At 58.8% G+C, this 57671-nt stretch carries 47 protein-coding genes and 5 pseudogenes (1 of these 52 cut by a window edge); 20 read left to right on the top strand and 32 right to left on the bottom strand.

Going from position 1 to position 57671, the window contains the following annotated elements:
• Both CKW23_RS08300 and CKW23_RS26175 read right to left on the bottom strand, forming a co-directional pair.
• A protein-coding gene (locus CKW23_RS08300) for a type VI secretion system tip protein VgrG (RefSeq protein WP_095067380.1) crosses the window boundary here: on the bottom strand, window positions 1-2639 show its 5' portion. 346 nt of this gene lie to the left of the window's left edge; only the first 2639 of its 2985 coding nucleotides appear in the window; the start codon lies at window positions 2637-2639; its stop codon lies beyond the left edge, outside the window.
• A gap of 81 nt (window positions 2640-2720) precedes the next feature.
• On the bottom strand, window positions 2721-2936 hold the full coding sequence (locus CKW23_RS26175; protein WP_143008711.1) for a hypothetical protein: 216 nt from the start codon (window positions 2934-2936) through the stop codon (window positions 2721-2723).
• A gap of 410 nt (window positions 2937-3346) precedes the next feature.
• Between CKW23_RS26175 and gltP the strand changes: the two genes are divergently transcribed.
• Both gltP and CKW23_RS08290 read left to right on the top strand, forming a co-directional pair.
• Window positions 3347-4678, top strand: a complete 1332-nt coding sequence (gene gltP / locus CKW23_RS08295; protein WP_025257864.1) for a glutamate/aspartate:proton symporter GltP — start codon at window positions 3347-3349, stop codon at window positions 4676-4678.
• A 101-nt stretch (window positions 4679-4779) separates the two neighbouring features.
• A complete protein-coding gene (locus CKW23_RS08290; RefSeq protein ID WP_025257865.1) occupies window positions 4780-6021 on the top strand; it encodes a nucleoside recognition domain-containing protein in 1242 nt (413 codons plus the stop codon).
• A gap of 4 nt (window positions 6022-6025) precedes the next feature.
• Here the strand turns inward: CKW23_RS08290 and CKW23_RS08285 are convergent, their stop codons facing one another.
• The 10 genes from CKW23_RS08285 to exbB all read right to left on the bottom strand — a co-directional run bounded on the left by CKW23_RS08285 (window position 6026) and on the right by exbB (window position 18984).
• Complete coding sequence (locus tag CKW23_RS08285; RefSeq protein WP_095067379.1) at window positions 6026-7207, bottom strand: DUF5924 family protein; 1182 nt, start codon at window positions 7205-7207, stop codon at window positions 6026-6028.
• An 81-nt stretch (window positions 7208-7288) separates the two neighbouring features.
• A complete protein-coding gene (locus tag CKW23_RS08280; protein WP_095067378.1) occupies window positions 7289-8668 on the bottom strand; it encodes a pitrilysin family protein in 1380 nt (459 codons plus the stop codon).
• Window positions 8669-8725: 57 nt separating this feature from the next.
• A complete protein-coding gene (locus CKW23_RS08275; protein WP_025257868.1) occupies window positions 8726-10378 on the bottom strand; it encodes a Na/Pi cotransporter family protein in 1653 nt (550 codons plus the stop codon).
• Window positions 10379-10645: 267 nt separating this feature from the next.
• Window positions 10646-11953 carry a CitMHS family transporter gene (locus CKW23_RS08270; RefSeq protein WP_025257869.1) on the bottom strand — a complete coding sequence of 436 codons (1308 nt, stop codon included), beginning with the start codon at window positions 11951-11953 and terminating at the stop codon, window positions 10646-10648.
• 314 nt (window positions 11954-12267) lie between these two features.
• Window positions 12268-13665 carry an aminoacyl-tRNA deacylase and HDOD domain-containing protein gene (locus CKW23_RS08265; RefSeq protein WP_095067377.1) on the bottom strand — a complete coding sequence of 466 codons (1398 nt, stop codon included), beginning with the start codon at window positions 13663-13665 and terminating at the stop codon, window positions 12268-12270.
• An 86-nt stretch (window positions 13666-13751) separates the two neighbouring features.
• Complete coding sequence (recG, locus tag CKW23_RS08260; protein ID WP_095067376.1) at window positions 13752-15827, bottom strand: ATP-dependent DNA helicase RecG; 2076 nt, start codon at window positions 15825-15827, stop codon at window positions 13752-13754.
• A 9-nt stretch (window positions 15828-15836) separates the two neighbouring features.
• The gene (locus CKW23_RS08255) at window positions 15837-16760 is read right to left on the bottom strand and encodes a hydrogen peroxide-inducible genes activator (protein WP_025257872.1); all 924 of its coding nucleotides are present in this window, start codon (window positions 16758-16760) and stop codon (window positions 15837-15839) included.
• Window positions 16761-16852: 92 nt separating this feature from the next.
• Complete coding sequence (locus CKW23_RS08250; RefSeq protein WP_025257873.1) at window positions 16853-17602, bottom strand: energy transducer TonB; 750 nt, start codon at window positions 17600-17602, stop codon at window positions 16853-16855.
• Window positions 17599-18024, bottom strand: coding sequence for a TonB system transport protein ExbD (exbD, locus tag CKW23_RS08245; RefSeq protein WP_003377967.1), 426 nt, complete (start codon window positions 18022-18024; stop codon window positions 17599-17601). The genes CKW23_RS08250 and exbD overlap by 4 nt, the downstream gene beginning before the upstream one ends.
• A gap of 3 nt (window positions 18025-18027) precedes the next feature.
• Window positions 18028-18984 carry a tonB-system energizer ExbB gene (exbB, locus tag CKW23_RS08240; protein WP_025257874.1) on the bottom strand — a complete coding sequence of 319 codons (957 nt, stop codon included), beginning with the start codon at window positions 18982-18984 and terminating at the stop codon, window positions 18028-18030.
• A gap of 207 nt (window positions 18985-19191) precedes the next feature.
• Between exbB and CKW23_RS08235 the strand changes: the two genes are divergently transcribed.
• The gene (locus CKW23_RS08235; RefSeq protein WP_025257875.1) at window positions 19192-20040 is read left to right on the top strand and encodes an SDR family oxidoreductase; all 849 of its coding nucleotides are present in this window, start codon (window positions 19192-19194) and stop codon (window positions 20038-20040) included.
• A 51-nt stretch (window positions 20041-20091) separates the two neighbouring features.
• On the opposite strand, the gene CKW23_RS08230 is transcribed toward CKW23_RS08235, so the two are convergent.
• The 6 genes from CKW23_RS08230 to CKW23_RS08205 all read right to left on the bottom strand — a co-directional run bounded on the left by CKW23_RS08230 (window position 20092) and on the right by CKW23_RS08205 (window position 25378).
• Window positions 20092-20829 (bottom strand): hypothetical protein, encoded by a 738-nt coding sequence (locus CKW23_RS08230; protein ID WP_025257876.1) that lies wholly within the window; start codon window positions 20827-20829, stop codon window positions 20092-20094.
• A gap of 54 nt (window positions 20830-20883) precedes the next feature.
• Window positions 20884-21264 carry a RidA family protein gene (locus tag CKW23_RS08225; protein WP_025257877.1) on the bottom strand — a complete coding sequence of 127 codons (381 nt, stop codon included), beginning with the start codon at window positions 21262-21264 and terminating at the stop codon, window positions 20884-20886.
• A 24-nt stretch (window positions 21265-21288) separates the two neighbouring features.
• Window positions 21289-23394: a bifunctional GTP diphosphokinase/guanosine-3',5'-bis pyrophosphate 3'-pyrophosphohydrolase gene (spoT, locus tag CKW23_RS08220; protein ID WP_025257878.1), complete on the bottom strand. Its 2106-nt coding sequence runs from the start codon at window positions 23392-23394 to the stop codon at window positions 21289-21291.
• Between the two features lie 60 nt (window positions 23395-23454).
• The gene (rpoZ, locus tag CKW23_RS08215; RefSeq protein WP_025257879.1) at window positions 23455-23718 is read right to left on the bottom strand and encodes a DNA-directed RNA polymerase subunit omega; all 264 of its coding nucleotides are present in this window, start codon (window positions 23716-23718) and stop codon (window positions 23455-23457) included.
• Between the two features lie 147 nt (window positions 23719-23865).
• On the bottom strand, window positions 23866-24501 hold the full coding sequence (gene gmk / locus CKW23_RS08210) for a guanylate kinase (protein WP_025257880.1): 636 nt from the start codon (window positions 24499-24501) through the stop codon (window positions 23866-23868).
• Window positions 24502-24514: 13 nt separating this feature from the next.
• Entirely contained in the window at window positions 24515-25378 is an 864-nt protein-coding gene (locus tag CKW23_RS08205; protein WP_025257881.1) for a YicC/YloC family endoribonuclease, read from the bottom strand.
• A 293-nt stretch (window positions 25379-25671) separates the two neighbouring features.
• On the opposite strand from CKW23_RS08205, the gene rph reads away from it, so the two are divergent.
• Entirely contained in the window at window positions 25672-26394 is a 723-nt protein-coding gene (gene rph / locus CKW23_RS08200) for a ribonuclease PH (RefSeq protein ID WP_025257882.1), read from the top strand.
• A 25-nt stretch (window positions 26395-26419) separates the two neighbouring features.
• The gene (locus tag CKW23_RS08195; RefSeq protein WP_025257883.1) at window positions 26420-26782 is read left to right on the top strand and encodes a DUF4870 domain-containing protein; all 363 of its coding nucleotides are present in this window, start codon (window positions 26420-26422) and stop codon (window positions 26780-26782) included.
• 63 nt (window positions 26783-26845) lie between these two features.
• On the opposite strand, the gene CKW23_RS08190 is transcribed toward CKW23_RS08195, so the two are convergent.
• The gene (locus CKW23_RS08190) at window positions 26846-28726 is read right to left on the bottom strand and encodes a methyl-accepting chemotaxis protein (RefSeq protein ID WP_025257884.1); all 1881 of its coding nucleotides are present in this window, start codon (window positions 28724-28726) and stop codon (window positions 26846-26848) included.
• Between the two features lie 516 nt (window positions 28727-29242).
• Here CKW23_RS08190 and CKW23_RS27225 point away from each other — a divergent pair.
• From CKW23_RS27225 to CKW23_RS27210, 4 genes and pseudogenes are all read left to right on the top strand, one after another.
• Window positions 29243-30124 (top strand): annotated as a pseudogene (locus CKW23_RS27225) (methyl-accepting chemotaxis protein); the annotation flags it as partial.
• Between the two features lie 42 nt (window positions 30125-30166).
• Window positions 30167-31030, top strand: coding sequence for a methyl-accepting chemotaxis protein (locus CKW23_RS27220; RefSeq protein WP_371856559.1), 864 nt, complete (start codon window positions 30167-30169; stop codon window positions 31028-31030).
• 251 nt (window positions 31031-31281) lie between these two features.
• Window positions 31282-32301: pseudogene (locus tag CKW23_RS27215) on the top strand (methyl-accepting chemotaxis protein); the annotation flags it as partial.
• Window positions 32302-32340: 39 nt separating this feature from the next.
• Entirely contained in the window at window positions 32341-33204 is an 864-nt protein-coding gene (locus tag CKW23_RS27210; RefSeq protein ID WP_371856558.1) for a methyl-accepting chemotaxis protein, read from the top strand.
• Between the two features lie 36 nt (window positions 33205-33240).
• Here CKW23_RS27210 and CKW23_RS08175 read toward each other — a convergent pair whose 3' ends face one another.
• Complete coding sequence (locus CKW23_RS08175) at window positions 33241-33867, bottom strand: hypothetical protein (protein ID WP_025257887.1); 627 nt, start codon at window positions 33865-33867, stop codon at window positions 33241-33243.
• Window positions 33868-34098: 231 nt separating this feature from the next.
• Between CKW23_RS08175 and CKW23_RS08170 the strand changes: the two are divergent.
• Both CKW23_RS08170 and CKW23_RS26570 read left to right on the top strand, forming a co-directional pair.
• Window positions 34099-35024, top strand: a pseudogene (locus CKW23_RS08170) (glycosyltransferase family 2 protein).
• Window positions 34993-35136 carry a hypothetical protein gene (locus CKW23_RS26570; RefSeq protein ID WP_162883715.1) on the top strand — a complete coding sequence of 48 codons (144 nt, stop codon included), beginning with the start codon at window positions 34993-34995 and terminating at the stop codon, window positions 35134-35136. The pseudogene CKW23_RS08170 and the gene CKW23_RS26570 overlap by 32 nt, the downstream one beginning before the upstream one ends.
• Here CKW23_RS26570 and CKW23_RS08165 read toward each other — a convergent pair.
• From CKW23_RS08165 to CKW23_RS08145, 5 genes are all read right to left on the bottom strand, one after another.
• Window positions 35102-39475, bottom strand: a complete 4374-nt coding sequence (locus CKW23_RS08165) for a glycosyltransferase (protein ID WP_095067374.1) — start codon at window positions 39473-39475, stop codon at window positions 35102-35104. The genes CKW23_RS26570 and CKW23_RS08165 overlap by 35 nt on opposite strands.
• Window positions 39476-39486: 11 nt before the next feature.
• The gene (locus tag CKW23_RS08160; RefSeq protein ID WP_095067373.1) at window positions 39487-40821 is read right to left on the bottom strand and encodes an ABC transporter ATP-binding protein; all 1335 of its coding nucleotides are present in this window, start codon (window positions 40819-40821) and stop codon (window positions 39487-39489) included.
• Window positions 40811-41641, bottom strand: coding sequence for an ABC transporter permease (locus CKW23_RS08155; RefSeq protein ID WP_038399720.1), 831 nt, complete (start codon window positions 41639-41641; stop codon window positions 40811-40813). The genes CKW23_RS08160 and CKW23_RS08155 overlap by 11 nt, the downstream gene beginning before the upstream one ends.
• An 82-nt stretch (window positions 41642-41723) precedes the next feature.
• On the bottom strand, window positions 41724-42767 hold the full coding sequence (locus tag CKW23_RS08150; protein ID WP_236249428.1) for a glycosyltransferase: 1044 nt from the start codon (window positions 42765-42767) through the stop codon (window positions 41724-41726).
• A 262-nt stretch (window positions 42768-43029) separates the two neighbouring features.
• Window positions 43030-43731: a metallophosphoesterase gene (locus CKW23_RS08145; RefSeq protein WP_025257894.1), complete on the bottom strand. Its 702-nt coding sequence runs from the start codon at window positions 43729-43731 to the stop codon at window positions 43030-43032.
• Window positions 43732-43905: 174 nt separating this feature from the next.
• On the opposite strand from CKW23_RS08145, the gene CKW23_RS08140 reads away from it, so the two are divergent.
• The 5 genes from CKW23_RS08140 (at window position 43906) to CKW23_RS08120 (ending at window position 48603) form a co-directional block, all read left to right on the top strand.
• The gene (locus tag CKW23_RS08140) at window positions 43906-44733 is read left to right on the top strand and encodes an NAD(P)-dependent oxidoreductase (RefSeq protein WP_025257895.1); all 828 of its coding nucleotides are present in this window, start codon (window positions 43906-43908) and stop codon (window positions 44731-44733) included.
• A gap of 45 nt (window positions 44734-44778) precedes the next feature.
• Window positions 44779-45663: an SMP-30/gluconolactonase/LRE family protein gene (locus CKW23_RS08135; protein ID WP_095067372.1), complete on the top strand. Its 885-nt coding sequence runs from the start codon at window positions 44779-44781 to the stop codon at window positions 45661-45663.
• Between the two features lie 59 nt (window positions 45664-45722).
• Window positions 45723-46733 carry a TRAP transporter substrate-binding protein gene (locus tag CKW23_RS08130; protein ID WP_025257897.1) on the top strand — a complete coding sequence of 337 codons (1011 nt, stop codon included), beginning with the start codon at window positions 45723-45725 and terminating at the stop codon, window positions 46731-46733.
• 61 nt (window positions 46734-46794) lie between these two features.
• Window positions 46795-47322: a TRAP transporter small permease gene (locus tag CKW23_RS08125; RefSeq protein WP_095067371.1), complete on the top strand. Its 528-nt coding sequence runs from the start codon at window positions 46795-46797 to the stop codon at window positions 47320-47322.
• Window positions 47323-48603: a TRAP transporter large permease gene (locus CKW23_RS08120; RefSeq protein ID WP_095067370.1), complete on the top strand. Its 1281-nt coding sequence runs from the start codon at window positions 47323-47325 to the stop codon at window positions 48601-48603.
• A 56-nt stretch (window positions 48604-48659) separates the two neighbouring features.
• Here CKW23_RS08120 and CKW23_RS08115 read toward each other — a convergent pair whose 3' ends face one another.
• Complete coding sequence (locus CKW23_RS08115; protein ID WP_236249427.1) at window positions 48660-49223, bottom strand: hypothetical protein; 564 nt, start codon at window positions 49221-49223, stop codon at window positions 48660-48662.
• A 406-nt stretch (window positions 49224-49629) separates the two neighbouring features.
• Here CKW23_RS08115 and CKW23_RS08110 point away from each other — a divergent pair, with 406 nt between their 5' ends.
• A complete protein-coding gene (locus CKW23_RS08110; RefSeq protein ID WP_256590433.1) occupies window positions 49630-50142 on the top strand; it encodes a sigma-70 family RNA polymerase sigma factor in 513 nt (170 codons plus the stop codon).
• The gene (locus tag CKW23_RS08105) at window positions 50142-50792 is read left to right on the top strand and encodes a ChrR family anti-sigma-E factor (RefSeq protein WP_095067368.1); all 651 of its coding nucleotides are present in this window, start codon (window positions 50142-50144) and stop codon (window positions 50790-50792) included. Before CKW23_RS08110 ends, CKW23_RS08105 begins: the two co-directional genes overlap by 1 nt.
• 62 nt (window positions 50793-50854) lie before the next feature.
• On the opposite strand, the gene aroA is transcribed toward CKW23_RS08105, so the two are convergent.
• The 3 genes from aroA to CKW23_RS08090 form a co-directional block, all read right to left on the bottom strand.
• Complete coding sequence (gene aroA, locus CKW23_RS08100) at window positions 50855-52111, bottom strand: 3-phosphoshikimate 1-carboxyvinyltransferase (protein ID WP_095067367.1); 1257 nt, start codon at window positions 52109-52111, stop codon at window positions 50855-50857.
• A gap of 90 nt (window positions 52112-52201) precedes the next feature.
• Window positions 52202-52678 (bottom strand): PAS domain-containing protein, encoded by a 477-nt coding sequence (locus tag CKW23_RS08095; protein WP_025257904.1) that lies wholly within the window; start codon window positions 52676-52678, stop codon window positions 52202-52204.
• A 4-nt stretch (window positions 52679-52682) separates the two neighbouring features.
• Window positions 52683-53681 (bottom strand): response regulator, encoded by a 999-nt coding sequence (locus tag CKW23_RS08090; RefSeq protein WP_095067366.1) that lies wholly within the window; start codon window positions 53679-53681, stop codon window positions 52683-52685.
• A 459-nt stretch (window positions 53682-54140) separates the two neighbouring features.
• Here CKW23_RS08090 and CKW23_RS08085 point away from each other — a divergent pair, with 459 nt between their 5' ends.
• Both CKW23_RS08085 and CKW23_RS08080 read left to right on the top strand, forming a co-directional pair.
• Complete coding sequence (locus tag CKW23_RS08085) at window positions 54141-54590, top strand: antitoxin Xre/MbcA/ParS toxin-binding domain-containing protein (protein ID WP_095067365.1); 450 nt, start codon at window positions 54141-54143, stop codon at window positions 54588-54590.
• Window positions 54587-55048 carry an RES family NAD+ phosphorylase gene (locus CKW23_RS08080; RefSeq protein WP_095067364.1) on the top strand — a complete coding sequence of 154 codons (462 nt, stop codon included), beginning with the start codon at window positions 54587-54589 and terminating at the stop codon, window positions 55046-55048. The genes CKW23_RS08085 and CKW23_RS08080 overlap by 4 nt, the downstream gene beginning before the upstream one ends.
• Window positions 55049-55087: 39 nt before the next feature.
• Here CKW23_RS08080 and CKW23_RS08075 read toward each other — a convergent pair whose 3' ends face one another.
• From CKW23_RS08075 to CKW23_RS27200, 3 genes and pseudogenes are all read right to left on the bottom strand, one after another.
• Window positions 55088-56263: a murein transglycosylase A gene (locus tag CKW23_RS08075; RefSeq protein ID WP_095067363.1), complete on the bottom strand. Its 1176-nt coding sequence runs from the start codon at window positions 56261-56263 to the stop codon at window positions 55088-55090.
• A gap of 113 nt (window positions 56264-56376) precedes the next feature.
• Window positions 56377-56811, bottom strand: a pseudogene (locus CKW23_RS27205) (methyl-accepting chemotaxis protein); the annotation flags it as partial.
• Window positions 56812-56961: 150 nt separating this feature from the next.
• Window positions 56962-57600: pseudogene (locus tag CKW23_RS27200) on the bottom strand (PAS domain-containing protein); the annotation flags it as partial.
• Window positions 57601-57671 lie beyond the last annotated feature (71 nt).

Here is a 57671-nt window from a genome sequence, read left to right as displayed (position 1 = left end):
AGCTCGGCAGCCTTGCCTTCGCTCGGCAGTACACTGGCTACCATCGCCTCGATGGACGACGGCGCGCTGTCACTCTCCGGCTGTTCCGCTGGCCACTCAGGTTTGCCGATGTAGCTGCCGTCGCTCCAGGTATCCGCCGGGTCTGGCCCGAACTTCACCTGCGCGGGTCCTGGTGCTGCGCCCGAAACCGTGGCAAAGCCCTTGGCATCAAGGCTGCCCTTGAGGCTCTTGCCCAACGCATCGATAACCTCGAAGTCTCCCCCTTTGATGCCCTGTAATCCCGCGTACTGGTTGAACAGCTCCAGCGTGCCTTGGCCCGGTTTTGGCGGTTCGGGGAAGACGCCCGCCAGACTCTTGGCCCCGGTGTAGGCAAAGTTCGCTGCGTGTGCGGTGTAGGGGCCGGGTGTGGCGTGGGTAATGCCGCCCGCGTTGTAGGTGGTAGCGCTGCCGCCGCCCTGTATCACCAGTTCGGTCTTGGCGGTGATGGTGATGCGGTCGGCATTGGCGGTGATATTGAGCTTGGCCAGCAGGTTGATGCTGTCCTTGAGGGCTTTGACGTCGATGTCGCCGGAGACGGCCACCAGCCGCCAGCCCAGGTTCTGCACGAACAGCCGCATGCCCTGACTGGCGCTGGCCAGCAGGCGTTTGCCGATGGACAGGCTGGTGTGCCCGGTGCTGCTCAGGGCCAGGTGTTCGCCGGTGGCGATATGGCTGGAGCGCGGTGTGGACAAGGCGATGCCGGCCGGGCTCGCCAGCACCAGATGCGGTTCGGTGAATTCCGGAAACTCATTGGCGCTCATGTTTGCCGGACCGCTGCCCAGAATGCCCTGATGCTGGGCGTGCAGCGCTTTGGCCACATCGTCCTGATCGCCAGTTTCCTGAGCCTGCACTTCGCGAGCCTGGGCGCCCAGGCCGTCCTGTTGCTCGCTGGCGGTGGCCAGTCGTTCGGCCGTTTCGGGCAGGTCCTTGTGGTGTTTCGATTCGTTGGGGCGTGGTTCGGTTGTGATCAGCAACCCTGCCGCCGCCCGCACCGCGCCATGGCGGTCGGTGCGCAGCTCGAAGCCTTCACCGCGGGGTTTGCCGCCGGAAGGGCGTGGATGGGTCAGGTAGCCGAGGTTGATCGCACTGGCACCATGGTCGCTGCGCAGCGCGATGCTGATCTCGCTGGTGGTGTCGTCGATGCGCAGTTCGTTGGCGCGGCTGCCCTTGTATTCCTTGCTCTTGACCGTGGCCAGGGTCTTGAAGTCCGGCAGTTTGTAGGGCGGCAGGTTGACGCCGTGGTACAGGCAGCCGGTGAGCAGCGGCTGATCGGGGTCGCCTTCCAGAAAGCTGATCAGCACTTCCATGCCGATGCGAGGCAGGTTGATCGAGCCGAAGTTCTGGCTGGCCCAGTTTGACGCCACGCGCATCCAGCAACTGGTCTTGTCGTCGTGCTCGCCTTCGCGATCCCAGAAGAACTGCACCTTCACCCGACCGTACTGGTCGCAGAAAATCTCCTCGCCTTCGGGGCCGGTGACCACCGCCCGCTGAGTGCCCAGCACCTGTGGCTTGGGGTGATCCAGTGGCGGGCGGTATGGCACGTCCCATGGGGTGGCCGTGAAGCGGTTGCGGTAGCCCTGGTGAAAATCGTCCTTGAGGTCTGTGGTGTCGCTGGTCACCGACTCTTCCAGAACCTGCGGCTGCTTGCCCTCATGGAAAATCTCGGTGAGCAGCCACAGATCGTTCCAGGCCGCGTTGGTATGTTCGGTCAGCGACAGGAAGTGTCCACTCACCAGCAACGGCTGGTCACTGCGGCCTTCTGCCAGGCGGTAATCACTGCGATGGCGCTCCAGCGCCCGGTTGGCCAGGTGTTTGCCGCGCTGGCGATCGGTGAAACGGCCTGGGTAGTCGTAATCCTCCAGGTCTGGCTGGGCTTCGCTTTTGGCGTCGCTTTCCAGCTCGATACGCGGCTTGGTGAAGTCGTAGTCGCGCCGTGTCGTGCGGCTGGTGCGGGTCGTCAGGCGCAACTCGAAGCGCTTGATGACCGGCGTGTCGGCGACCAGGCCGTTGTCCTGCTGGTAAGCCACCGGGGCCAGCTTGGGGAACACTGTCTGGTCGTCGCCGAACACCAGCGTGTGGGCACTGCTGCTGTGCTGGAAGTGGTAGTGAATCCCCTCTTCTTCGCACAAGCGCTGGATGAATTGCAGGTCGGACTCGTCGTATTGCACGCAGTACATCCGCTCGGGGTATTCCGTACTCAGATGAAACTGGTGATCGCTGGCCAGAATGCCGTGCTCTTCCAGTACCTGGGTGATGATCTGTGGCACCGTCATTTGCTGGAAGATGCGCTGATTGATGCGGTGCGCCAGATAAGCCAGCTTCGGGCGCAGACTGATCCGGTAGCGGGTCAGGCGCTTGCCGGCCTCGCCCTGAGCGATGCTGTACACCAGGCCATGAATGCCGGTGCCCGAGGGCGACAGTTGCAGGAACGCGAGCTTGTGCAGCAGCCCTTCGAGGTCCAGCGAGGCTTTTTCGCTGACCAGTTCCAGTTCAAAGGCGAAGGGTGTGTTGAGCGCTTCACGGCCTTCAAAGGCCAGAACCTGAAAGTCTGCGCCTTCAAGGGTCAGCGTGAAATGGGGCTGGTTGGCCGATGAGAACATCCCTTGTTCCTCGTGCATGGCTGCACGGGCACGAATTGCTTTTCTGGCTATCCATGCCCGCAAAAGTAGCCGGTGTATCTCCTATTCCCGGTAGGGCAAAAAACCGGCCGGGATGAATGGCGCAAAAAGTTGCTCACGGCTGTGCAATTTCTTGCGCAGTCGTCTGTAAGAGTTGAAGTAAAAAGTCTGCATTAAAATATGCACAGGATTATCAATAATCAAGTGTGCAACTTCTTGCGCACTTTTCCCCGTTGCCAAATATGTTGCTGAATGTATGCCGCCAAGCGGTGGATTCATGGGGCAAATCAGCCTGTTCCACCGCGCCAGAATGACCGTCGATCCAATATTTCTTCGTAAGGGTACTGGCCGGTTGGCTCTCTGCCACGCAGCCGTTGCCAATTTCTCTTGCCAGGCTGGAGGCGACGTTCTAGCCACTTTGGGAGGCAATAGGGACAACTTTTTTGTGTCGCTATTAGATACGAAATTTCATTTTGTTATGCCGATTCGGCATGAGGTAGTCGTTTATGGCATTAGACGTGCCTGTGTGCCATGGGAATAGTTGCGCCTTTTTTCACCTGCAATAGAGCATGAACGCTCGTTTGCAGGGGCCTTTTCTGGGTGTTTCCGGTTTCGACACTGCCTCTGTAAAAGCAGTTTCAGCATGTCGGTTATGGATATGTCCAGCCACTAAAAACAAGGGTAAATGAATGAAGAAGGCAAAGCTGAGTCTGGCCTGGCAGATTCTGATTGGACTGGTACTGGGGATTGCCCTCGGTGCGTTGCTCAACCACTTCAGTGCCGAGAAGGCCTGGTGGATCAGTAATATCCTGCAACCAGCAGGCGATATCTTCATTCGTCTTATCAAAATGATCGTGATCCCGATCGTGATTGCCTCGCTGATCGTCGGTATTGCCGGTGTGGGCGACGCGAAGAAGCTGGGTCGCATCGGTCTCAAGACCATCATTTACTTTGAAGTCGTCACCACCATCGCGATCCTTGTCGGTCTGGTTCTGGCCAACGTGTTCCAGCCGGGCGCGGGCATCGACATGAGCACCCTGGGCACGGTCGATATCTCGAAGTATCAGCAGACCACTGCCGAGGTTCAGCACGATCACGCATTCATCGCGACGATCCTCAACCTGATCCCCTCCAATATCTTCGCTGCCATGGCGCGTGGCGAAATGTTGCCGATCATCTTCTTCTCGGTGCTGTTCGGTCTGGGCCTTTCCAGCCTGCAAGCCGAAGTGCGTGATCCGCTGGTGAAGATGTTCCAGGGCGTCTCGGAAACCATGTTCAAAGTCACCCACATGATCATGAACTACGCCCCGATCGGCGTATTCGCGCTGATCTCGGTGACAGTCGCCAACTTCGGTTTCGCTTCCCTGCTACCGCTGGCCAAGCTGGTGATCCTGGTCTACGTGGCCATCGCTTTCTTTGCCTTCGTGGTGCTGGGCCTGATCGCCCGCATGTTCGGCTTCTCGATCATGAAGCTGATCCGCATCTTCAAGGACGAGCTGATCCTGGCTTACTCCACCGCCAGCTCCGAAACGGTCCTGCCGCGTGTGATCCAGAAGATGGAAGCCTACGGCGCGCCGAAAGCCATTTGCAGCTTCGTGGTACCGACCGGCTACTCGTTCAACCTCGACGGTTCGACCCTGTACCAGAGCATCGCGGCCATCTTCATTGCCCAGTTGTACGGCATCGATCTGTCGGTCGGCGCGCAGATGATGCTGGTGCTGACCCTGATGGTCACCTCCAAAGGCATCGCGGGCGTTCCGGGCGTTTCCTTCGTGGTACTGCTGGCCACTCTGGGCAGCGCGGGTATCCCGCTGGAAGGCCTGGCATTCATTGCCGGTGTCGACCGCATCATGGACATGGCGCGTACCGCACTGAACGTGATCGGCAACGCCCTGGCGGTATTGGTTATCGCTCGTTGGGAAGGCATGTACGACGAGGCCAAGGGCCAGCGCTACTGGAATTCCCTGCCGCACTGGCGCAGCAAGGACCCGGTTCCTGCTGCCACTCCGCTCGCTGACTGATCGCTGATCGGTTGCACCGACAAACCCCGGACTTTCCGGGGTTTGTCGTATCTGCTGCTCCCGATTGTTATCATCGCCGCATCTTGTGAGGGACATATCCGATGCTCAATGGCTTGTGGCTTGGTTTTTTTGTCGTTGCGTGCGTATCTGCCATGGGGCAATGGCTGATTGGGGGCAACGCCGGTATTTTTGCCGCGATGGTCGAAAGCATCTTTGCGATGGCCAAGCTGTCGGTCGAAGTGATGGTGCTGCTGTTCGGCACGCTCACGCTCTGGCTGGGCTTTCTGCGCATTGCCGAAAAGGCCGGGATTGTCGACTGGCTGGCCAAAGTGCTCGGCCCGCTGTTTCTGCGCTTGATGCCCGAAGTGCCGCCGGGCCACCCCGCGCTTGGCCTGATTACCCTTAACTTCGCCGCCAATGCTCTGGGCCTGGATAACGCCGCTACGCCTATCGGGCTCAAGGCGATGCGTTCTCTACAGGAGTTGAACCCCAGCCAGACGGCTGCCAGCAACGCGCAGATCCTGTTTCTGGTGCTTAACGCCTCGTCCCTGACGCTGCTGCCGGTGACGATTTTCATGTACCGCGCCCAGCAAGGCGCGCCGGACCCGACGCTGGTATTCCTGCCGATCCTGCTGGCCACCAGCGTATCGACCATCGTGGGCCTGCTGTCGGTGGCGTTCATGCAGCGCCTGCGGTTGTGGGACCCGGTGGTGCTGGCCTATCTGATTCCGGGCGCGCTGCTGCTCGGTGGCTTCATGGCCTTTCTGGGAACGCTGTCGGCGGCGGCACTGGCCGGCCTCTCTTCCATTCTCGGCAACCTCACGCTGTTCGGCCTGATCATGCTGTTCATGATCATTGGTGCGCTGCGCAAGGTGCAGGTCTATGAGGCCTTTGTCGAAGGCGCCAAGGAAGGGTTCGATGTTGCCAAGAATCTGCTGCCCTATCTGGTGGCGATGCTGTGTGCGGTGGGTGTGCTGCGGGCTTCCGGTGCGCTGGACTTCGGTCTTGAAGGCATCCGCCATCTGGTGGAATGGCTGGGCTGGGACACGCGTTTCGTCGATGCCCTGCCGACCGCCATGGTCAAGCCGTTCTCCGGTAGCGCCGCACGGGCGCTATTGATCGAGACCATGCAGACCCAGGGCGTGGACAGCTTTGCCGCGCTGGCTGCCGCCACGATTCAGGGCAGTACTGAAACCACCTTCTACGTGCTGGCGGTGTATTTCGGTGCAGTGGGCATCCAGCGGGTTCGGCATGCGGTGGGCTGCGCCCTGCTGGCCGAGTTCTCGGGTGTCGTCGCTGCCATTCTGGTCTGCTACTGGTTCTTCGGCGCGACCGCGACCTGATTCGTCATTGCGCAGCCGGCGCTTCGGGCGCTGGCTGAGACGCAGGTTTTTCCTGCTCCTGTTCCGGTTCGCTCTTCTGCTCTGGAGCCGGTTGCGGCTCAGGCTTTTCATCATCGCCGCCCGGTTTGAGCTTGATCAGCCGACCTGTTGGCCGGGTGACGGCCGGTTGATCGGTATCGGTGACTTCAAAGCGCAGCACACCGATCATTTGCCCGTCTTCGGTAAGCACCCTGATCTGCCAGCGCCCGACCACGTCTTTCGGGAAGTTCTGCTTGTGGGTCCAGGCACGATAGCCTTCCTTGCGGCCGCCATGGATATCCAGCGCGATGCGCTCCACTTCCTGGCCGTCACGTCGCCAGACATGGTAGATGCGTTCTTCAAGACCACGCGGGGCATTGATGGCGGTGTAGGCGTACAAGCCGTCGCGGCGTAGCTGCGTGGCGCTTATCTGCTTGATGCTCTCGCCCGGTGTGCGGTTCTTGTTGTCGAAGTCGGTGCTGATGGCGACCTCGGTCAGCCACAAGGTTGCTGGCGGCACCCAGGAGCGCAGCAGCCAGCCCGCGCTGCCCACCGCCAGCGTCACGGCGATGACCGCTACGCCGCGTCGCCAGGTATTGATCGGAAAGCTGGAGGCCAGGCTGGGAAAGGACAGCAGCATGGCGATGCCCAGTGCCAGTTTGTAACTTTGCGAAGTGGTCAGGTTGAGAATGATGGGCAGCGCCGTGAGCAGTGCCGCGAACAGCGTCAGGGTATGCAGGGCCATGAACAGCCAGCGGCGTGGCGCCAGCCATTTGTAGTACAGCGGATCGATGATCGAGATCAGGCCTGCGGCCCCCAGCAAGGCCGTGAACACCAGTTGCCCGCTGTTCCAGGTCGTGGTGACGAAAAAGAACGGCAGCACGAAAAACAGGCTTTCCTGGTGGATCAGTTGCGTACCGTAACGCAGCAGGCCCTGAGGTATTTCCCGACCGAACGTCTTGCTGAACAGCCGTACCACGCTGTTTTCGATCATCAGCCACAGCCAGCTGATCAGCATGACAATCGCGATCCAGGTCGCCAGACCCGCCTGACGGTCCACCAGAATGAAACTGGCGATCCCGGAGATGAAACCCCCTGCCGCAATCACCCCCGGATAGCGTCGTATCAATCCCAGGGTGCGGGTTACGTAGGAGTTCCAGTCAGGCATCTTGGCAATTCACTTTCATCGGCTTTAAAACCCCGGCAGCATATCAATGCCTGTTTCTGTGTAAATACCGTGCTGCCTCGATCACTTGCGAAGACGCTTGCGCACTCGCCAGAACACCAGCAGCCCGATCAGGCCGACAACCAGTGCAGCCAGCCCATACAAGTCGTCGTAGCTCAGCAATGATTTTTCGACCCGCCAGTAACCGGGCTTGGCCAGCAACTGGCGCATGGCGTGATTGGCGGTGTCCAGGCTCACGGCCTTGATGCGTTTGACCGGGTCGACAAAGCGCCCGTTTTCATAGTCATTGAGCGCCCCCCAGTAATAATCGGCCAGCGCACTGTTGCCTTGCACGGCCCAGGCCTGTCTGGCAATGGCGGCCTGTTGCAGGCGGGCAAAGGTGGCCGGTTGCATGCCTTCCTTGCTCAGGCGCTTGAGCAGAGTGCGAATGCTTTGCTCGGCTTCATGGATGTCATCGCGCTCAAGGTCGGCATTCAGGCTCATGAAGCCGACTTCCCCGAAGACCTCACGATCAGCCGATGGCCCATAAGACAAACCGTGCTTGAGGCGCAGCTCTGTGTAGAGCGCCCAGTCCAGATAGGCCTCGACCAGTTCCCAGGTTTCGTCGTGCTGTTTTTCGAGCTGCGGCTCGGCGAAGGTCAGGTGCAAACGTGCGCCCTCGCCCAGCATGCCGCGTATCAGAGTGCTGGAAGCCTGGGCCGTGCCATTGCTTTCGGCCAGCGGCGGATGCTCGATAGGATCGGTCGGGTTGAGCTGCCCGTAAGTCCGCTCCAGATAGCTGGGCAGCAACCGGTCGAGGTCGCCGACCACGATCAGCGTCATGTTGTTGGGGGCGTACCAGCTCGCGAAAACATCCTCGACCTGCTTGAGGGTGATGTCATCCACCTGCGGCCGCTCGGCACATTTGAGGCCCAGTTCCATCGCCAGCTGATTGCTGGCACCGGTGCCGGACTCGCGACGATCGAGCAGGCGTTGCAGATGGGAAAAGTGGCCGCCGTCTTCGCGCTCGACGATGCGCTTGACCTCATCGAAGCGGCTTTGCAGCAGTTCCGTATTGGTCAGGATCTCCAGTAAGAGATCGAGAATCTTGCGCTGATTGCTGGCCGGTGCCTCGATCACGAATGTGGTGTCGGTGTTGCTGGTGAACGCATTCCACTCGCCACCCAAGGCTTGCATGCGCTCTTCAAGGCCGCCTTCGCCGCTGTCGTCGGTGCCGCTGAACAGCAAGTGCTCCAGCAGATGCGGCAGTTCCTTGTCCTGGCAGGCGAAGTCATCGAAGCCGATGCCGACCACCAGCCGAATCGCGACATGACCCTTTTCATAACCCGGTTTGAGCAGCACTTGCAGGCCGTTGGGCAACAGATAGCCCTCGACCTGAAGACGATCAAGGGCCAGCGAAGGGAGAGAACTCAGAAGCAGACAAGCGAACAGCAGGCAACGCATAAAGCAGCTTTCCTTGCGGGCCGGTATGTTTAACAGACTTCGCGCTGCCTGGGACGTTCACACCGATTGCTCTTGAATGCTCTCGCTCGACAAGGCTCCGGTATCGGCGGCTCCCAGCACGGCATAGGCGCTGCTGCAGAATAGCGAGTTCAAGCGTTTCATGTCAGCGATGAGCTCAAGATGCAGCGAGCTGGTTTCGATACTCTGCACGACCTTGCGTTGCAGGCGGCTGACGTGAGCATGGGCCAGACGCCGTTCCAGTGCCCTGAAGCGGCGCTTTTCCCTGAGCAACTGGCGGGCGCTCTCTTCATCCGAACTGAGAAAGACCGACAGGCCAAGACGCAGGTTGGACTGCAACTGGACATGCAGGTCGGCCAGTTCTTCCAGGCCGACTTCCGAGAACGAGCGGCGCTGGGAGGTCTTCTGCTGCTGGATCTTGCGCAGCATGCGCTCGATCAGGTCGCTGGCCAGTTCCAGGTTGATGGTCAGCTCGATGATTTCTGCCCAGCGACGGTTATCGTGTTCGCCCAGTTCCTCGCGAGGCATCTGGGCCAGATACAGCTTGATCGCGCTATAGAGTGCTTCCACATCATCGTTCAGGCGGCGAACTTCCTGGGTGACGGCCGTTTGCGTGCCGCGCAGTACCGCGAGCATCGAGCCCAGCATGCTTTCGATCAGGTCGCCCATGCGCAAGGTTTCACGCACGGCATTGGCCAATGCCAGGCTGGGTGTCGACAAGGCGGCGAGGTCCAGATGCCTGGCTTTGGCCGGGCCGTTGGCTTCGGCCTGATAGGGCAGCAATGCGGCGCACAGGCGCGCCATCGGGCCAACGGTGGGCAGCATCAGCAGGCAACGTGCGGTGTTGTAGATCAGGTGAAAACCGATCACCAGTTCCTGAGGGCTGAAGCCCAGGGAAGAAAGCCAGTGCACCAGCGGGTCGAGCACCGGAATGATCAGCAACAGGCCCAGCAGCTTGTAAAGCAGGCTGCCCAGCGCCACTTGCCGACCGGCGACGTTTTGCATGCTGGTGCTGAGAAAGGCCAGCAGCCCGCTGCCGATGTTGGCGCCGATCACCAGACCGATTGCGACAGGCAGGCCAATCACATCGGCTCCTGCCAGCGTGGCGGTCAGCAATACCGCCGCCAGACTGGAATAGGAAAGCAGCGCGAACAGGGCGCCGACCAGGGCATCGAGCATCAGGTCGCCGGTCAGTGAGGCGAACAGCACTTTTACCCCGGAGGCCTGGGTGATGGGCGTGGTCGCGCTGACGATCAGTTGCAATGCCAGTACGATCAGACCCAGCCCGATAGCGACCCGGCCCAATTGCCCTGCCCGTGTCTGTTTGCGCGACAGAAAGAAAATCACCCCGAGGAAAATCAGCAGCGGTGAAAGCCACGACAGGTCCAGGGTCAGCACGCGGGACATCAGCGCCGTTCCCACATCGGCCCCGAGCATGATCGCCAGCGCGGGAGTCAGGGTCATCAGGCCCTGGCCCACGAACGACGTCACCAGCATGGCGGTGGCGTTGCTGCTCTGCACCAATGCGGTGACCAGAATGCCCGCGATAAACGCGAGAGGTCGTTTGGACATGTTCTGGCTGAGGACGCGGCGCAACTGGGCGCCATACACGCGAAGGATTCCGGTGCGCACGATATGCGTGCCCCAGATCAGCAGGGCCACGGCGGATAACAAATCGAGCAGGGTCAGCATACTGAGAGCCCCCTGAGACGTGCCCCATTCAGGGCAAAGGATTGAAGGTGCAGCGTGTAGCGAGCGGAAATATTTTATGACGCTCTACTAAAGCTTTTAGTCGGCCTTTGGCCTTGGCGCCAGCATCGCACAGGCACTGGTCTATTGAAATAAAACTGTCATAAATCAGTGTATTGACGTCGCTATCAGGACAGCGACAAGGAATATGTCTTTTCTGACTGGTGCCCGCCGCCAACGGTCAGGTTGGCGGCGGGGAGAACGGCTTGATTAAACGCTGCTGACCAGCGGGAAGATACCCATCAGCAGTGCAGCGATCAGGATGCAGATACAGACCAGGATCGCCCATTTCAGGGTGAAGCGCTGGTGATCACCGAAGTCGATACCGGCCAGTGCTACCAGCAGATAGGTCGATGGAACCAGCGGGCTGAGCAGGTGAACCGGCTGGCCGACGATCGAGGCGCGAGCCATTTCCACCGGCGTGATGCCGTAATGGGCAGCCGCTTCCGCGAGTACCGGCAATACGCCGAAGTAGAACGCATCGTTGGACATGAAGAAGGTGAACGGCATGCTCGCCAGTGCAGTGATGACCGCCAGGTAAGGCCCCATCGCTTCCGGGATCACAGCCAGCAGGCTTTTCGACATGGCGTCGACCATGCCGGTGCCGGTCAGGATGCCGGTGAAGATACCGGCGGCGAAGATCAGGCCGACTACCGACAGAACGCTACCGGCGTGTGCCGCAACACGGTCTTTCTGGTCCTGAAGTTTCGGGTAGTTGATGATCATCGCGATACTGAACGCGATCATGAACAGCACGGGCAGAGGCAGCAGGCTCATCATCAGGGCGACCATCAGCGCCAGCGTCAGGGCACCGTTGAACCAGATCATCTTCGGACGACGGGCATCCGGGAACTGCGAAACACTGATTTCGCTGTGGTCGATTTCATCGCCTTGCAGATGCAGTTCACCCAGACGGGCACGTTCACGTTTGCCGTAGAAGTAGGCAATGACCAGGATCGCGACCACACCGGCCAGCATGGCAGGGATCATCGGTACGAAAATATCCGAGGCATCCACATGCAGGGCGCTGGCTGCGCGAGCGGTCGGGCCGCCCCATGGTGTCATGTTCATCACGCCGCCAGCCAGAATGATCAGGCCAGCCATGATGCGCGGGCTCATGCCGACACGGCTGTAGAGCGGCAGCATGGCTGCGACGCAGATCATGTAAGTGGTCGCGCCGTCACCGTCCAGGGAAACCACCAGCGCCAGCACGGCAGTGCCGACCGAAATGCGCATCGGGTCGCCTTTCACCATTTTCAGGATCTTGCGCACGGCCGGGTCGAACAGGCCCGAGTCGATCATCAGAGCGAAGTAGAGAATTGCGAACATCAGCATGACGCCGGTTGGCGCCAGCTTGGTGATGCCAGCCAGCATCATCGGGCCAATCTGCGGGCCGAAGCCGCCGAACAGGGCAAAAATGATCGGTACGATAATCAGGGCAATAAGCGCGGTCATGCGTTTGCTCATGATCAGGTACATGAACGCAATAACCATGGCGAAGCCAAGGAAAGTCAACATAGGAATACTCCAGACGTAATACGGCTACAGAACGGTGAAACGAACGAGTCAGCTCAGCAGAGGCAATACGTGGAGGGGAGACGCAAGAAGGGTATGAATCGGGGTAGGAACAAGCATCGCAATCACCATTTATTGTTGTTAATTGGGCCGCAGGGTGTGTTGAACACGCTTGCTGGCTAGCCGGTCTTTTGCCGGTGGTGAGGTGATCCTAATTGCAGAAGCTTTCACTTACCTTTCAATGGTGAAAGGGATTCGCGAATAAATTCGTTCTCACAGACGGGATGTGGGAGCGAATTCATTCGCGAAAAAGCCGATTACTGGGAGAACTGAGACGCCAGTTCACGCAGCATGACTTCGGCTTCCAGAACCTTTCTGACAGATTCGTTGGCTTTTTCACGACTCAGGCCCAGGCGCTCGAACAACTCGTCCGGGATTTCCTGCTGAGGGCCCGAACCGACGCCGTTGGCGCTCAGCAGGCGGACCGCCAGAAAGATCAGGTTGGCGTATTCGCAATGCTTGCCCGCGTAGTACGGATCATGCTGGAAGCGCAGCGCAGTGGACAGTTCGTCCGGCATGTCCCAGTAACGCATCAGCCAGGCACCGATCTGTTCGCGGCTGATGCCCAGCAAGTGATGCTCGACATAGCTGTGATGCAGATGCGGGTTGACCTCCAGTTGACGGCAGATCAGCGAGAAATGCGGCGGGAACACGTGTGCCAGCAGCAGGTAGCCGAAGTTGTGCAGCAGGCCGGCCAGATAGGTCAGGCCGCCTTCCGGGCGCTTGGCGCGCGGAATGGCACGGGTCAGGCCCTCAATGACCGCAGCGGTGTAGATCGACTGTTGCCAGTAAGGCGTTGTCTGCTGTGGATGGTCCTTGGGCAGGCTCAGGGTCTTGCCAAGTGCCAGACCCAGCGCCAGGTTGATGACCAGATCGAAACCCAGCACGCGGACGATGGCGTCTTCGACCGAGCGAATCTTGCCTGTCGAGGCGTAGTAGGGCGAAGCGGCCCAACTCACGACCTGAGCGGCCAGCGCAGGGTCGGTTTCAACCACGCCGGTAATGTCATCGATGGTTGCGTCAGGGTCGACACGCAGCTTGATGATCTTCTGCGCAGTACCGGCCAGCGGTGGAATTTCCAGCGTCGCTTCCAGGCGTTGCTGGATGCGCCGTGCCGTGAAGGCATGCATGGCCTGGGTGATTTCTTCGCGGTCGTCATCGGGACGATCGAGGTTTGGATGAATACCGCTCAGCAGTTCGCCAAAATGCGCTGCACTGGCCTTGCTCAGCATGCCCCTGAAGTCTTCGCTGTTGATTTCCAGCAGAACGCCCGGCTCTCCGGAGCCAATCAGTAACGCAGGTTCCTGCAGCAGACGATCGTCATACAGGCAAGGAGAACTGGTCAGGGCTGGCAAGCCCGGCAGGGCATGCAGGTTGTGCTTGGCGAGCATGCGCAGGAGGCGATCATGGGGAACGGCTGCCAACTGGCGACCGGTCAACTCGGTGATCCGGTTGAGGTCCAGCAACTGGCTCTGCGGGAACAGGATCAGCAGCGCGCCAACAGCGTCTTCGACCAGCACGGCCTGGACTTTACGCGATGCCGGCAGGCTCGTGTCATCCACGACTTCGTTATAGGAGATGGCCAGTTTTTCAAGCAGTTGCCGGATTACCGACGGGGCTTGGTGAGAGTCATCGACGTGGGCAACTTCTGTCATGGTCTTTGTCCGTTTTCCTACAATGTCGGCAGTATAACCAGCTTATTTGTTTTGGGCCGCATGCGCTTCCCAAAGCGTTGCCTGCGTCACACCTGACCGTATTGTTGACCGTGTCTCAACCAGCGCTCAAGCAAGGGGCTGACATGCTGTGGCCAGCGCTCCAAAAGCGCGTGGGCCGCATCTCGCACGGCAGGTAGCAAATCGGCATCACGCATCAGATCAGCCACCTTGAACTGCAGGAGGCCCGTTTGTCGGGTTCCTAGCATTTCACCCGGACCACGCAGTTCCAGATCCTTTTCGGCGATGACGAACCCGTCATTGGTTTCACGCATGATGCCCAGGCGTTGACGGCCGACTTGTGAAAGCGGCGGATGGTAGAGCAGCACGCAATGGCTGACGGCACTGCCGCGTCCGACACGCCCGCGCAACTGGTGCAACTGGGCAAGCCCGAGGCGCTCGGGGTTTTCGATGATCATCAGGCTGGCGTTGGGCACATCGACGCCGACTTCGATGACTGTGGTCGCTACCAGCAATTGCAGTGCACCCTGTTTGAACTCGGCCATGATCGCGGCCTTTTCCGCAGGCTTCATGCGCCCGTGAATCAGCCCGACCCGCAACTCGCCCAGCGCACTGCTCAGTTCTTCGAACGAAGTCTCGGCGGCCTTGCAGGTCAGTTCTTCGGATTCTTCGATCAGTGTGCAGACCCAATAGGCCTGGCGACCTTCTGCACAGGCAGCGCGCACTCGCTCGATGACTTCGATGCGACGGCTGTCGGCTACCAGCACGGTATTGACCGGTGTTCGCCCAGGCGGCAGTTCATCGAGGATCGAGGTATCCAGGTCGGCGTAGGCGCTCATGGCCAGGGTTCGCGGAATGGGGGTCGCGGTCATGATCAACTGATGCGGACACATCATGCCGCCCACGCCTTTCTTGCGCAGAGCCAGACGTTGCTGGACGCCGAAGCGGTGCTGTTCGTCGATGATGACCAGCGCCAGATTCTTGAACTGCACTTCATCCTGGAACAGTGCATGAGTACCCACCACCATGGGCGTGCCGCTGGCGATCTGTTCCAGTGACGTGGCGCGGGCCTTGCCCTTGAGCTTGCCCGCCAGCCAGGCTACGCCCACGCCCAGCGGTTCAAGCCAGCGCTGGAAGTTGATGTAGTGCTGTTCGGCGAGGATCTCGGTCGGCGCCATCAAGGCAACCTGATAACCGGCTTCCAGTGCCTGGAGTGCTGCCAGTGCAGCGACGACGGTCTTGCCCGCGCCCACATCGCCCTGAATCAGGCGCAGCATGGGCTCTGGCTGGCTGAGGTCGTAAGCCACTTCCTTGCCGACCCGCTGCTGTGCGCCGGTGGGTGGAAAGCCCAGGTTGGCCAGGAACTGCCTGGGCAGTTTCTTCGCCAGAGGCAAGGCCGGTGCATGCTGCGCACGCAGGCTTTCACGCAGCCGTTGCTGGGAAAGCTGATGGGTCAGCAATTCTTCAAACGCCAGACGGTGTTGCGCCCAGTGATGGCCCAGGGCGAGTTCTTCGATGTCGGCATCGGCGGGCGGATGATGCAGATAGCGAATCGCATCGTCCAGCGGAGCCAACTGGTAGTCACGTGCCAGCTCTTCGGGCAGCCAGTCCGGCAGACTTTTGGGGCCGAGCATCGCCAGGCTTTGCTGGCAGAGCTGACGCAGGCGTTGCTGGGTCAGGCCTTCGGTGGTTGGATAGATCGGTGTGAGGGTCTGCTCGACAGGCGCGGGTTCGTCGCCGGTCAGCGCCCGGTATTCGGGGTGGTAGATTTCCAGGCCCGAAGCGCCGGGTCTGGCTTCGCCAAAGCAGCGCAGATGAGTCCCGCGCTTCATGCTTTCCTTCTGGGCGTTGCTGAAGTGGTAAAAGCGCAGGCTGACAACGCCTGTGCCGTCACCCAGTCGCACCAGCAGGCTGCGGCGCTTGCCCATGACCACATCGGCGCCGCTGACCACGCCTTCGATCACCGCATCCTGGCCAGGACGCAACGCGCGGATAGGGACGATGCGAGTCCGGTCCTGATAACGCAGCGGCAGGTGAAACAGCACATCCTGCAGGTTTTCCAGGCCCACCTTTGCCAGCTTTTCAGCCATGGCCTCGCCGACGCCCTTGAGCGCCGTGACCGAGACTTTGGAAAGCTCGCTCATTTTCTCTGCCTAGCTTGCTTCTGTTTTTGGACGAGCCACTGAACACAGGCGTACGGAGTCAGCAAGAATCTCGATTGCCTTGGGCCTTGGGAAACTGGCGCGCCATGCGATGGCGACCGTACGGAAAGGTACGGGGGCCGTCAGCGGGCGAACTTCGATGACGCCAGGAGCGTAATGGTGGCTGTCCACTGCCGACAGCGGCAGGATCGAGATACCCAGTCCTGAGGCGACCATATGGCGAATGGTTTCCAGCGAGCTGGATTCCACGGTCGTATGCCGGGCGCCTTCGCCGCCTTTGGTCAGCGTCGGGCAGGCTTCCAGGACCTGATCCCGGAAGCAGTGACCTTCGCCCAGCAGCAACAGGCTCTTGTCGTTGAGTGCCGAGGCATCGATGGACGTTTTCTGGGTCCATGGATGGTTGGCCGGCATCAGAACCGAGAAGGGCTCGTCGTAGAGTGGCAGGGTCAGCACATCGGCTTCGTTGAAAGGCAAGGCGATGATGACCGCGTCCAGCTCACCGTTGCGCAGCTTGTCGCGCAGGACGTGAGTGAAGTTTTCTTCGATGTACAACGGCATCTGCGGGGCGACCCGGTGCAGTTGTGGAATCAGATGCGGAAACAGATACGGGCCGACGGTGTAGATAGCGCCGACTTTCAGCGGCGCCGTCAGTTGGTTCTTGCCCGCCTGGGCCAGCTCGCGGATGCCTTGTGCCTGCTCCAGCACCTTTTGGGCCTGGGCAACGATGCCTTCACCGACAGGCGTCAGACGTACAGCACTCTTGCTGCGCTCGAAAATCAGCACACCCAGTTCATCTTCGAGCTTTTTAACGCCCACCGAGAGTGTGGGCTGGCTGACGTGGCAGCGTTCGGCGGCGTGGCCGAAATGCTGCTCTTGAGCAAGCGTGACGATATAGCGCAATTCTGTAAGGGTCATAACGTGCGTCCATGAAGTTGCGGCCCCAGCATAGCGGGTGCAATCGATAGACGCACGTTATCAGAAGCACTCATGAGTAACAAAAGTGTTATTCAGCGTTTATCCAGGGAATAAACGAAAGGTGCCAGGATCTCGATCGTGCCGTTGTTCAGGGTTTCCGCTGGCGGTTTTGGCAAGGGTTGAGCACGACGGATCATCTCCATGGTGGCTCGGTCCAGCGCCGGACTGCCTGAAGTGCTGGCAATCGAGTAGGACAGGACATTACCTTCCGCATCGACCACGAAGCGCAGACGGGCTACCCCTTGCATGCCGCGACGGCGGGCATCTTCGGGATACTTCTTGTACTTGCTCAGGTGCCGTAGCAGGTCGCTCTGCCAGCTTGGCAGTGCCGTGCTGGGTGGAGACGGCGGGCTGGGCGGTGCCTGTGGTGCAGCCGATTTCTCGGGCGGAGCCGTTGTCGGCGGGGTGTCCACCGGTTTTTCGGCAGCAGGTTTCTCCTGTGGAGGCTCAGGCTTCTTCTGCGGCTTTGGCGGCTGCGGTTTTGGCTTGGGCTTTTCCACTTTCTTGGGAACTGCGATTTCCGGCTTTGGCGCCTCGACCAGATCCGGCAACGGGACTTCTTCTTCCGGTGCTGGCGGTTGCGGCGGCTGAACGACCTGCGGCGGTGGTGGCGGTGCGAGTTCGGGCAAAGGTGCCAGTTCGACCATCATGGCGGCCGGCGGCAGCTCGATGGCCTGCGATGCCGGCCAGCGGAGTGCGACGATCACCGCGATGGCATGCACAGCCAGCACCAACAACAGACTACCGCTATAGCGCGTCAGTGTTTGGCGCGTACTGATCATTTTTTACCAACCGTCTCAAGGCCAACCAAACCGACTTTCAGGTAGCCGGCACCGCGCAGGGTGTTCATGACTTCCATCAGATCGCCGTAATCCACGCCCTTGTCGGCCTGGAAGAAGATGGTGGTGTCTTTCTTGCCCTTGGTCCTGGCATCCAGTACCTGGCCAATCTGCTCGCGAGCGACTTTCTCTTCGCCCAGGTACAGGCTCTTGTCAGTCTTGACGCTGAGGAAGATCGGCTTTTCGGGCCGAGGTTGCGGTGTTGCGGTGGACGCTGGCAGATCGACCTTGATGTCCACGGTCGCCAGAGGTGCCGCGACCATGAAGATGATCAGCAGTACCAGCATGACGTCGATGAACGGCGTCACGTTGATTTCATGGTTCTCGGCGAGATCGTCGCCGCCTTCGTTAAGATGCAGGCCCACGTCTTAGCCCACCTTTACCATGTGCGGTTGCTGTTGGTTGCGGTCGGCTTCCGGCAGGTGGTCCAGGTCGCGGCTGACCAGCAGCAGAACCTGAGCGGATGCGTCGGAAACCTGAGCCTTGTAGCCAGCGATGGAGCGGGCGAAGACGTTGTAGATCACCACCGCAGGAATGGCTGCAACCAGACCCAGTGCAGTTGCCAGCAGGGCTTCTGCGATGCCGGGTGCAACCACGGCCAGGTTGGTGGTCTGGGTCTTGGCGATGCCGATAAAGCTGTTCATGATGCCCCACACGGTGCCGAACAGACCGACGAAGGGTGCGGTCGAACCGATGGTGGCGAGCATGCCGGTGCCGTTGCTCATGTTGCGGCCACAGGCAGCGACCAGACGTTCCAGACGGAAGCTGACACGTTCCTTGATACCTTCGCGCTCGCGGCTGTTGGCTGAAAGACGCATTTCTTCCAGGGCGTCATGGACCAGCAAGTGAGCCAGCGTGCCCTCCTTGTTGGCGCTCTGGCTGGCGTCGCTCAGGGAACGGGCCTTTTTCAGGCCGGCGATTTCAACCCGCAGACGACGCTTGGCGCCCAGCAGTTCGAAGCCTTTGGCGATCCAGATGGTCCAAGTGATGATCGAAGCGATGACCAGGCCGATCATCACGGCTTTTACGACGATATCGGCGTTCTGGTACATGCCCCATGGCGACAGGTCGTGAGCCATGCCCAGGCCGGCTTCTTCGGCGACAGGTTCCAGAGTATCGGCAGGCGCAACGGCTTCAGGCTGGGCAGCAGGTGCGGTGGCTGGAGCTGCGGCAGCCGCTTGTGGTGCCGGAGTGGCCGGGGCCGACTGGTCAGCGAGAGCGACAGGTGCGAGCATCAGGCTCAACACAAGGGCAGCCACACCACGCCATGCACGTGGCAGGCGAGGTAGCTTGGTTGGCGAAGCGGGTGATTGAATACGTGTCATGCTGGCCTGACCTGAAATGGAAATAATGATTGTCCCGGGACGTCGTTCTAGCGGCTCGACGAAAGTGCGTGGACAAATGGACGGGTATTATTGCAAATCGTTCTTGTTAGCAGAAGTAATAATGTATCTTTTTTTCAATAAATAACATCAGGCGCTCTTATTCCTGATTATTTTTCGGATTCATCCGTCGTTATGTGGAGGTACAAGGTGTCCGCTCCTTCTCTTCTGATCGCTGGTTGTGGCGATATAGGTTGTCGTCTTGCCACCCGGTTGCTGCCTCTCCAGTGGCGGATCCATGGCTTGCGACGTGATACGTCACAGTTGCCCGAAGGCGTGATTCCGGTGAAAGGCGACTTGTTCGACTGGCTGGAGCCACAGGACTGGCCGACAGAGTCCATCGATTATCTGGTGTATTGCGCCACACCCACGCAAAGGGACGAATACGGTTATCGACGTGCCTACGTCGAAGGTCTTTCCCATGTCTTGAGCTGGATGAAGCAGCACGGCCAGCAACCCAGGCGGGTGTTCTTTGTCTCCAGCAGCGGTGTCTACGGGCAGCAACAGGGTGAGTGGGTCGATGAAACCTCCGCAACCGAGCCGTCAGGCTATACCGGCACGGTGATGCTGGAAGCCGAACAGGTTGCCCTCGGCAGCGGTTGGCCCGCTACGGTGGTGCGCCTGACGGGGATTTACGGACCTGGTCGCAACGACCTCTCCAATCGCGTGCGTCAGGGCCATAGCGTGCGTGTCGATCCGCCGGTCTATGCCAACCGTATTCATGCGGACGATGCGGCGGGGTTGCTGGCTTTTCTGCTTGAAGCCGATGCAAAAGGTGTGGCGCTGGAGGATTGCTACCTGGGTGTCGATGACGACCCGGCGGCGCTTGGCGATGTGGTGGCCTGGATCCGCGAATACCTGGGCGTGACCGAATGGTCCGAAGATGTGAGTGTGCAGCGGGTAGGCAGCAAGCGATGCAGTAATGCCAGGGCGCGGGCGCTGGGTTGGGCGCCGGAGTATGCGGATTATCGTGCGGGGTATGCAGCGTTGCTGGGGTAGTGAGAAGCAGGCCCGGCCATCCTGATGGTCGGGCCTGTCTTCACGGATGCATCACTGCTGCTCAAGCAGCCAGCGACGCTCGCCTGGACGCAGTTGAGGCATCTCGCCTGCGCCAGCCGCGTTGAGGGCCTGGAAGATTTCCAGTTGCTTGCCTTTGCGGGCAAATATCCACGGGCTGCCCTGCTCGTTCTTTTCCAGCCACATGCTGTCGTATTCGCCGCTCATGGCTGCACAATCGCCCGCCAGGCACAGGGCGTAACGATCGTTTTCCGGAAGGCCCTGCACGCTGCCGTCCGGCATGAACTGCACGACGCTGCCCTGACCGTCGCCGCTGACGATGGTCCATTTGCCGCCCATGTAGGCACCATACAGAGCTCTTTCAAAGCTGCTACCTGATGGCGCGCCTTCCGGAGCCGGGTTTTTCGGCTTCTCGAAATGTTGTTCCGGGCCGGATTCGCTGGCGGCCTGAACAAGGTGGTCGCCCTTGATGCTCAGGTTTTCAGAGAAGCTGCCGTAGAAATTGACGTTCAGCTTGCCGTCGGCTGCGCTGGAGATCTTGCCTTCGCCGAGCTCGAAACCGTTGGAATAGATGGCCTGATTGGCCTGGGTGTTGACCTGCCATTCCAGGTTTGGACCGTTGGCAAGCAGGGCTTCGCGCAGGTTGCCGCCTTTTACGGCAGCGTCGATGGCGCTCTGGTTGATCCAGGTACCGTCGGGGTTGCGGTCGGCATGGCTGGCGCAGCCAGTCAGGAGGGCGGCCAGCAGTGAGATGGCGAGCGCGGAGCGCATAGCGGAGTCCTTCCTTTGCAGGGAGCGGAGCGGCTGGCGCTCCGCCGGGATGATTTATTCGATGACGAGAATCGCGTCCATTTCTACCTGGGCGCCACGTGGCAGTGCGGCAACGCCAATGGCGGCGCGGGCCGGATAAGGCTGCTCGAAGTATTTGCCCATGATCTCGTTGACCTTGGCGAAGTTGCCCAGGTCGGTCAGGAAGATGTTCAGCTTGACGATGTCCTTGAAGGAGCCACCGGCTGCTTCAGCGACAGACTTGAGGTTCTCGAAGACCTGAACGATCTGGGCTTCGATGCCTTCGACCAGTTCCATGCTCTTGGGGTCCAGAGGGATTTGCCCGGACATGTAGACGGTATTGCCAGCCTTGATTGCCTGGGAGTAAGGGCCGATGGCTGCAGGGGCCTTGTCGCTGGTGATGACAGTCTTGGTCATGAAGAACTCCTGATGATGGGGTGGCTAGGCGCGCATGCGGGTGATGCGTGTCACTCCTGCCAGGGCGCGCAGTTTCTTGATCACGCGGGCCAGATGCACGCGGTCGTGAACGCTGACGACCAGTTGGACAACGCTGATGCGACCATCGCGCTCGTCCATGCTGATCTTTTCGATATTGCCGTCGGCGGCGTTGACGCTGCTGGCCAGCAGGGCAATCAGGCCGCGCTGGTGTTCCAGCTCCACGCGCAGCTCGACATTGAACTCGCCAGTGACATCCTTGGCCCAGGACAGCTGGATGCATTTTTCCGCGTTGTGGCGGATTTCGCTGATATTGCGGCAGTTGTCCAGGTGCACGACCATGCCCTTGCCTGCGGACAGGTGGCCGACAATCGGGTCGCCGGGGATTGGTGTGCAGCACTTGGCGTAACTGAGTACCAGGCCTTCGGTGCCGCGAATCGCCAGCGGGCCTTCAGGGCTTGGCAACTGTTCGCCTTCGCCCAGCAGGCGGCGGGCGACCACATAAGCCATGCGATTGCCCAGGCCGATGTCTTCGAGCAGGTCTTCCAGCACTTCGACGCGGTATTCGTTCAGCGCCAGCTGGATGCGCTCGGGAGCGATCTTGTCCAGGGTGCTCTCGAAGCCGTTGAGCACCTTGTTCAGCAGGCGTTCGCCCAGGCTGATGGACTCGGAGCGGCGTTGCAGTTTCAGCGCATGGCGGATATGGGTGCGGGCCTTGCCGGTGACCACGAAGTTCAGCCATGCCGGATTCGGGCGTGCGCCCGGTGCGCTGACGATTTCGACGGTCGAGCCGCTTTGCAGCGGTTCGGAAAGCGGCGCCAGCCGACGGTTGATCCGGCAGGCGATGCAACTGTTGCCGACATCGGTGTGGACCGCATAGGCGAAGTCCACTGCCGTAGAGCCTTTGGGCAGCTCCATGATCCGGCCTTTTGGCGTGAAGACGTAGACTTCGTCCGGGAACAGGTCGATCTTCACGCTTTCGATGAATTCCAGGGAGTTGCCAGCGCGTTGCTGCATCTCCAGTACACCCTTGACCCACTGACGGGCGCGGGCGTGGGTGCCCTTTGGCTGCTCGTCGTCGGTGGATTTGTACAGCCAGTGCGCGGCAATCCCGTTGTTGGCCATCTCTTCCATTTCGCGGGTGCGGATCTGGATTTCGATGGGCACGCCATGCATGCCGAACAGAGTGGTGTGCAACGACTGATAGCCGTTGGCCTTGGGGATCGCGATGTAATCCTTGAAGCGACCGGGCAGCGGCTTGTACAGATTGTGTACAGCGCCCAGCACGCGATAGCAGGTGTCTACCTTGTCGACGATGATGCGGAAGGCGTAGACATCCATGATCTCGTTGAAGGCGCGACGCTTGCCGCGCATCTTCTTGTAGATGCCATAGAGGTGTTTCTGCCGTCCGCTGACTTCGCCTTCGATTCCGTCCACGGCCAGGCAATGGCTCAGGGACTCTTCGATCTTGTTGACCAGTTCCTTGCGATTGCCACGGGCGCGCTTGACCGCCTGATGGATGCGCGAAGAACGCATGGGGTACATGGCCTTGAAACCCAGGTCCTCGAATTCGATGCGAACGCTGTGCATGCCCAACCGGTTGGCGATGGGCGCATAGATTTCGAGGGTTTCCTTGGCGATGCGGCGGCGCTTCTCACCGGACAGGACTTCCAGCGTGCGCATGTTGTGCAGACGATCGGCGAGCTTGACCAGGATCACGCGAATATCGCGTGCCATGGCCATGGCCATTTTCTGGAAGTTTTCAGCCTGGGCTTCGGCCTTGGTCTCGAAGTTCATCTGGGTCAGCTTGCTGACCCCGTCGACGAGTTCGGCCACGGTTTCGCCAAACTGGAGGCTGAGTGCTTCCTTGGCGATACCGGTGTCTTCGATCACGTCATGCAGCATCGCAGCCATCAGGCTCTGATGGTCCATGTGCATGTCGGCGAGAATGCTTGCGACCGCAAGCGGGTGCGTTACATAAGCTTCGCCACTGCGACGGCGCTGGCCGTCGTGGGCTTGTTCGGCGTAGTAATACGCTCGGCGGACCAGATTGACCTGGTCCTTGCCAAGATAGGCCGAAAGGCGGTCGGCGAGTGCGTCTATGCTCGGCAAGGCGTTACTCCTTGCGCGTGGCTTTTACACTGCGTCGAACCACATCGCCCCGGCATAGGCTTAGACGGCCTCGCTGGACTCGTCCTCGAACGCTGCGAACAATGGTTCATCTTCAACGATTTCGGCTTCTGCGATGACAGCGTAATCCATCAGGCCAGCTGCGATTTCACGCAGGGCAACGACGGTAGGCTTGTCGTTTTCCCAAGCCAGCTTGGGTTCCTTGCCGCCAGTAGCGAGCTGACGCGAACGCTTGGTAGCGAGCATGACCAGCTCGAAGCGGTTATCGACGTGTTCCAGGCAGTCTTCAACAGTCACGCGGGCCATGGGTATTCCTCGTAGCAAATGCGTATGCGCGGTGCCCGGATGGGCGAGCGGACTCGGTAGTTTACAAGCGGTTAGCCACAAGCTTCAAGCGGCACGCCGAAGGGTGAGCGTTGCGGGCAGGCGTCAGAGCTTGCCCGCAAGGGCGGTTCAGGCCAGTAACTCATTGAATAACTGACTGTATTTCTCTTCCTGATGCTCCAGGCTGAGCCGGTTGGCGCGGAAAATGGCTTTCAGGTCTTCCAGTGCATGGGCGAAGTCATCGTTGATCACGATCGACTCATATTCCTTGTAATGGCTCATTTCGCTGACCGCTTCGCGCATGCGGGCGTCGATGATCTCGTCGCTGTCCTGGCCTCGGTTGGTCAGGCGCTGGCGCAAGGCCTGCTGGGTTGGCGGCAGAATGAAGATCGAACGCGCATGGGGCATCTGCTTGCGAACCTGTTGGGCGCCCTGCCAGTCGATTTCCAGAATCAGGTCGTGGCCTTCGTCCAGGGTCTGCTGCAGATGGCTTTGCGACGTACCGTAGAGGTTGCCGAAAACTTCTGCCTGCTCAAGGAAGTCACCGTGTTCGATCATGCGCTGGAATTCGGCGCGATCGACGAAGTGGTAGTTCACGCCATCGACTTCACCGGGGCGCATGGCGCGGGTGGTGTGGGACACCGAAACGCGGATCTGTTGCCCGGAGTTTTTTTCCGAGTCGTCGATCAGTGCCTTGACCAGGCTGGTCTTGCCTGCGCCGGACGGGGCGGAAACGATGTACAGGGTACCGGTACTGTGGGTCATGTCAGGTTCAGCCTTACTCAATGTTCTGCACTTGTTCACGCATCTGCTCGATCAAAACCTTGAGGTTGACGGCGGCTTGGGTACTGCGTGGGTCGAAGGCCTTGGAGCCTAGTGTGTTGGCTTCGCGGTTGAGCTCCTGCATCAGGAAGTCCAGGCGACGGCCTGCCTGTCCGCCGGTCTTGAGCACGCGACGCACTTCCGTGACGTGTGTGCTCAGGCGATCGAGCTCTTCCGCGACATCGCTTTTCTGCGCCAGCAGAACCATTTCCTGTTCCAGGCGCTGAGGGTCCAGCTCGGCCTTCATGTCGGCAAAGCGGTCCGTGATTTTCTGCCGCTGGGTGGCCAGCATCTGTGGCACCAGCGTGCGCAGGGTGGCGACTTCCTGAGTGATGGACGTCAGGCGCTCATCGAGCAGTCTGGCCAGATCCGCGCCTTCGCGACCGCGACCGTTCTTCAGTTCGGTCAGGGCTTCGTTGAACAGCTCAAGGGCTGCGCTGTTGAGGGCCTGCGGGTCAGTGGCATCGGCCACGAGCACGCCGGGCCAGGCCAGGACTTCCAGAGGATTCAGGGCGGCGGGCTGCTTGATCAGGCCCGCGACGGCTTCAGCGGCGGCAATCAGTTGTTTTGCACGCTCGCGATCCACCTGCAGCGGTTTGCCGGCGGTTTCCTCGACGAAGCGCAGGGTGCACTCGACCTTGCCACGGGACAGACCCTGGCGCAGCGCTTCGCGAATCGCGCCCTCCAGGTCCCGGAAGGATTCCGGCAGACGCAGATGAGGCTCGAGGTAGCGATGATTGACCGAGCGTAGTTCCCAACTCAATGTGCCTTGAGTGCCTGCCTGTTCGACGCGGGCAAAGGCCGTCATGCTGTGCACCATGGAAGTACCTCTTGTATTCGGTCCATGAACGCGGCCGCGCTGCAGTCATGGAAGTCGTGAAAGCCGACAGGTTGCAAAGGCGCAGGATTGTAGCGCAGTGCGGCGCAGGCTCCCAATCCGCGAGTGTGACAAGCATTGCAAGGCATTATCCTTTTCGTCGCTTCGTGCTGGAGAACCCGGTTCCAGAGCCTTTGAACCATTCGGTATCGGTATTGCGACTTTTAGATGTGCCCAGCCTTGGTTGTGACCTCTATAATGCTCGGCAGTTTTCCGTCCCAGTACAGGTATTCCAGATGAAACGTCCAAGTGGTCGCTCTGCCGATCAGCTCCGTCAGGTCCGCATCACCCGCAATTACACGAAGCACGCCGAAGGTTCTGTGCTGGTGGAGTTCGGTGACACCAAGGTGATCTGCACGGTCAGCGTCGAAAATGGCGTACCACGCTTTCTGAAAGGTCAGGGCCAGGGTTGGCTGACTGCCGAGTACGGCATGCTGCCGCGTGCAACCGGTGAGCGTAACCAGCGCGAAGCCAGCCGCGGCAAACAAGGCGGCCGCACTCTGGAAATCCAGCGTCTGATCGGTCGTTCGCTGCGTGCTGCTCTGGACATGTCCAAGCTGGGCGACGTGACCCTCTACGTCGACTGTGACGTGATCCAGGCCGATGGCGGTACGCGCACTGCCTCCATCACCGGCTCCATGGTTGCCTTGGCCGATGCCCTGAAAGTGATCAAGAAGCGCGGCGGCCTCAAGGGCGGTGATCCGCTCAAGCAGATGATCGCTGCCGTTTCCGTTGGTATGTATCAAGGCGAGCCAGTGCTCGACCTGGATTACCTGGAAGATTCCGCTGCCGAGACTGACCTCAATGTGGTCATGACCAGCGCCGGTGGTTTCATCGAAGTGCAGGGTACTGCCGAAGGCGCGCCATTCCAGCCAGAAGAGTTGAATGCAATGCTGGCGCTGGCTCAGAAAGGCATGACAGAGTTGTTTGAATTGCAGCGTGCCGCACTGGCCGACTGAATCGTGCAGTAACGAGGAGCCGCAAATGAGTGACAGCCAGTTTTCCAAACCTGCTCGTGAAGTGCGTCAATGGGCGATGTTCTGTCATCTGTCGGCTTTCTTCGGGTTGATCTTCCCGTTCGGCAATCTGCTCGGGCCGCTGATTATCTGGCAGCTCAAGAAGGACGCTGATTCGTTTCTGGATTCTCAGGGCAAGGAAGCGCTGAACTTCCAGATCACGGTTTCGATTGCCTCCATTGTCAGCATGCTGCTGTTCGTGGTGGTCATCGGGATTCCGCTGCTGGCACTGGTCTGTATCGGTGCGATGGTGTTGACGGTCATTGCGGGGATCAAGGCCAATGACGGCCGGGACTACCGCTATCCGTTCACCTGGCGTGCGCTGAAGTAACGATCCTGCACGAAACCCGTCAGCCGTTTCCTGCGCAGGAAACGGCTGACGTGGCTGGCTTCATCAGATCTTGAAGCTGTCCACCAGTTGCTTCAAACGTCCTGCCTGTTGCGACAGCGCCGCACAGTCCTTGAGGGTTTCATTGAGGTTGGCAACGCCCTGTTGATTGAGGCTGTTGATCTGGTTGATATCTACGTTCAAGGTTTCCACCACGGCGGTCTGCTCTTCAGTGGCCGCAGCGACTGACTGGTTCATGCCGTCGATTTCGCCAATGCGCCGGGTAACGTCGCGCAGACGGTTGCCTGCCTGATTCGCCACTTCCACGCTGTCCTGGCTGGAGGTCTGGCTCTCGTTCATGTTCACGACCGCCTGCTGCGAACCGCTTTGCAGCTCGCCGATCATTTTGTGGATTTCATCGGCAGACACCTGGGTGCGATGCGCCAGGTTGCGCACCTCATCGGCTACCACGGCAAAGCCGCGGCCCGCATCGCCGGCACGTGCTGCCTCGATGGCTGCGTTGAGCGCCAGCAGGTTGGTCTGCTGCGAGATGCCTTTGATGACGTCCAGAATGTGCCCGATGTTGTCGGTGCTTGCATTGAGGGTTTCGATCCTGGAGCAGGAGTCGCTGATCTTGCTCGACAGCTCGCTCATGGAGCTTATGGTCTTTTCTACCACGATGCGGCCGTCTTCGGCCTGCTCACGGGCTTCGCTGGCCTGGATAGAGGCGTCGGAGGCGTTACGGGCAATTTCCTGGGTGGCAGCACCCAGTTCGTTGATCGCGGCGGCAACGCTGTTGGTACGGGCGCTTTGTTCGTCGAAGCCTGTGATCGAGGCGTTGGAGGATTCCACCACACGTCGCGACAGGTCGTGCACCTGAACCGTTGCCGACGACACTTCGGCAATCGAGGCATGGACGCGCTCGACAAACTGGTTGAAGGCGCCGCCAAGCTGGGCGAATTCATCCTGGCCCTGAATGTTCAGGCGACGGGTCAGGTCGCCTTCACCCTGGGCGATATCTTCCATTGCACGACCCATGTCGGTCAGTGGACGCATCAACGCACTGATCAGCAGGCTCAGCAGCAAGGCAATCACGGCCACGGCAATCAGCACGGCGACCAGCGCAGAACTGCGGAACTGGCTCAGGGGGGCATAGGCCTTGTTTCTGTCGATGCTCAAGCCGATATACCAGTCGGCCGACGGCAGGCCGGTGATCGGGGTGAAGGACAGGATGCGCTCTTGCCCATTGAGGGTCACTTCACGCAGGCGCTTGTCCAGGGTCAGGGTCTGGCCTGGATAAATGTCCTTGAGGTTCTTGAGGACCTGATCCTTGTCCGGGCTGACGATGACCTGACCGTCGCCGCTCACCAGGAAGGCGTAGCCGATACCGCCGAACTCAACGGAGTTGATGATCTTGACCAGTGTATCGAGGCTCAAGTCGCCACCGGCCACGCCGGAAACCTGACCGCCTGACTTGATCGGACTGGCGATAGTCACCACCAGGCCGCCTACCGAAGCGAGGTACGGCGCGCTCAGGATGCTTTTGCCAGCGTCGATGGTGGATTTGTACCAGGGCCGTTGACGTGGGTCGTAGCCGGCCGGCATTTCGACATTTGGACGCTGGGTAAACGCGCCCTTGCTGTCACCGACGTACGTGAACTGGAAAGTGGAGACCAGCGAGGACTGGGACACCAGACCACTCAGGTCTGTCCCTACACCCTGGAAGGCAACGTCCTGAGCGAGGTTTTCCAGAACAAGAATGCGTCCGCTCAGCCAGTTCTGAACACTGCTGGCGGTCAATTCCCCGGCCTGTCCTACCGACGTCTCGAGATTCTGACGAATAGTCGTGCGTTGCAGGTAATCGTTATAAAGCGTGAACAATGCGAATGCCAATACCACGACACCCGATGCTGCTAACAGAATTTTATGACGGAACTTCAAGCTCATTACTATAAATCTCGGCAGAAACAATAGGTTGGATGTTCGGGTCGTTTATTTTTATAGAGGCGTTCTATATCGCTATGCCTAAAGTACTATATATGCACGTGCTAATGGTGGACTTTTTGGATCCATTATACGCAGATTTTTGACGTCTTTTTTATGACAGGGTATGACGAGCGCCATACTCTGGATGCCTTTATAACCGTGGTCTTGAGCGAATGAAAGCTTCGTGAAAGCCTGGCGAATATTTTTCAACTTTTATCGACTTTTTATTTCAGCCGGGCTGTGATCTGCCGATAGTGTCATTACGTATTTCCCTTGCTGCGGCCTAAAAGAACAACCTACCAGCGGCCATAATTTAAAACATGACGATCCCGGAGAAAGTCGATGAATAGCTGGTTTGCCAACATCAGCGTAAATATGAAACTGGCCCTCGGGTTCGGTCTGGTACTTGTTTTTACTGCCATTCTTGCCTTGACGGGCTGGACCAGCCTCAGCGGGCTGATCGCGCGCAGCAACTGGATGAGCGACATCACTTCGCTCAATTCCCAGCTGACCAAGCTGCGTGTGACGCGCCTGCAATACATGGTGGCTAACGGTGACGAAAAGGTCGCCGAAACCGTTCAGGTTTCCCTGGATGGTTTCAAGAACTATCAGGAAAAACTGCTCAAGAGCTTCAAGAGCCCTGAAAACGTCAGGCTGCTCGAAAAGCTGGGTGCCGTGATCAGCGATTATCAGAAATCCCTGAACAACATGCGCAATGGTTACAGGACCAGCATCGCCATGCGTACGGAAATGGGCGTGCATGCGGTCAAGGGCGCGGCCCTGATCGAGCAGATCCTGGCGGATGTCAAAAATCTGGATCCTGCTGATGAAACCCGTTTCAGCCAGTATGAAAGCGTCGTCACGACCAAGGAAGACATGATGCAGGTGCGGTACGAAGTCCGTGGCTATGCCGCCGACATCACACCTGAAAACGAACAGAAAGCCGTCGCCCAGCTGGACGACGCCATCAAGGGCCTGAATGCGCTCAAAGCCACTTTCAGCGACACACACGGCGATATTCTGAAGCAGCTGGAAACGGCACTGGGCAACTATCGCACCGCGCTTCAGGGCTTCAAGACGGCCAATGTCGATATCGCTCAAGCCCGTAAGGAAATGACCGTACAAGGCCAGGACATCGTCAAGATCAGCGAAGACATGTATCAGATTCAGCTGGATCGTCGTGATATGGAGAGTGAACAGGCTCGCAACATGCAGATTGGCTGCACGGTGCTGGCGCTGTTGCTGGGCATTCTGGCTGCGGTGCTTATTACCCGTCAGATCACCCGTCCTCTGCAGGAAACCATGGCCGTTGTAGACCGCATCGCTTCGGGCGATCTGTCGCAGACCATCGTGGTGACCCGCCAAGACGAGCTGGGCGTGCTGCAACAAGGCATCCAGCGCATGGGTACGACTCTGCGCACACTGATTACCGGGATTCGCGACGGTGTGGCCCAAATTGCCAGCGCTGCCGAAGAGCTGTCGGCTGTGACCGAACAGACCAGCGCCGGGGTCAACAGCCAGAAAGTGGAGACCGATCAGGTGGCTACTGCCATGCATGAAATGTCGGCCACTGTTCAGGAAGTTGCCCGCAACGCCGAACAGGCTTCGCAAGCGGCTTCCAATGCCGACCGCGAAGCTCGCGACGGCGACAAGGTGGTAGGCGAGGCCATTGCGCAGATCGAGCGTCTGGCCACTGAAGTGGGTCGTTCGGCTGATGCCATGAGCGAGCTGGAGCAGGAAAGCGACAAGATCGGCAAGGTCATGGACGTGATCAAGGCCGTGGCCGAGCAGACTAACCTGCTGGCCCTCAACGCGGCCATTGAGGCGGCACGTGCGGGTGAAGCCGGTCGTGGTTTTGCGGTGGTGGCCGACGAGGTGCGTGGCCTGGCGCAACGTACCCAGCAATCCACCGAGGAAATCGAGACGCTGGTGGCCGGTCTGCAGAACGGCACCCGTCAGGTGTCGAACATCATGCTCAGCAGCCGCGAGCTGACAGCCAACAGCGTTACCCTCAGCCGCAAGGCGGGCGCATCGCTGGGCAATATCACCCAGACTGTCTCCAACATTCAGGCCATGAACCAGCAGATCGCCGCTGCTGCCGAAGAGCAAAGCGCTGTGGCCGAGGAAATCAGCCGCAGCATCATCAACGTGCGTGACGTTTCCGAGCAGACCGCTTCGGCCAGTGAAGAAACCGCTGCTTCCAGCGTCGAGCTGGCCCGTCTGGGTGGCCAGTTGCAGATGATGGTCAGCCACTTCCGCGTCTGATACATCCCGCCTCACTCTTGAGCCCGGCCTTTGCCGGGCTCAGTTCTTTCTGGCGCCAGCCTCTCTATCTCAAGCTTTTGCGCCCGCCTGTGTGAATGAAAATTTGCGCACTTATAAATGGCCTGTAGCCATCCTTTCTGTTATTCATGTAATCATCTGTATCAATTTGCTGGTTCGATCCGCCCACTCACTGGACAACAGGTCGCGGTTCAAAGCGCCCGTGCGAGCGTTCAGGAAATCGAAGGAATGTCATGAATACATGGTTTGCGAATATCAGTGTGAAATTGAAACTGGCATTGGGCTTTGGTGCGGTGCTCGTCTTGACGTGCCTCATGGCTCTGACGGGCTGGAGTGGCCTGGGTAGCCTGATCGAGCGTAGCGATCGTGTTGCCGACATCATGGGCCTCAACGCCGACATGAGTGAGCTACGCCTGAGGCGTTTGCAATACGTGACCGAGAACGGCGATGAAAAGATGGGTGATGTCGCTCAGGGCCTTCTCAACCATCTCAAGGAAAAGCACAACACACTGCTGGGGCTTTTTACCTATCCGGGTAATCAGGAAAAGCTCCAGGAGATGGGCAAACTTACCGCCGACTACCAGCAGTCGTATGACCGGATGCGTGAGGCTTACCGCTCCGATGCTGCGTTACGTAAAACCATGGGTGTCCACGCCGTCAAAGGTGCAGAAATCATCGGCAGGATCATCGACGACGTGCTCGCCATGTCGCCGGATGACGAGCGACGTTTCGGGCGCTATCAAGCGATTATGAAAGCCAAGGAAAACCTGGCCCTGATTCGCTATGAAGTGCGTGGCTACACCGGCAACCCCAACGAAACCACGGAAAAGAACGCCTACCGCCAGCTCGAGACGGCCCTGCAAGGCATGGAGCCTCTCAGGGCTGCTTTCAATGGCAGCTATGGTGACGAATTCAAGCAACTGGAAAGCTCAATTGTCAGCTATCGCCAGGCTGTGGATAACTTCAAGGCGGCGAATACGGCGATCGGAACGGCTCGCAAGGAAAACACCGCACAAGGTGTGGAGATGGCCAAGGTCAGCGAAGCGCTGTATCAACTCCAGGCTGTTCGTGGTGCTGAAGACAGCGCCCATGCCCGCAACATGCAGATCGGCGGCACCGTGCTGGCTCTGGTTCTGGGCATTCTGGCGGCGCTGATTATCACCCGCCAGATCACCAGTCCCTTGCAGGACACGCTGGTTGAAGTGGAGCGTATCGCGTCGGGCGATCTGTCACGCAACATTGCCGTGACGCGCCGCGATGAGCTGGGTGTTCTGCAACAGGGCGTACAACGCATGAGCGCAACCCTGCGCGACCTGATTGTCGGGATCCGTGATGGCGTGACTCAGATTGCCAGTGCTGCCGAGCAGTTGTCGGCAGTGACCGAGCAGACCAGTGCCGGGGTCAACAATCAGAAGGTCGAAACCGATCAGGTGGCCACGGCCATGAATGAAATGTCGGCCACCGTTCAGGAAGTGGCGCAAAACGCCGAACAGGCTTCCCAGGCTGCATCCAGTGCCGACCGCGAAGCCCGCGACGGTGACCGGGTCGTGGGTGAAGCGATTGCTCAGATCGAACGCCTGGCTTTGGAAGTGGGACGCTCGGCTGAAGCGATGAGCGAGCTGGAGCAGGAAAGCAACAAGATCGGCAAGGTCATGGACGTGATCAAGGCTGTGGCCGAACAGACCAACCTGCTGGCCCTCAACGCGGCCATCGAGGCGGCGCGGGCCGGTGAAGCAGGCCGTGGGTTTGCGGTAGTGGCTGATGAAGTACGCGGTCTTGCACAACGTACCCAGCAGTCCACCGAGGAAATCGAGAGCCTGGTGGCCGGCCTGCAGAACGGTACTCGGCAGGTATCTAGCATCATGCTCAACAGCCGCGAGCTGACGGCCAACAGCGTCACGCTCAGCCGCAAGGCGGGTGCATCATTGGGTAGCATTACCCAGACCGTCTCCACGATCCAGGCCATGAACCAGCAGATTGCGGCGGCCGCCGAACAGCAGAATGCCGTGGCCGAGGAAATCACCCGCAGCATCATCAATGTGCGCGATGTGTCCGAGCAGACGGCTTCCGCCAGTGAGGAAACCGCCGCTTCCAGTGTCGAGCTGGCGCGTCTGGGCGTTCAGTTGCAGACGATGGTCAGCCGCTTCCGGGTCTGACAGGCAGAGCCCGGGACTTACGGGTCCCGGGGCTTTTCAGTTGAGCCGGTTGATGGTTTCAACGTACTGGTTGACGGCTATCTGGTCGGCCTTGCGTCTTCCGGCTTCGAGAAAGGCCTGGAATTTCTCGCTCTCGAATAACTGATCGACTTCCTGACGAATCTTTTTCTGAGCGGAATAAGGTATGACGGCAACGCCCTCTTCCACTTCATAGGCATTTTCCAGCACTTCGACCAGCTTGGAGCGAAGTTTCCCCATGCCCCGGCCACTGGCAACCCGCTTGTAAGTGGACAGGAAAAAGGTTTCGCCACGGCCCGGCCCCTTTTTCGGAACATAGGCGACGGCACACAGGCCGGCCCCACTTCGCTTGCGCCAATGCGCCGTGGCACTTTCGCTCAGTTGCAGGACGTCGTCCCGCATCCAGGCATAGCCACTGTGGATCAGGTGAATGATTGCAGCATCCAGGGCACGCCGTGTTCCGCCAAACCGCAAATCGGTGAAGCGTGCCGAGACCAGTATCTTTTTATTTTTCAGGACGCGAACGATCCAGACCCGACCTCGTGTTTCACGAGTGATACCGCGTGGAACGCTATAGGTCACATCATCGACGATCTTGTCGTAACACCTGAGTCCTGAAATGTCGATTTCAGCGGGTGTATTCATGGGTGTGATCAGCTGTACCAGTGGGAAGTTAAATACCGAGAAGTAGATAAAAGCATGCGTCAGTAACACGTTCGTTACTGTCAGTAAAGTTAACAGTATTTCATGAAACTGTTAATTAACCCTGCAACTTTCATGGCGCAGTCATTGAGATGGAATTCTTCGGGCTGCTGAACTTTACTGTAGCGCATCAGCCGTGTCCGATAACCCTTCTGCGACGCTCAGGCAAACTTCATGACGACTCACGATCTCATTACTCCTGTGCTCAGGACTGCTGTCGTTATCCCAAGCTTCAAGGTAAAAGACCACATACTGGATGTTATCGCCGGAGTGGGTGAAAGCGTCAGCCGGATTTATGCAGTGGATGATTGTTGCCCCCAGAGCTCCGGCCATGAAGTCGAACAGCACTGTACGGATCGGCGGGTCAGGGTGATATTCAACCCCGTCAATCTGGGCGTCGGAGGCACGGTCAAGGTGGACGGCGACGGGCATATGGATCCGGCGTTGATTCCCGGCTTCATCGCGCCGATACAGAGTGGCGAGGCGGACTATACCAAGGGCAATCGCTTCTTCAATCTGGAAGAAATATCCCGCCTGCCCGGCCTGCGTATTTTTGGTAACACCACACTGTCCCTGATGAATAAACTTTCATCGGGATATTGGGAATTTTTCGATCAGACCAACGGGTATACCGCTATTCACAGTGATGTTGCCCGGCACTTTCCGATGAACAAGATCAGCCCGCGTTACTTCGTCAAAACCGACATCCTGTTTCGTCTTGGCACTCTGCGCGCCGTGGTGGTGGATATTCCAATGAGTGCCCGATATGGTGATGAAGTCAGTAACCTCAAGGTCTCGCGATTCTGGGCGAGTTCATTGGCAAACACCTGTGCAATATGTTCAAGCGCCTGTTCTACAACTACTACTTGCGGGATATGTCACTGGCGTCCTTTAAACTTCCCCTCGGTTTGCTTCTGCTGATATTCGGTACTGTCTTCGGGATCTTTCATTGGGGGCTTTCCCTGCGCACCGGTATTGCGACCTCGCCCGGGAGCTCTAGCATGGCGATCTATCTCGCGGCGCTGGCCTGTGTGCTGGGAATCTCCATCGGCCAGGTACCTCTTCAAGATGACGGCGCAGACGTTTCGTCAGAACGGTGACCTGCTCGACCCGGTCATGCTCGGCTGGTTTTTTCTGTCGCTGTTCCTGTACAGCATTCGTCCGGGATTTGTACTGATCACTCTTCCTGGCGTGGAGGCCAGGCCAGGCTGAAGTCCAGTTGCTCCAGTGTCAGGTTCGGGTTGTAGGCAGGATCGGTTTCTATCTCCGGCCAGCGTGTGTGCATGTAAGCCACTTCCTGGCTGAAACGCGCCTGCTTTTGCGGGGAGTCTTCAAAGCCACGGGTTGCCGATTCGTGATGGTACAGCTCGGCAAAAGGGGTCCACAGGTTCATGTACCCGGCCTCTTTGACCCGCAGGCAGAAATCGACGTCGTTGAAGGCTACCTTCAGGTTCGTCTCATCAAGGCCGTTGACCTGCTCGAAGATGGATTTGCGAATAACCAGGCAGGCCGCCGTCACCGCCGAGAATTCCTGAATCAATACGGCACGCCCGAAATAACCATGTTCACCTCGGGGCAGGAATTTATGCGAGTGATTGGCTATACCGCCAATGCCCAGAATGACGCCGCCATGCTGCAGCCGGTCATCGGGAAACCATAACCGCGCGCCCACTGCTCCGACCTCCGGCTGCAAGGCCAGGGCGACCATTTCATCCAGCCATTCGGGGCTGATGACTTCGATATCGTTATTGATCAAACCCACCAGTTCACCGCGTGCCAGCCTGACGGCCTGATTGTTCAGCGCGGAATAATTGAAAGGGCCGTCATCCCTGAGCACCATGATGTTCGGCTGTTCGCTGAGGTGCTCGAAATACGCCAGGGATTCGCTGTCGTCGGAGCCGTTATCCACCACGATGATTTCATACGGGCCGTAGTGGGTCAGGTTCTGGATGCTGTCGATGCATTGTTTGACCAGTGAGCCAGCGTTGCGGGTCGGAATGATCAGGCTGACCAGAGGGTTGTGCTTCGGCAACCGGTAATGCACGCGGTACATCCCGATGGGCAGCAACTCGGTCCAGCCAGCGCGCCCGGTACGTTGCAGGTGTTCGTCCAGGGCTTTTACGCCAGCCAGGGCGGCATAGGGTTTTTCATCGGTCGCCATGGCGGTGCTGCCGGCGTGAATGCGCCAGTGATAGAGCACGCGGCTGATATGAATGATCTGTTCTCGGGAAAGCTTTTCGCTGCAGCGCAAAGCCAGGTCGTAATCCTGCGAGCCCTCGAACTTCACCCGGAAGCGACCCACCTGCTCGACCAGATCGCGCCGATAGACGCCAAGGTGGGAAATCATGTTCTGCGAGCGGAACAGGAATTCGTTCCAGTCAGACTTGAAGTAAGGCGCACTGCGTTGTCCCTTTCGGTCGATCTTGTCTTCGTCCGAATAAAGGATGCCGACATCCGGGTGCTCGATGATTTTGCGGGCCACCCAATACAGCGCGTGCTCGGGCAGCAGATCATCGTTGTCCATCAGCGCGATGTATTGCCCCCGGGCGATATCGAGAGCCGAATTGCTGGCCTCTGAAATATGCCCGTTGGTGCTGCGCAATATGACCTTGATCCTGGGGTTCTGCCGTTCTGCCTGCTTCAGGAACTCCTGCACCGCCGGGTTACTGGAAGCATCGTCGGCAATGCACAGCTCCCAATGGGGATACAGCTGGTTTCTGATGCTGTCGAGGGCTTCGCGCAGCAGGTCCAGCGGTGGGTCGAAGACCGGCATGATGACCGAAATCAGTGGCGGACTTTTCCAGGTGTCGATGTGCCGGGCGATTTCCTGGCGGTCATCGTCATCGAGTGTGTCGTACTGCCTGATCCAGGCTGCATAGTCATGGCGGTCCGGTGTCGGCTCGACCTCAACCCTTTCAGGCCCTGTGCTCGTGTCATTCAGGAACCAGCGCATCCGCGCCAGCAATCCCAGCAGACCATGCTCCTGCAAGACGCGGGCGGCCCGATTGGCGGTTTTCCTGAAACCGCCGCCCCGACGCACCAGTGCTGGCAGATGCCTGGAAAGCTTTGTCAGGCGACGGGCCGCAATGACCGAGTGGCGCAGCGGCGCTGCCAGCCTGCGGCTATAGGAACCTTCCAGCGCGCGGATACGCAGGTTCAAGGTATGGATGCGGGTGTCTTTTTCAATCTGCTGATTGAGCAGTGCGCTTTCCAGATCCGCTATGAGTGCCTCGCGGCCGTTGGTCAGGTGCGCATGGTCATTGAGCAGGCGCTCGACGGTCTGGACAGTGTGTTGTTTGCCATCGGAGACATTCTGCTGGATCAGGTAAGTGGTGCTCTCCAGCTCATTGATGCGCAGGGCCAGGGTCTGCATCTGCTCATGCAGAGGCTCGAAGGCTGTTCGCAGCGAAGACTCCTGCTGAACGGCCCAGTTACGATTCTGGTTGATGCGCCGGGCGATCACTTCATCGGTGTAGAGCACCAGATCCAGTCTCAACACCAGGCCGCGCAGGTCGGTCAGTTGCGACAGGTCTACCGGCAGCTCCAGATAAGGATCATCGTCCAGGCAGACAAACAGCACGGACAAGCCTGACTTTTCGATTTCCATGAGGCCCGACACCGAAGGCAGCGAAGCAATATCGCCATCCCAGGACCAGATTTCGGTCTGCGCCTTGAGGATCCGCAAGTTATCCACAGAGAAGGAAATATGGCGGTCCACAGGATCAAGCCTGAGCCTCTTGGGCGGTGTTTTCAGGTTTTTCAGGGAAAACTGCAACTGTTGATGGCCGGGCAGGACCTCGATGTCCAGGGCATGATCTTCCCGAAAGTTGCCAGCCTCATCGCTGTAGTACAGCTTGGCCAGAACCTTGGATTGCACGGGCTCGGCCCGTGGATTGATGATCTGCTCGGGCTCCCAGTTCAGGAAGTGGTCGGCTCTGATGCCGGTTACAAAGGCCTGGAATTCTGCCTCTTTTTCGATGAAGGCTTCCAGCTCCGGCAACGGCATTTCCAGACCCGCATGGCGCAGACTGTGAATTATGAACTGACGTCGGGTCAGTGGCATGACGCCTGGGCAGAACGGCATGGCGCTGGCGATCAGCAGCAACAGGGCGCGAATCAGCAGATGCCCGAGCAGCACGCCCTCCTGGACATCCCATTCGATATCGATCAGGGCCGGGCGGTTTTCAGCGTCGAGCAGAATGTTGTGCGGCACCGCATCGATAAACAGTCCGGGCAAGCGTTCGTCGAGAGTGTTCAGAGTGGCTGTATGGCCTCGTTCTTCAAGCAGGGTTTCGAGTGCCTTCAGATAACGCGAGATGAACGCCCCGAAGTCCTTGAGCGTCCAGTCGGGTGCGCTGGCGATATTGAGGAATTGCTGGCTGAGCGCCTGTCCGCGTCGATATCGGTCGACACGGGAAAGCACATGTCGGTAAGCGCCCTCTTCGTCGATGGCTGTTTCTGCGCGCAAGGGTTCATGTCGCACCTCGATGCCGTCGTCCGTTTCGATAAACAGCGTTTGCTTGCAGTAGCCGGGTTTTCTGCTGACGTTGTAATGGCCTGCAAGCATGTCGGGTGGCACAACGTTGGACGTCGAGGATGAGGCGGCGACCAGAAAGGAATTGGCCAGCTCCATGCCCAGGCCGTTGCTGACGATCACCGGCCAGGCCCGCTCCAGGTTGAACAAGGGCGCGCTGGGTAACTGGGGGTCTTTTCTGGCGTTCTGCCAGGCCAGTGCTGCGGCATCGAAGCTGCCCAGCTCAAACCCGCGCTGGGTGACGATGGAGTTGGGCAATTTGTAATCAGGCATCGGAAACAGGAATTGCGAGCGACTGAAGCCCGCCTCTTCAAGAAGCGCCATCAGGCTCTTGCGGCCGAACGTTTCGGGATCATGGTCGCTGTAGCGACCTTCGATGCCATACATCGGGCGATTGAGATGATCTTCCGGTGCGCCGGCGAAGTACTTGAGCCCCAATTGGTTTTCAATGGCGAGCAGCAGCACGCCATCGGGTTCCAGCAGGTCTTTGACCCGTTTGAGCATGTTCAGGGCTGCATCGGGTTGCTGGCTGAACATGCTGGCGTATTCGAGAACGCCGATCAGGGTGATGACATCGAAACGATGGAGCGGATTGAACTGGTCGAAGCGCTCGGCCACTACGGTGACGTTGTCCAGATCCCGTGTGCGGCTTGCAGCTATTGTGGCCCGGCGCACACTGCCTTCCAGGCTCAGCACGCTGGCGCCGCATTCCCCCAGATAACGGCTGATGGCGCCACAGCCTGCGCCGATTTCCAGTACTCGTCCTGACAGAAGGTGGCTAAAGGGCCGCAGGATATTTCCACGCGCCCGGCCCAGGTGGTACAGCGACGGCCAGTCCGTGCAATGCCTGCTCAGTTCGCTGGACAGCACCGACAAGTCCACGGCGTCACGGATGATCTGCGCCAGGCGCTCTTCGCTTTCGTCACCGTCGTTGTAGGCAAGCCCCTGATAGTCGGGGCGCGCCCATACCCGGGTGGTTTTGTCCTGGCGATAACCGCGTTGTTCTAGATCGATCATGGGTGGTTTACCTAGTCGAAATCCATCGTGACGGCAAGATCGACCAGGCCGAACAATGTGCTGGTCGGGGCGACAACGAAGTGAATGGAGTCATAGCGGCGGTCATGGGGAACGATGTCTTCCCCTTCGCGGGAGGCGACACCTATCGAGATGAAGTAGTCGCCACTGGCCAGGCGGTTGGTGAATTTCATACAGGCCTTGAGCCGTGATCCGCCGTTGTACAGGTCCTGGCTGGAGGCACAGCCCAGCAGGTAAGAGTTGGTGCCGTAGACGGTGACGCCTTCCTTGGTCTTTATCGTGAAACCCAATACGGGGTTGCTGATCGTGCGGTTGAAGCAGATGGCCAGGTGCAGCACCACCTCGTCACCCGGCTCGATGCTGGTGGGGAATTCGCGACCATTGGCCGCCAGGTGAAAGTCCTGGAGGCTGGCGGCACCATCGCCCCAGCGATATTCATGGGGGTTGAAACCGGCACGCGAGCTGTAGGCGTCGTGCTCGAAGCTCAGGACGGGGTCGTGATCATTTCGGGGTGTCTGGAGTGAAGCCTGTTGTTTCGGCAGCTCAGGCTCGACGCGCCGGTCGCGACCGAACAGCAGGTCCATGTAGCGATTGATGACCGGTCGCGAGGCGCCGATCATTTCCACATGGCCCCGATCCAGCAGGATCGCCCGGTTGCAGTGAGTCACCACCTGTTCGCTGGCATGGGTCACCAACAGAATGCTGGTGCCGTTCTGCTTCAACTGCCGCAGCCGCTCGAAGCACTTGGCCTGGAACTTCGCATCGCCCACCGACAGGGCTTCATCGACAATCAGTACTTGCGGATCGACCTGAGCCTGGACCGCAAACGCCAGGCGCACCGCCATGCCGCTGGAATAGGTCTTGACTGGCTGATCGATGAATTCGCCGATATCGGCAAAGTCGGCAATGGCACTGAAGCGCCGGTCGACTTCTTCGCGATCCAGGCCCAGCACCGAGGCATTCAGATAGACGTTTTCCCGGCCCGTGAACTCGGGGTTGAAACCCGATCCCAGCTCCAGCAGCGCCGCGACCCGTCCCTGGGTCTGGACCGAGCCGCCCGTGGGTAGCAGGGTGCCGCAGATGATCTGCAGCAGGGTCGATTTTCCGGAACCGTTGCGCCCGACCACCGCGACCGTTTCGCCTCGTGCGACTTCAAAGTCGATATTGCGCAGCGCCCAGAACTCCCGGCCATAGGTTCTGGCAGGCAGGCCCAGCATCGACTGCACTCTGGGGACCAGCGAATGCAGCAGCCGGTCCACGGGTTTGTCGTAGGAATAAAAGCACTTGGAGACATCGCGCACGCTGATGGCGATTTCATCAGAGGACATCGGCAAACCCTTTGCGAGTTTTTTGAAAGAACCCGAAGCCCAGCGCCGCGAACCCGAAGCCGATCAGCATCGCCAGTGCCAGGCTGTCCCATTGCGGCCAGAGCCCGAACAGCAGGACGTTGCGGCTTTCTTCGATGATGTAGGTCAGCGGGTTGAGCTTCAGCCAGGGTTGATAAACCTCCGGCAAGGCAGCCACGGGATAAAGCACGGGCGACAGGAACAGCAGCACGGTGGTCAGTACGCCAATGAATTGCCCGACATCGCGCAGGTACACGCCCAGCGCAGCCAATAGCCAACTGAACCCGAGGGTTGCGATCAACAGCGGGAGCAGGACCAGCGGAAAGGTAATGGCAGTCGCATACAACGTATGAGTGAGAAGGAATTGCGCCAGCAGCAGAACGGTCAGGCTGATCAGCGTATGAAAGACGGCTGAGCCCAATGTCACCATCGGCAGGATTTCCAGCGGGAACAGGACCTTCTTCACGTAGTTGCTGTTGGAAATAATCAGCGAAGTGGACCGGTTCGCGCATTCGGCAAACAAGCCATGAACAATCATTCCCACGAACAGCAGAATGGCAAAGTTTCCCTTGCCGGTTTCCTGCCCTGCCCAGCGGGCCTGGAATATTTCGGAGAACACGAAGGTGTAGACCGCCAACATGAGCACGGGATTAAAGAACGACCAGGCAATCCCCATGACCGAACCACGGTAACGCCCGATAACATCGCGTCGGGTCATCGTGAGAATGAGCTGGCGGTGATTCCACAGGCTGCGAACGAGCGCCACAGGACTTGCGGCGGGGACCAGATGGGGGTTGAGCATTTTTGCTCCGATGCCCCTTTTCGCGAATGAATTCGCTCCTATCCCTTCACCGTAGGAGCGAATTCATTCGCGAAGAGACAATTCACATCACATTAATGAGGACGGCTATCAGCAATCCCAGATTGCCCAGCCTTGTCTGTCGGTAAAGATCGGTATGTCTGAAACTTGCCAGGCGTACGGCAATCGAGGGAGAACGCAGGTTCTTGAGCTGTTCCAGCAAGTCGCGGCTATCGTCGGTCAGATACAGGGTGACCGCTTCCAGTGCGGCGATATGGGTGGTGTTCCAGTCCCTGAAGCGTCCTTTGAACAACTGACGGATGCGCACGATCCGTGCTTTCCAGCCCGCGTTCGAGCCCACCAGATTGCTGTCGTGCTGGCGATAACGCACGTAAGGGGTCGGGTCGTAGCGCACCTGCCCGCCGACGCCGGTGACCAGCAGATAGGCCCACCAGTCATGGGACACGATATCCAGTGACAACAGCGTCAGATGCTCAGTGGCATCCTGGAGCAGGCAGCGTGTCGCGTGGTTGAAGACCATGGTGTTGCCGCCGCCGATGTTCTGCACCAGTGCATTGGCGAAGGACGGCGGTCGCTGAAACAGCGGTGAGCAGCCAAGCACTTCGCCCTGTTCGCTGATCAGTCTGGTGCGCCCCAGATAAATCGCCGGCTCGTCATGGGGAACGCTTTGCAGCCAGTCGACGGCCACCTGCAACTTGTTTTCGTCCCAGATATCGTCCTGATCACACCAGGCATAGAAGTCGGCCTGCAATGTGCGATTGTGGGTAAAGGACAGAAAATTGTGAGCGAACCCACAGCCAGGCCCACGCCACACTTTTATTTTCTCTGCTCCCCACAAGTCCTGATAATGATTCGCTATATCCAGGGTTCCATCACTGGAACCATCGTCCGATATCGCAATGAACCAGGACGTCCAGCGCTGGTTTTTTATGGAGTCCAACTGTTGGGGTAAAAAACGCTGGCCATTGAACGTGCACAGCAGAATGGCGACTTGTGGAGAATCATGGTGTTGCGGTGTGCCGGATAACGGTGATCCTGAACTTTCTTCAAAGATGGCTACCGCCTCTGAAATCGCTTCAGCGGCATTCAGTGTTGTGGGAGGCGTCAAACCTTCAGTGACAAGCGAACTACCATGAATATGATTTGAGCGTCCTTTTGCAGGATCGTCGATCATTTTCAGGGCCTGGGAATCGGGTGGCCGTTTACTGCTGTAAGCCAGTGTGGCAGGCCGTTGGATACAGGGCCTTTTGAGGCGATGGGTGGTTGATATTTTTATTATTCAATCAATAAAAACAGTCGTGCTGTTTCATGCCTGAAACATGAACTCTTGTTTGCACTACGCCCCCATGAGAAATATTGCGTGGCGTGGCTTATTTTCTTTCATGCATGTACAGCGTAGCGAGTTCCAGGATGGTGAAATATCCGCTGCCGTCAGCCTGCCAGCCGCCAGTATCGATATGAAATACATTGCCCAGAACTTCTGGTTGCCGCACCAGCGTATGGCCCACGATCAGTGCCCGCAGATCCGGTATGCCGCTGGTGTCTCCCGAGCGCAAGCGCATATGTGACCACAGGCATGACTTGCGCAGTTGCAAGAGTCCTGGCAACTCCTCGCGCGCTACCGCGCTCATCAGATCCCAGGTGGGTAGTGGACAACAGGCATGCACGATGCCGATCAGGCCCTCGGCGGTATCCACTTCCAGTGCCAGCGGCATCCGGAAGAAGCGTTTTGCGAAGTGCAGTTGTTTTTCATCGGACAGTTCCAGAAACCAGCTCGCGCCATTGGCGACATACTTTTGATAGTCCAGCCGCTGGCCTTCCACATACTCGATGGCCAGGGCTTCAGTGCTGCCCTGTACGGAGAAGAACCAGGGCTGGTCCAGCCATTCGACAGACAAGTGACTTTGTGGACCGCGATCGATCAGGTTGCCTGTGCAGAACAGGCGGTCGATGACTTTATCGAAGCCAATTTCATCCAGAACCCCCAGCAATCGGGCGAAATGTCCATGGATATCGCCAACCGCGAAATCGCGTCCGACAACGTTGATATCGAAATGCTGGAAGCTGTTCATCACTGGCCTGTAGGTAGGTGATGTGGCGGGTGTCAGTGGCGCTGACATGAATTGATCGAATTGCTCCTTCCATCGGTCTGGCTATCCTTTGCCGATGCGTTGACAAAGCGGGCTATGCTGTAAATACTCCATGTTGTACGACAACATATAACAATAACAAGCAAGGAATCTCTCATGACCACAGCTCGTCATACTCAAAATCCCTTCAACCGCCTCCTGCTCACAGGTGCGGCAGGAGGCCTGGGCAAGGTGTTGCGCAAGACACTGAAGCCTTATGCGAAAACGCTCAGACTCTCCGATATCGCGGAACTCGAGCCTCCTGTTGATAGTAGTGAAGAAGTCCAGAGATGTGATCTCTCCGACAAACAGGCCGTACATCAGCTGGTGGAAGGCGTCGATGCGATCCTGCATTTCGGCGGTGTTTCAGTCGAACGTCCCTTCGAGGAAATCCTCGGCGCCAATATCGCCGGCGTGTTCCATATCTACGAAGCCGCCCGCCGCCACGGCGTCAAACGGGTGATCTTCGCCAGCTCCAACCATGTCATCGGCTTCTACAAGCAAGACCAGGTCATCGATGCCCATGCCCCTCGTCGCCCGGACGGTTACTACGGTCTTTCAAAGTCCTATGGCGAAGACATGGCCAGTTTCTACTTTGATCGTTACGGTATAGAAACTGTGAGTATCCGCATCGGCTCTTCGTTCAGTGAACCTCAAAACCGTCGGATGATGAGCACCTGGCTCAGCTACGACGACCTGACCCAACTCCTGGAACGTGCCCTGTATACGCTGGATGTCGGCCATACCGTGGTGTACGGGATGTCAGACAACAAGACCGTGTGGTGGGATAACCGGCTGGCCAGCCATCTGGAGTATTCCCCCAAGGACAGCTCCGAAGTTTTCCGCGCCAAGGTCGAAGCCCAGCCGATGCCTGCCGCCGACGATCCGGCCCGGATCTATCAAGGTGGCGCCTTTGTCGCAGCAGGGCCTTTCGGCGACGAATAACCGTCGTACTTTCAATCGGAAGACTTCATAGAGATCCGAATTGCCATGGATGCTGAACTGATCTTCGATGCCCGCAACGCCACGGGTGAAAGCCCTGTCTGGAGTGTTCGCGAGCAAGCGCTTTACTGGGTCGACATTCCTGCCGGGCGTTTGTACCGCTGGAATGCTGCCGATAACCGTATCCACAGCTGGAAAGCCCCGCAGATGTTGGCCTGCATCGCTGCTCACAGCAGTGGCGGCTGGATCGCCGGGATGGAAAGCGGCCTGTTTCACCTGCTGCCCGGCGAAGGCGAAAACCTGACCGGCACCCTGCTGGCGGGCGTCGAGCATGGACAACCCGGCATGCGCTTCAATGACGGTCGCTGCGACCGTCAGGGGCGTTTCTGGGCGGGCACCATGCTCCTGGACATGGCCGCAGGCGTGCCTGCCGGGGCCTTGTATCGCTACAGCGCGGGACAGCAGCAACTGAATGCGCAATTACAGGGCTACATCGTTCCCAATGGTCTAGGGTTCAGCCCTGACGGCAAAACGATGTACCTGTCCGACTCCCACCCCAGCGTGCAGAAAATCTGGGCGTTCGATTACGACACGGACAGCGGCACCCCTCATGACCGCCGTCTGTTCGTGGACATGAACGACTATCCGGGCCGTCCCGATGGCGCGGCAGTAGACAGCGATGGCTGTTACTGGATCTGCGGCAACGATGCCGGGTTGATCCATCGGTTCACGCCAAAGGGCAGGCTCGACCGCTCCGTGGCCGTCCCGGTGAAAAAACCAACCATGTGCGCTTTTGGTGGTTCAGGGCTGGATACCCTGTACATCACGTCCATTCGCCCGGGGGGCGATATCGGCGACCAACCTCTGGCTGGCGGCGTGTTTGCCTTCAGACCCGGCGTGACCGGGCTTGAGGAGCCGATATTCCAGGGCTGACCTGTCGACACTGAAAATCCCCGTAGCACCGACCAAAAACAACAAAATCGGAGAACTCCATGGATTTCAAACGCAAGCTCCTCCTCACCGTATTGCCGTTGGCCTTTTGCTTCTCGAACGCCGCCCTGGCGGAAATAAAGATCAAATTCGCCGAAGTACACCCTACCGGTTACCCGCCGGTGGTCGCCGAACAGAACATGGGCAAGAAACTGCAGGAACAAAGCAACGGCGATATCAGCTTCAAGATGTTCGCGGGCGGTGTGCTGGGCTCGGAGAAAGAAGTGATCGAGCAGGTCCAGGCCAATGCCATCCAGATGACCCGGGTCAGCCTGGGTATCGTGGGCCCGGTGGTACCGGACGTGAACGTGTTCAACCTGCCGTTTGTGTTCCGTGACCATGAACACATGCGCGCCATCATCGACGGTGAGATCGGTCAGGAAATCCTCGACAAGATCACCCACTCGAACTTCAACCTGGTGGCCCTTGCCTGGATGGATGGCGGTACTCGCAACCTGTACACCAAGAAGCCGGTACGGCAGATATCCGACCTCAAGGGCATGAAGATCCGGGTACAAGGCAATCCGGTATTCATCGACACCATCAATGGCATGGGCGGCAACGGCATCGCCATGGCCACGGGCGAAATCTTCAGTGCCTTGCAGACCGGCGTGATCGACGGCGCGGAAAACAACCCGCCGACCCTGCTGGAACACAACCACTACCAGAACGCCAAGTTCTACACCCTGACCGAGCACCTGATCCTGCCCGAGCCGGTGGTGATCTCCAAGGCAACCTGGGAAAAGCTCAGCCCCGACCAGCAGGCGCTGGTGAAGAAGCTGGCTCGCGAAGCCCAGATGGAAGAGCGCGTGCTGTGGGACAAGAAGTCGTCCGAAGCCGAAGCGAAACTCAAGGCCAGCGGCGTGGAATTCATCACCCTCACGCCTGAGCAGAAGAAGGCTTTCTACGATGCCACGCAGCCTGTGCGCGACAAATACGGTGCGCCTTACAAGGAACTGATCAGCCGTATCGAAGCCGTCAAGACCGATGCCACCAAGGTCGGCGCCAACTAAGCCCATTCGATAATGCCGCGCAGCGGGCGAAAGCCCGCTCGCCTCGGTTGTGGTGAGCCCCATGAAAAATACGCTACTGCGCATTAACGACGTGCTTTACCGGATCTGCATCGCGATTGCCGGCCTGTCGGTGTTGACGATGAGCCTGATCATCCCCTGGGGCATTTTCGCCCGCTACGTACTGGGCAGTGGCTCCAGTTGGCCGGAACCCACCGCGATCCTGCTGATGGTGGTATTCACCTTCTTCGGCGCGGCCGCCAGCTACCGTGCCGGTGCGCACATGGCGGTATCGATGGCCACTGAACGCCTGTCGCCGCAGATGCGCAAGTATGCGGCTGTGCTGGTGCAGATCCTCATGGCGGTGGTGTGTGTATTCATGACCATCAAGGGGTTCAAGCTCTGTGCGACGACCTGGAATCAATACCTCGGTGAGATGCCGTCCCTGCGGGTGGGCATCTCCTACCTGCCCATTCCGCTCGGCGGCATCCTGACCCTGATCTTCGTGCTGGAAAAAATGTTTCTGGGTGATCAAAGCCACCGCCGTGCCGTGCGCTTCGATTTGTTGGAAGAAAGTGAAGAGGCCGCCTGAATGGACGCTTTTATATTGCTGGGAAGCTTCATCGCGCTGATTCTCCTGGGCATGCCGGTCGCGTATGCCCTGGGCCTTTCAGCGCTGATCGGGGCCTGGTGGATCGAGATTCCCTTCGATGCGCTGATGATTCAGGTGGCAGGCGGTGTGAACAAGTTTTCGCTGCTGGCGATCCCCTTCTTCGTGCTGGCTGGCGCGATCATGGCCGAAGGCGGAATGTCCCGGCGACTGGTGGCGTTTGCCGGTGTGCTGGTGGGGTTCGTGCGTGGCGGTCTGTCGCTGGTGAATATCGTTGCTTCGACCTTCTTCGGTGCCATATCGGGTTCGTCCGTGGCCGATACCGCCTCGGTCGGTTCGGTGCTGATTCCGGAAATGGAGCGCAAAGGTTATCCGCGTGATTTCTCCACGGCCGTGACGGTCAGCGGTTCGGTGCAAGCCTTGCTGACACCGCCCAGCCATAACTCGGTGCTGTATTCGCTGGCAGCAGGCGGAACGGTGTCCATCGCTTCGCTGTTCATGGCCGGCATCATGCCCGGGCTGCTGCTCAGCGCTGTGCTGATGGTGCTGTGCATGATTTTCGCCCGCAAGCGCAATTACCCCAAGGGCGAAGTCATTCCGTTGCGTCAGGCGCTGAAGATTGCCGCCGATGCACTCTGGGGCCTGATGGCCATGGTCATCATCCTTGGCGGAATCCTGAGCGGGATTTTCACGGCGACCGAGTCGGCTGCGGTTGCCGTGGTCTGGTCGTTCTTTGTCACCATGTTCATCTACCGCGATTACAAATGGCGCGACCTGCCCAAGCTGATGCACCGGGCGGTACGGACCATTTCCATCGTCATGATCCTGATCGGTTTTGCCGCCAGCTTCGGTTACATCCTGACGCTGATGGAAATCCCCATGAAGATCACCACGGCTTTCCTGACGCTGTCGGATAACCGCTATGTGATCCTGATGTGCATCAACGTCATGCTGCTGTTGCTGGGCACGGTGATGGACATGGCGCCGCTGATTCTGATCCTGACCCCGATCCTGCTGCCCGTGATTACCGGTATCGGTGTCGACCCGGTTCACTTCGGCATGATCATGCTGGTCAATCTGGGGATCGGACTGATTACACCGCCGGTGGGCGCGGTGCTGTTCGTCGGTGCTGCGGTGGGCAAGGTCACTATCGAAGCCACAGTCAAAGCGCTGCTGCCGTTCTATCTGGCGCTGTTCATGGTGCTGATGATGGTGACTTACATTCCTGCCATTTCACTGTGGCTGCCAAGCGTGGTGCTTTAAGGCAGGAGGTTTTGCAAGGAAGGTTGTGCGGGATGAGCCACACAACCTTCTTGTGCTTATAAAGGCAAAATAACAAGTGTTGAAGCACCGCTCACCTTGGTGACGCCCGAAGGCTGGTTGCAATCGTTGTTCAAGATGGATTTGAGGTTCACAAGCGTGAAAAGGGTTTGTGCCTTGGCCCCCTTGTAACGCCCGTCTGTGATAGTGCCATTGCCGGTGATCGTAGTATTTAAGTTACCGGTATTTTCTATCTGCGCCGTGAATGCGTAGGTGCTGGTGGCTCCATCGTTCCAGTTGATGACCCATGTGATAGTGGGTGTTTCCAGGAAAAACGATTTGCAGGAAAAGGTCGCTTGAAAGCTTTGCTCGGATGTTGCGCTGGCGCCTAAAGGGAGCACGCAGGCTGCCCAATTGCTTTTCGTCGAAACAGTGATGGTTTGTGCCGTGTTTGTCAGGCCCGGCGACCACTCTGCCGTGTGGGTACCTGTGCATTCAGCCAGATTGATAGCCTCTGCGCGGCCAGGTACAACAAGCAGACTCGTGCCGACGATGAACATCAGCAAAAGTGTCAGCCTGAGCAGCGCGCTTTTCATTGGCGGATGGGAAAAGTGGATGTCCATGAGAACCCCCGCAGGGATGAATTGAAGTAACGTCCTGACGTTCTAGGTTAATGAACGTGTCGCGCCTGACTACTGACAGAAATCATAGTGGCTTAGACAGGTTTGAAATAAACTCCTCGCCTTTGATCCGATTCAGTCCTTGCTTACTTTTCGCCACTACGGGCTGCACCAGTCCGTGGCAGACGGCTATGATGACAATCAGGTAAAAATACTTTTTCCCGGCAGTTCATCTTGTGATCCGTTCTGGTCCAGGTTGCGTAACACTCAGGCAACCCGACCCATTCCAGACAACGGCGACCAGAAGGTGATCATGAGCAGCATTGCCCGCATCAGGACCTTCCGTCACGTGTCACCTTCGTACAGCGACTCGCCAATCACCCGACTTTGGATCGATGAAGTCACCGCTGTGGCCCGTAGTCAGGACCGCGACAGCTTCATGCGCATCTACGATCACTTCGCGCCCCGTCTGTTGCGCTATCTGACGGGGTTGAAAGTGCCTGACGGACAGGCCGAAGAGCTGATGCAGGAAGTGCTGCTCAAGTTGTGGCACAAGGCCGAGTCCTTTGATCCGGCCAAGGCCAGTCTCGGAACCTGGCTGTTCCGGATCGCGCGCAACCTGTATATCGACAGCGTGCGCAAGGACAGCGGCTGGGTCGTGGTGCAGAACTCGCTGGAACAACTCGAGCTTCTGGAGGCGCCTGCCGACAGCTCCCTCGATTACAGCCAGCGTCAGGAAAAACAACTGAACATGGCCATCCAGAGCCTGCCAGCCGATCAGGCCAGGGTTTTACGGATGTCCTACTTTGAAGCGCTCAGCCATCGAGAGATCGCTCAACGCCTCGGCATGCCTCTTGGGACTGTGAAGTCATGCCTGCGTCTGGCCTTTCAAAAGCTGCGCTCCAAGGTCGAGGAGTCATGATGAGCCCCGTCCATCATCCTGATGAAGCCACCCTGGTCAGCTACGCCTCGGGTGCGCTTGCACAGACAATTTCTCTGGTTGCCGCCGCTCATTTTGAACAGTGTGCGGAGTGTCGTGATCGCCTGCGCCATGCAGAACGCATCGGCGGTTTGCTGATCCAGCAATACAGCGCAGCCGTGGAGCCCGCCAAGGGACGCGATGCCATGCTTGCCCGCCTGGGTGAGCCGCCCCGCGCCGATTTACAGGCCGAGCCTGTCGTTCAGAGCCCGGACGTGTTACCGGTTGCCCTTCACGCCCATTTTGGCCGCTACCTGAGCGAGCAGCCCTGGAAAACCCTGCTTCCCGGTGTGCAGCGCGTTCGTGCCAAGGGCTTTGAGCAAGGCAACCTCATGCTGCTGAGAATCGCTCCCGGTGTCAGCATGCCGCTGCACAGCCATGAGGGCAGCGAAATGACACTCGTGCTCCAGGGTTCCTATCACGATGAACTGGGCGAATACCGGCCCGGAGACCTCGCCGATCTGGATAGCGATACGCAGCACCAGCCTACGGCCAACGGCGATGAATATTGCATCTGTGTAATGGGCACCGATTCCCCGCTGCGCTTCCAGGGCCTGGTTGCCCGGATGCTGCAGCCGATTTTCGGGATCTGAATATTCCGAATGAATTCGCTCCTACCGGGGTCGTGTAGGAGCGAATTCAGTCGCGAAGGGCTCTAGCGTCTGATCTGCACGCCCAGCGATTCCAGCGCCGCCCAGTAGCCGGGGTAGGTCTTGCCGACGCAATCAGGATCGAGAATCCGGATACCCGCAATCTTCAGGCCCGCCAAGGCGAAGCACATGGCGATGCGGTGGTCGGAGTGGGTGTCGATCAGCGCATCGACGGTCTGGCCGCTCAGTGCCGTGTTGGCATGCACCAGCAGGTCGTCACCCTCTTCTACCGCCAGCCCCGGTGCGATGGCGCACAGGCCGTGTGACAGCGCGGAAATGCGGTCGCATTCCTTGACCCGCAGGTTGGCCAGGCCGACGAAGCGCACTGGATGGTTGTTGAACGCCGCCAGCACCGCCAGCGTCGGGATCGCGTCCTGCATCTGCGAACCGTCGATCACGGCCGGCATGTTCGGAAAGCTATCGATGATCTGGCTGGCCAGTGCATCGGGCTGGGTGAATTCTTCAGTGGCGACACCCAGGTCAATCTTGCCTTCGGTCAGCACTTGCGCGGCCCACAGGTAAGTGGCCGCCGAAGCGTCAGGCTCGATATGGAAATCCGTAGCCTTGTAACCGGTGGCCGAGACTTTCCAGGCCGCATCGCCAATCGCCTCGACTTCAGCGCCAAAGGCTTTCATTGCCGCCAGGGTCAGGTCCACATAGCCGCGTGCGCCGATTTCGCTGCCGGTCAGGGCCACTTCAATCGGGCCTTGTCCGCAGGCGCCAGCCATCAGCAAGGCCGAGACGTACTGGCTGGAAAGGTTGCCGTCGATTTCGATGCGACCGGCGGCCAGGCCACCCAGGCCCTTGATGGTGACCGGCGGGCAACCGGTCGGCGCGCTGACCTGCACGCCCATGCGCTGCAAGGCATCGACCAGCGGGCCGATAGGACGTTTGCGCATGTACTCATCGCCATCGACGATGAATTCACCTTCGAAGTTGGCCAGTGCAGCGGTCAGGAAACGGGTCGCAGTGCCGGCATTGCCCAGGAACAGCGCTTGTTGAGGGGCCTGCCAGTGACCGGAACTGGTGACGACGAAGGTGCTGTCATCCGGCTCATCGACCTGGACGCCCATCAGGCGCAGGGCTTCTGACATGACGCGGGTATCGTCACTCTTCAAGGCACCGGTCAGGCGACTCGTCCCTTTTGCCAGGCCAGCCAGCAGCAACGCACGGTTGGTGATCGATTTGGAGCCCGGCGGGCTGACGCGCCCGACCAGAGGGTGCTCGACAGGCAAAACAGTGAGTGTGGATTGAGGTCGCATGATGTCCCTGAACGTCACCGGAAAAATCGCGATCCTAGCACGAGCAGGAGCCGGGCCGCAGCCTGATGGCGGCCCTTGTTCCTGTGGCGATTAACCGTTGGCAGGCTGGCTGTCGGAGAGCTGCTTGAGCGCTGCCTGCAATTGATGCCGGTTGGTGGCCACGTCCGTCACGTCGTAGATCACCAGACAGATCTGGTTGATCTCGTTGTTGGTCGCCCGCAGCGGAAACATCGTGGTGTTCTGGTACATGAACTCTTCCTGCCCGGTGATGGGCTGGTAGTTCTTGAAACGCACCAGATAAGGTCGCTGCTCCCAGATCGTGAAAGCCGGTGTGCCGAGGGTCACGACATTCTCGACCTTCTTGCTGAACCACTGCTGGTTGACTTCGGGAAACAGCTCGAAGAACGTCTTGCTGGTCGCCTCATATGGCGTCACGCCAGAGCGGTTCTCCATGAAGGTATTCCAGACCATCACCCGGTAATCCCGGTCCAGGACCACGATGCCGACGTCGATGTTCTGGGTGACGGCCAACAGCCAGTGCAGCTCGTTGATATCGATATGGCTCATGGGGTCAGCTCATCATGTAGGCAAGTTTGCGCGTCAGCAGTTCGACCGAGTCTTCGGTGAACAACATCAACAGATCGAAGTGAATGTTGTGGCCTTCGATGTTGTAACTGATCTCCACCGCGAGAGTCTTCTTCCAGCGCTTGCTGTTGACGCGAATCAGGTCATCGATCCCGCCCTGAGCGCCCAGAATCTGCGGGTGTCCCTGGGAGAAAGCGATATCGATCTGCTCGGCAATCCCGCTCAGGCAGGCGCCAATCAGGACCGTGGACAGGTCCAGCAGCATCTCCATGTCCGAATAGTCGGGCGAACTGCGCTGCATGAGCTGAGACATGTCGGAGAGTTCCGAGTCATGGAAAATCAGCAGTGCTTCGCCGGAAATGCCGCCGCCGATATAGCCCTGGCACACCGCCGTGAGACGCTGGTCGCGATGGGCATCGGCAAGTGCCATATGCAGCTCACCGACTTCGAGCATGTTGACGTTGGGGACCGGCAATTGCACGAACACGCCCAGCACCTTGGCCAGCAAGGCCGCGGCCCGGCCCATGGCGACGTTGATGGTTTCCCGGAAGGCATCCTGGAAACTGATGGCGCCATCCTTGAGCGGCACAACGGCGGTTGGCACCTTGGTCGGCTCGCCCATCAAGCCCAGCCGCACAAGGGTCTGCTTGAGTTCGTCGGGGTCGGCGGGCTTTTTCAGGAAGGCCAGTGCGCCAAGTTCCATGACACGCCGGACCGCTTCATCCTGAACGTCGCCGGAAACCACGATCACCTTGGCTTCAAGGTTTTCTGCACGAATGGCAGCCAGCGCCTGATAGCCATCCATCACGGGCATGGTCAGGTCCAGCAGTACGACCTCACCCAATCCATTGCGAACGGCACCCAGCCCTTCGAGTCCATTGGTTGCCATCGTGACCGATACACCCCAGTCCTCAGGCAAGGCTCGCAATAGTTGCTTGCGAGCCATGTTGGAGTCATCGCAAATCAGCAGCGGAATCATGGACATTCATTGTTTCTCACTACAAAAGTTTCAGGCTGACGGCAGCAGAGTATCAATACGTCCGATTGCCTTCACGAAAAAACGGGCCGGAGCGTAACCTGTAAAAACCCCTTTGATACTTCGACACAGAACCTGTTAGTCCCTTCTTGCCCTGCTGTAACGACTTTCATGCAATAACTGTGCGCGTGGAAGCCTGATGGATCGGTGCCTGTTCAATGCAGCAGGCCTTGCAGCACCTGAGATTGCGCTAGAGCACAGGTTCAATATAGCAGGGCAGGCAAACTGATATATACCTCAATGACATAATCATTTATCGACGCTTTTTCCTGAATATTGAGCCAATAAAAAGAGCATGAACTTTCCTGTTGAGTGTGTGGTTTTTCAACCGTCTGTCAGCGTTATGTATGACAGAGCGATGATCAAGTGATATAGCTAGTCACTATCAGTAGATGGAAGGATTCTGTCATGCCTCTGGCTATTCGTGACTATTACCCAACCCCCGCTCAGGAGGAAGACTTCTGGCAAAGACTGGGCGTGCCTCCCCGTGGCGCGCAGTTGTACAACGCCTTGCGTGCCGGGTTGCCCTACGAAGTGTTCGAGCGACTGGCCAGCTACACCGACCTGAATCGCTCGACCCTGGCCGAACACTTGGGGATTGCGCCCGCAACACTGCAACGGCGCCTCAAGGTGCGTCAGTTCAATGCCGAGGAAAGCGACCGGCTGTTTCGCCTGGCGGCCATCTACAAGGCCGCAATGGACCTGTTCGAAGACGACACCGAAGCCACCCGCCGCTGGCTGACCAAGCCGGTCTACGGGCTGGGTCAGTGCAGGCCGCTGGAAATGCTCACCACCTCGGCAGAGGCCCAGGCCGTGCTGGACCTGATCGGCCGTCTTGAGCACGGGGTCGTTGCGTGATCCATGTCTATCGTCTGGTAAAACGCAAATGGCTGGCTCAGGCTTTCGACGGCGAAGGTGCAAAGCTCTACGGTGGACGCTGGAACAGCAAGGGCCAGGCCTGCGTGTATTGCGCCGGCAGCGAATCGCTGGCGTTGCTGGAGGTGCTGGTCCATCTGGATAACTCCAGCATGATCCAGCACTACGTCATGCTGGAACTGCTGATTCCCAAGGACCGCATTCTCAAGGTTCGTCCCGATACCCTGCCTGCAGACTGGCGCGAAGAGCCCGCTCCGGCCTCTACCTCGTCTTTCGGGGATACATGGCTGGAGTCGGGTCAGAGTCTGGCGCTGGCGGTGCCCAGCGTGATCGTGCCGCGGGAGTTCAACTACCTGCTGAATGTGCGCCATTCGTCCTTCAAGACCATCGTGGCCAAGGCCATGGAGCTGGATTTCGAGGTAGATAGCCGACTGGCTTAGCCCGAAACCTTCACGCCACGGCCTGTACTGCGCAGAAGCCTACTTCTGCGCAGGCTCGCCATCCTGAGGCAAGGGCTTGTCCTTGGGCCACAGGAGCCAGATATTGCCCTTTTGCTTCATGTCTCCGGCCAGATGCCCGGCTGCTTCCCCCGTGCCCCAGAACAGATCGGCGCGCACTTCCCCGGCAATGGCACCACCGGTGTCCTGAGCCGCCACTGGCCGAACCAGGCTGCTGCCGTCAGGGCGTGTGGTCGACAGCCAGAGCAGACTGCCCAGTGGAATCACTTTGCGGTCGATGGCCACGCTGTAACCGGCGGTCAGCGGCACGTTCAGTGAACCTCTTGGTCCTTCGTTGCTGTCCGGGTTGCGGGTGAAGAACACATAACTGGGGTTGCTGGCCAGCAGCTCGGGAACCCGCAGCGGGTTGGCCTTGGCCCAGGCGGCAATGGTGCCCATGGTTACGTCTTCTTTCTTCAACTCGCCCTGCTCCACCAGCCAGCGGCCAATGGCGCGGTAAGGACGACCGTTCTGATCGGCGTATGCCAGGCGCGCTTGCGTACCGTCTGGCAGGTTCACCCGTCCGGAGCCCTGGATCTGCAGGAATTGCAGATCCATCGGGTCGGTCAGCCAGGCGATCACGGGCGCATTCAGTCCTTTATCGTTGATGGTCGCGGCGTCGTCATAAGGCTTGAGCACTCGTCCTTCAAGCCGTCCACGCAGGCGCTTGCCCTTGAGCTCGGGATAGATACTGTCCAGATTGACCACGATCAGATCATCGGGAATGCCATAGACCGGGACCGAAGCCTGAGCGGTCTGTTTCAGGCTGCCTTGATAGATGGGTTCGTAGTAGCCGGTAATCAGGCCGTCGGCGCTGCCGCTGTCGTTGCGCAGGCTGTAGACCTGCAGATTGGCATGCAGAAAGGCGCGGATATCCGTCGCGCTGGCATCTGCGGCCAGACTGGCTGCTGCGCTGCAGGTGCCGCCCCAGACCGGATCGGCCTTGAGTCGGGTGCACGCGCTGCGCCATGAGCCGAAGCCTGCCTGCAAGTCACTGTCAGTAACGGCTGGCAGAGCTTCCCATGTGGCCTTGTTGTAAGAGGTATGAGGTGGAGTGGTCTTGGTCGGCTTCTCGGAGACATCACATGCAGTAAGCAGCAAGGCCAGCGGTGCAACCAGCGCCAGACCTTTGCGCCATTGTCTGGAAAACAGAGTCATCGGGGGACTTTCCTTCGGGCTGCCCGATGCTTCGGCATGCGGGCAGCGTCATGATCTAAAGGAAGCCATTGTGGCTCAAGTCCGTTTCTGTATCGAGTTACTCTGTTATTACCTTATTTCAATTGATTTGCGAACTGCCCGACTGCTCCGACCACCTGCTTGGCACCTTCCTGAATCTCGACAATCACCGAGCCTGCTTCGTTGGCCAGCGCCAGGCCCTGCTCGGCCTGCTCTCGACTGTTGACCATTCCGCGAACGGCTTCATCGGCCAGGGTCTGGTTCTGCTGCACGACGCTGACGATTTCCTCGGTAGCCGCGCTGGTGCGCCCCGCCAGTTGCCGCACTTCGTCGGCCACCACCGCAAACCCGCGACCCTGCTCCCCGGCCCGGGCAGCTTCGATGGCCGCGTTGAGTGCCAGCAGGTTGGTCTGCTGGGCGATACCGCCGATGGTCTGCACGATGGAGCTGATCAACAGCGATTGCTTGCCGAGCGCTTCAATGCCCGATGAGGCCGATTGCAGTTCATCGGAGATTTTGTGCATTGTCTGGACGGTGTTCTGAACCACCGCTGCCCCCCGCTGGGCGCTGACGTCGGTCTGTTGAGAAATCTCGAAGGCGATACTGGCGGCCTTGCTGACCTCTTCCTCACGCAACACCTGATCCGTCACGACGGTGGCGAACTTCACGATCTTGTAGAGTTTGCCTTGGGCATCGTGAACCGGGTTATAGGTTGCTTCCAGCCACACGACCCGGCCAGCGCTGTCCAGACGCTTGAAGCGCCCGGCCACGAACTCGCCGCGGTTCAGGGTGGCCCAGAAATCCTTGTACTGACTCGATGAGCTCTCGTGCGGGTCGCAGAACATGCTGTGATGTTTGCCCTTGATCTGCCCCAGGTTGTAACCCATGCCCCGCATGAACTGGTCATTGGCAACCAGCACGTGACCGCCCAGATCGAACTCGATCACAGCGGTGGAACGCAGCAATGCCTGGATGAAGGCCGAGTTTTCGGCGGCCGTCTCGACGGTCTGGGTGATGTCCGAGCCGTAGCACTTGATTTCCAGAAGCTTGCCGCTCTCATCCATGATCGGTTGCCACATGGCGCGAATCCACGCCAGGCTGCCGTCAGCCCGCAGAAAACGGTAGCTGTCGAAAGCCGACTCACCTTTTTGCACCGCAGCCACCAGGTTGCGGTAGCAGTCGAGCTGTTTGACGTAGGCCGGTATCAACTGGTCCATGTTGCGCCCCACCAGTTGCTCGGCGGAATAGCCCAACATTTTGAGAAAGTTAGTGTTGGCGTTGGTAATACGATAGTTGGCATCCACTGTTATGGACACCATTCGGGCGTCCATACCCCGTTGCATCTGTCTATACATCGATAACTCGGCTTGTTGCGCCTGTAATTCCTTTT

It is taken from the genome of Pseudomonas sp. Irchel 3A18 (assembly GCF_900187465.1).
In the GTDB taxonomy this organism is placed as follows: domain Bacteria; phylum Pseudomonadota; class Gammaproteobacteria; order Pseudomonadales; family Pseudomonadaceae; genus Aquipseudomonas; species Aquipseudomonas cichorii.
Note: the sequence above shows the minus strand (reverse complement) of the source record. Positions and strands in the feature narration are given on the sequence as shown.

Bases quoted from the DNA above. Each gene is read 5' to 3' on its own strand.
- CKW23_RS08130 (WP_025257897.1), top strand. From the start codon at position 45,723: ATGGATTTCAAACGCAAGCTCCTCCTCACCGTATTGCCGTTGGCCTTT.
- gmk (WP_025257880.1), bottom strand. From the start codon at position 24,501: ATGACCCACAGTACCGGTACCCTGTACATCGTTTCCGCCCCGTCCGGC.
- CKW23_RS08285 (WP_095067379.1), bottom strand. From the start codon at position 7,207: ATGCCTGACTGGAACTCCTACGTAACCCGCACCCTGGGATTGATACGA.
- CKW23_RS08105 (WP_095067368.1), top strand. From the start codon at position 50,142: ATGAGCCCCGTCCATCATCCTGATGAAGCCACCCTGGTCAGCTACGCC.
- CKW23_RS08135 (WP_095067372.1), top strand. From the start codon at position 44,779: ATGGATGCTGAACTGATCTTCGATGCCCGCAACGCCACGGGTGAAAGC.
- CKW23_RS08095 (WP_025257904.1), bottom strand. From the start codon at position 52,678: ATGAGCCATATCGATATCAACGAGCTGCACTGGCTGTTGGCCGTCACC.
- CKW23_RS08230 (WP_025257876.1), bottom strand. From the start codon at position 20,829: ATGCGCTCCGCGCTCGCCATCTCACTGCTGGCCGCCCTCCTGACTGGC.
- CKW23_RS26570 (WP_162883715.1), top strand. From the start codon at position 34,993: ATGACGGCGCAGACGTTTCGTCAGAACGGTGACCTGCTCGACCCGGTC.
- CKW23_RS08265 (WP_095067377.1), bottom strand. From the start codon at position 13,665: ATGACAGAAGTTGCCCACGTCGATGACTCTCACCAAGCCCCGTCGGTA.
- CKW23_RS08160 (WP_095067373.1), bottom strand. From the start codon at position 40,821: ATGTCCTCTGATGAAATCGCCATCAGCGTGCGCGATGTCTCCAAGTGC.
- CKW23_RS08075 (WP_095067363.1), bottom strand. From the start codon at position 56,263: ATGACTCTGTTTTCCAGACAATGGCGCAAAGGTCTGGCGCTGGTTGCA.
- CKW23_RS08250 (WP_025257873.1), bottom strand. From the start codon at position 17,602: ATGATCAGTACGCGCCAAACACTGACGCGCTATAGCGGTAGTCTGTTG.
- CKW23_RS08120 (WP_095067370.1), top strand. From the start codon at position 47,323: ATGGACGCTTTTATATTGCTGGGAAGCTTCATCGCGCTGATTCTCCTG.
- rph (WP_025257882.1), top strand. From the start codon at position 25,672: ATGAAACGTCCAAGTGGTCGCTCTGCCGATCAGCTCCGTCAGGTCCGC.
- aroA (WP_095067367.1), bottom strand. From the start codon at position 52,111: ATGCGACCTCAATCCACACTCACTGTTTTGCCTGTCGAGCACCCTCTG.
- CKW23_RS08190 (WP_025257884.1), bottom strand. From the start codon at position 28,726: ATGAGCTTGAAGTTCCGTCATAAAATTCTGTTAGCAGCATCGGGTGTC.
- CKW23_RS08270 (WP_025257869.1), bottom strand. From the start codon at position 11,953: ATGTTGACTTTCCTTGGCTTCGCCATGGTTATTGCGTTCATGTACCTG.
- CKW23_RS08155 (WP_038399720.1), bottom strand. From the start codon at position 41,641: ATGCTCAACCCCCATCTGGTCCCCGCCGCAAGTCCTGTGGCGCTCGTT.
- CKW23_RS08280 (WP_095067378.1), bottom strand. From the start codon at position 8,668: ATGCGTTGCCTGCTGTTCGCTTGTCTGCTTCTGAGTTCTCTCCCTTCG.
- CKW23_RS08205 (WP_025257881.1), bottom strand. From the start codon at position 25,378: ATGGTGCACAGCATGACGGCCTTTGCCCGCGTCGAACAGGCAGGCACT.
- CKW23_RS08125 (WP_095067371.1), top strand. From the start codon at position 46,795: ATGAAAAATACGCTACTGCGCATTAACGACGTGCTTTACCGGATCTGC.
- CKW23_RS27220 (WP_371856559.1), top strand. From the start codon at position 30,167: ATGGGTACGACTCTGCGCACACTGATTACCGGGATTCGCGACGGTGTG.
- CKW23_RS08140 (WP_025257895.1), top strand. From the start codon at position 43,906: ATGACCACAGCTCGTCATACTCAAAATCCCTTCAACCGCCTCCTGCTC.
- CKW23_RS08145 (WP_025257894.1), bottom strand. From the start codon at position 43,731: ATGAACAGCTTCCAGCATTTCGATATCAACGTTGTCGGACGCGATTTC.
- CKW23_RS26175 (WP_143008711.1), bottom strand. From the start codon at position 2,936: ATGAATCCACCGCTTGGCGGCATACATTCAGCAACATATTTGGCAACG.
- CKW23_RS08225 (WP_025257877.1), bottom strand. From the start codon at position 21,264: ATGACCAAGACTGTCATCACCAGCGACAAGGCCCCTGCAGCCATCGGC.
- CKW23_RS08165 (WP_095067374.1), bottom strand. From the start codon at position 39,475: ATGATCGATCTAGAACAACGCGGTTATCGCCAGGACAAAACCACCCGG.
- CKW23_RS08195 (WP_025257883.1), top strand. From the start codon at position 26,420: ATGAGTGACAGCCAGTTTTCCAAACCTGCTCGTGAAGTGCGTCAATGG.
- CKW23_RS08275 (WP_025257868.1), bottom strand. From the start codon at position 10,378: ATGCTGACCCTGCTCGATTTGTTATCCGCCGTGGCCCTGCTGATCTGG.
- CKW23_RS08255 (WP_025257872.1), bottom strand. From the start codon at position 16,760: ATGACCCTTACAGAATTGCGCTATATCGTCACGCTTGCTCAAGAGCAG.
- CKW23_RS27210 (WP_371856558.1), top strand. From the start codon at position 32,341: ATGAGCGCAACCCTGCGCGACCTGATTGTCGGGATCCGTGATGGCGTG.
- exbB (WP_025257874.1), bottom strand. From the start codon at position 18,984: ATGACACGTATTCAATCACCCGCTTCGCCAACCAAGCTACCTCGCCTG.
- gltP (WP_025257864.1), top strand. From the start codon at position 3,347: ATGAAGAAGGCAAAGCTGAGTCTGGCCTGGCAGATTCTGATTGGACTG.
- CKW23_RS08175 (WP_025257887.1), bottom strand. From the start codon at position 33,867: ATGAATACACCCGCTGAAATCGACATTTCAGGACTCAGGTGTTACGAC.
- CKW23_RS08085 (WP_095067365.1), top strand. From the start codon at position 54,141: ATGCCTCTGGCTATTCGTGACTATTACCCAACCCCCGCTCAGGAGGAA.
- rpoZ (WP_025257879.1), bottom strand. From the start codon at position 23,718: ATGGCCCGCGTGACTGTTGAAGACTGCCTGGAACACGTCGATAACCGC.
- CKW23_RS08115 (WP_236249427.1), bottom strand. From the start codon at position 49,223: ATGGACATCCACTTTTCCCATCCGCCAATGAAAAGCGCGCTGCTCAGG.
- CKW23_RS08090 (WP_095067366.1), bottom strand. From the start codon at position 53,681: ATGTCCATGATTCCGCTGCTGATTTGCGATGACTCCAACATGGCTCGC.
- CKW23_RS08290 (WP_025257865.1), top strand. From the start codon at position 4,780: ATGCTCAATGGCTTGTGGCTTGGTTTTTTTGTCGTTGCGTGCGTATCT.
- recG (WP_095067376.1), bottom strand. From the start codon at position 15,827: ATGAGCGAGCTTTCCAAAGTCTCGGTCACGGCGCTCAAGGGCGTCGGC.